Genomic DNA, 55,877 nt, shown 5'->3' on the forward strand with positions numbered 1-55,877 from the left:
TGGTCCTGATCGCGCCGGCGGCAGATTTCACTGAGGAACTGATGTGGAAGCAGCGCTTCACAGATGAGATCCGCGAGACGATCCTGCTGGACGGGCGCTGGGCGCAACCCTCTGCCTATTCAGGCGACCCTTATGTCATCACGCGCAAATTGATCGAGGACGGTCGAAACCACCTCATTCTTGGAAAGTCGCTTGAGCTCGGGTGTCCGGTGACGATCCTGCAAGGGGCGCTCGATCCGGACGTTCCCTGGCAGCACGCGATGCGGCTTGCCGAAGCCCTGCCACACGACGACGTCACCTTCTCGCTGGTTCCTGATGGGGATCATCGCCTGTCACGGCCGCAAGATCTCGATCTGATGCTGCGGGCCGTTGAAGCGTTGGTGTGACGGGCGACGTTAAACGGGAAGCGCTTCGCGTCCGGTTCGGCGAACCCGGTACCATGCCCAGAAAAGCCTTGCGGCGATCCCGCGATAGGGCGCCCAATCCGATGCAATCGCATCGACTTGCTTGATCGAAGGCGTTTCGGTGTGGCCAAGAGCCTCGCCGACAGCAATCCTCAAGGCCAGGTCGCCGGCCGGGAAGATGTCCGGATGTCCGGCACAGAACAGCAGGAAGATATCTGCTGTCCATGGCCCGATGCCCTTGATGATGCAGAGTTCCGCATGGGCTTCTGCGGCAGGTCGTGACGCCAGACCTTCAAGATCAAGTCCTCCCCTGCAGGCTTCGCCGACTGCCCGCAGCGTGCGTATTTTCGGTTTCGACAGCCCGACCGAGGCCAAGGCTTCGTCCGAGTGTGCTTCAAGATTTTCCGCAGTCAGGGGGGCAACCTGGGTTTCGAGCCTTGCAAATATGGCGCTGGCGCTTGCGACCGAGACCTGCTGCCCGGTGACGATATGAGCCAGCGAGGCGAAATTAGGTGCGCGGCGGCGCAGGGGCAGTGGCCCGGCTTCCTCCGCAATGGGGGCAAGGGCGGGCGCCAGCTTCAGCAATGCGGCAAGACCGCGCTCGACATCGGCCAGCGTGTCGATCGGCTGCAAAGGAGGTGCGTCTGACAAGGCTTCGGGTCCTGGGCCGTTTCGGGAACGGGGCGGACCTGATAGGTACAGGCTGCGGGCCCCGCCCGAAACCCGAAAATCGCGATTGTGAAGGCCGTTATATTCCATGCAGCCAGCCGTCTTTCGTTTTGCGCCTTCTCCGAACGGGCATCTGCATCTTGGCCATGCCTTGTCCGCGTGGCTGAACCATGAAGCGGCCAAGGGTGTCGGTGGCCGGTTTCTCGTCCGCGTCGAGGATATCGATACGGCTCGCTGCACGCCGGCGCTGATCGAGGACATGTTCGAGGATCTCGCGTGGCTGGGGCTGTCCTGGGAACAGCCGGTCTACCGCCAGTCGGAGCATTTCGATGCCTACGCCCAAGCTCTCGCAACGCTGGAGGAGCGGGGGCTCGTCTACCGTGCCTATCTGACGCGTTCGGAAATCAAGCGGTTCGTTGCGGAAAACGAAGCAAAAGGGATGGCATGGCCATGCGATCCGGATGGGGCGCCACTCTATCCGGGAGACGGTGTGGTGCTTTCCGAAGACGAGCTCGCCGCCCGCAAGGCCGGGGATGCGCCCTATGCAATCCGGCTCGACATGAAGGCGGCGCTGGGGACGCTTACAGAGGCTCTGACCTGGTGGGAAGGCCCCTCGGAATGGTCGAAGGTCAAGGATACGCCTTCGGATTGGTACGAGGGAGAAGCAGTCACTGCCGACCCTGCTGTATGGGGGGACGTGATCCTTGCGCGCAAGGACACGCCGACCAGCTATCACCTGTCTGTCGTGGTGGACGATGCGGTCCAGGGCATCACCGACGTGCTGCGCGGCCGCGATCTGTACCATGCGACCTCTGTTCATCGCCTTTTGCAGCATTTGCTCGGGCTGAAAGAGCCTCGCTACCGGCATCACGAACTTGTTAGGGGGCTGGATGGCAGAAAACTGTCGAAGTCCGACAATGCGACGAGCTTGCGATTCCTACGCGCCTCTGGTGCCGCGGTTGACGAGATTTTGGGCAATTTGGGCACGGCTCTCTGCTTTTAGCTACGTGGTTCATTGTAAAAATTATAATTAATAAATTGTTTTACTGTAAAAACATCCAATCAGAAGCATTTCAATATCGGAAACTTCTAAATTATCTATTTGTATACTTGTTCCTCCTAGCTTGCGATGACGTGTTCAAGTGATCTCGAGTATGTGGACGGGAGGAATGATGACCGATTATTACGCAGCCCTGCTTGTTGCGATGATCTTGCCGTCCCTTCTGGTCCAGCTGTCTCTCGTGTTGCCGGATGGCGCTCGGGCTCGCAGAGTGGTTCCTTGCCTGAAAGGGTATGAGGTCCGCTAAAATGCAGAGACTGAAGAAGTATCTTTCCGCCATTCAGGCCTACTATGGCCGCGTATTCGTCCGCACGACATTTTACGTTGTGGCGCTTCTGTTCGGCTTTGCCGGCCTGGTGACCGGTATCAATTACTACAACGACGTCTGGGAGATCGAAGAGCGGCTGCTCGATAAGGCTCATGATCATGCGACGCTTGTCTCAAGAATTGCGGCAAGAGAGATCAAGCAAAAGCAGTACACGGAGATGGAGACGCTGCTTGACGCGCTTGCAGGAGAGTCTCTGGTGGTCGCTGCCCGAGCCTACACACGGTTAGGGCATGTTTTCGCGAGCGATATCACAACGCGTTTGAGTGGGCGTGAAACGTTTATCGACGAAAATGTTCTTACCGCGATCGAAAGCCGCAAACCGTTCACGCGGGAAGACGCGGAGACAATGCAGTACATACTGCCGGTGAAGCATGCCGGGGAAACCGTCGGCGCAGTCAGTATCACCATGTCGAAGGAGGAGATTGGCGCGCTCAAGCTGACGCTGATCAGGCAATCCCTCATGTTGATGGGAATCCTCGTTTGCGTGTTTGTTCCCATCGGTACCTTCCTCGTCTATCGGGCAACCCACGGGATCAGCCGCGTGACGGCGGCGGCGAACGAAGCCGCGCAAGGATTTCTCGATACGTCGCTTGAAGTCGACACGGTTGGGGAGGTTGGCGAGCTTCAGAAGGCTTTCCAGCAGATGTCGGTCAGCCTGCGCAACAACATGCAGCGGATCGAATACCTTGCCCACGTCGACAACATTACCGGCCTGCCGAACCGTCTGAAGTTCGGGAATGTGGCAACACAGATGATCGACCTTTCGCCTCGTGCGGAAGGAGGGCTTCTGTTCATCGACCTCGACCGGTTCAAAGCCGTCAACGACGCCCATGGTCACTCCGTCGGCGACCGCCTTTTGCTGATGGCCGGAGAGCGGGTCTTCAACCTTATCGAAAAGCACGCTCAGCCGAAGTGCACCGGCAAGCCCTTCATATCGCGGTTTTCCGGCGACGAGTTCATCGTCATTTTGCCAGGTGTCACGGATGCTGAGACGCTCAAGGAATTGGCGGACCTGATCGTCGAGAAGATGGCGGAGCACTTCAGGGTCGACAATCTGAAACTCGTCGTGCGTGCCAGCATAGGCGTTGCTCTGTATCCGCAGGATGCAGATTCTTCGGAGGAACTGCTCAAGTGCGCTGACATGGCCATGTTTGCGGCGAAGGAAGCCGGTCGAGATCAATCGGTGGTCTTCAACGAAAAGATCCGTGAAAAGGCCATCGAGCGTGAGAAGATCGAACGCCATCTGCGTACCGCGCTCGAGAATGACGAACTGAAGGTTTATTACCAACCCAAGCTCGACCTGAAGTCCGGCCGGATCATGGGATCGGAAGCTCTCCTGCGCTGGCAGCACCCGGAGCTTGGCAATGTTCCGCCTTGGAAGTTCATTCCGCTTGCAGAAGAATGCGGGCTGATGACTTCCATCGGTGAGTTCGTGCTGCGCAAATCTCTGGAAGACATGAACGTACTCCGCCATGAAGGCAGTGATCTGTCGATCGCAGTCAATGTAGCGCCCGTTCAGTTCGAGTCACCTGCATTCACCGACAGGACGTTGGGCATCCTGGGCGAAAGCGGGTTCCCGCTGGAAAAGCTGGAACTGGAGATTACCGAGTCCAGCATCATGGACGATCCGAAAAAGGTCTTTGACCAGATCATGCCGATCAAGGAGGAAGGGGTCCTCTTTGCGATCGATGATTTCGGGACCGGTTACTCCAGCCTCAACACATTGGCGACCATGCCGTTCGATACGCTGAAGATCGACCGGTCCTTCGTCATGGACATGGCGGACAGTGAAGATCGTCGCGCCATCGTCCAACTGATCCTGATGATGGCGCAGCAGCTTAGAATGCGAACCGTTGCAGAAGGGATCGAAACGAGCGGGCAATTCGACCATCTCAAAGCCTGGGGCGCCAACTATGCCCAAGGCTACTTGTGGAGCCCGCCAGTCGATTATGCGCGGTTCCGCGAGCTGGTTAAGGAATCTGAAGCGAGTGCAAAGGTCGCGATTAAGGATATCGATCAAAAATTGCGAGCCTGAGGTGGAGGGGCGCTGTGACTTGGGGCGGATTGGGTACATTGACGAAATGGCGTTGGGCAAGCCGTTTCATGAAATTGAGCGGACGTCCGATGCGGATGGTGTTCGTGCGGGCAACACTTTGCCTCACGCTCGTGCTCAGTGTGTTTGCCCTCACCGTAACGACGGTTGATTACTACCGCAGTGTCGATTCCGCTGAAGGGGCGTTGCTATCCCGCAGCGAGGAGATTGCCCGTAGCGCGGCAACGGCCGTTGCGGGACTTGCAGGGGCCGGAAACACGGCAGCGATCGACGGCATATTGACGGACCTCGTTTCCAAACAGGACGTGATGCACGCCTGGATTCTGGATCGGGACGGCAACTCCTATCGGACTGCAGAAGGCAGCCCGTCTTCCGAGGCATTTCGTGCTGAAACCATTGCGGTGATGGCGTCCCGCCAGCCCTCGCGTCTTTACGGCGATATGTCGCTCCTCCAGCTGCAGCCCATCCTCGTGAACAATCGTTCCATCGGGGCTGTCGCCATTCGTATGTCGATGGACCGTGTCGAGCAGGTCAAATACGACAGCATCATGTCGGGCGCGATGATCGCCAGCTTGATCCTTTTGCTGTTCACACCGGTTGGCGCCTATTTCATGTTCCGTCTCGCGCGGGGCATCACTCAGGTCACCGAAGCGGCCAACGAGGCCGCAAGCGGTTTTCTGGGCACTGATTTTCCGGTCAACAGCTCGGGCGAGGTTGGCGAGCTGCAAAGCGCCTTCCGGACCATGATCACGGAACTGCGCTCCAACATGCGGCAGATTGAAGCCATGGCATCTCAGGACGCCGTGACCAAGCTGCTCAATCGCAACAGTTTCCTGCTTGCCGCACGCAAGGCGGTGGAGCTTACTCCGCGTGCGCGCGGAGCCTGCCTGATGTTGGAGGTGACCCGTTACGGCAAAGCCGTTGAAGAGCATGGCTATGTCATCGGTGACAAGCTGATGGTGGCGGCGGCGGCCAGGATTTCGCGGGTGATCGATGATTTCGCGACACGCGCGAACCTTCAGGGCGCGACCTTGGCATCATTCTCGTCCGACAAGTTCTGCATCCTGCTACCCGGAATTGTTGACACTGCTCCGGTCGAGGCACTCGGCAACGCTCTTGTCGAAGCAGTTTCCAAGCCTTTCAACATCGAAAACCTTCCGATTGTCGTCGGTGGCGCAAGTGGCGCGGCGCTTTACCCCGAGCATGGCGCGACGGCTGATGAACTTGTCCGATCGGCAAATAGTGCGATCACGACCCTAAAGGCCCGCAATGGCGGTGCCATCTATCTCTTCACGTCCAAGGACAAGGAAGATGAGGCCGAACGTGAGCGGCTCGAGGAGGATTTGTGGATGGCGTTGGACGGCGAGGAGATGAGTGTCGTCTACCAGCCGAAGATCGACCTTGCCACCGACCGTGTGGTTGGGGCGGAAGCTCTGCTCAGGTGGCAGCATTCTGAGCTTGGACAGATTTCTCCAGCGCGCTTCATTCCCATCGCGGCAGCCTGCGGCATGATCACGCCTATCGGCGAATACGTTCTGCGCCGCGCAATCGAGGATAGCAAAAAACTCACCGACCGGGGCCACCAGCTGTCCATCAGCGTGAATATCGACCCGATTCAGTTCCGCAACCCTGATTTTGCGGAATGGGTTTGCGACGTGGTCGCCGATACAGGGTTTCCGACCAAATCCATAGAGTTGGAAATTTCCGAGAATCTGGTGTCTGACGATCCGACGCAGGCGAACAGTCACCTGAGCGCGATCAGCCAATCCGGAATTCGATTGATGCTGGACGGCTTTGGCCGCGAGGCTTCACGCCTGCAGGATCTGGCACAATTGCCGTTCGATGGCCTCAAGATTGATCGTTCCTTCACCAATGAGATCACCAAGAGCGACAGGCATCGTGTGGTGACCCAGTTGATGCTGACCATGGCGAAACAGCTTCAGATCGAGGCCGTGGCCGAGGGCGTCGAAACCGAGCTTCAACGGGACCTTCTAAAGGCCTGGGGTGCCAATAGTGCCCAGGGGTATCTTTGGAGCGCGCCCGTTCCTTTCGACAAGTACGGTCAGTTTGTCGAGGAGTACAATTCGCGAAACCCGATGGATGTCTCGAGACGCGCCGCGCGAAGAGCGTGACGCCTTTCTCCAATCAGTCGAACGGGAAAGGCGTCACATCCCAGAAGCCTGGTTCGACACGGTCATGATCCAAAGTCCGCTGCTGATGACTGCTGCAAGCGTCGTCATGGAAATCGAGTTGGCGGACATGGCGTGACCGGTGCCATACCGGTTGGCAAAGATGTAGGCGTTTATGCCGGTCGGGCAGGCTGCGGTGACGGTGGCCACAGCGACCCAAAGTGGCGGCAACTGGAAAACATGGGCGCTGACGGCGTATACGATCGCCGGCATCACGATGAGTTTCAGCAGGCTGAGACAGAGACCGGGGAGCAGATTGCCCCGGATGCCGTAGAGCACCATGCTCATTCCGAGTGACAGCAGTGCAACCGGAAGGGCCGTTGCAGCGATGCGGTCCAGCACATCCTTGAGCACGCCCTGGATCGGCCATCCCGCAAGACGCCATGCTACCGCACATACGATTGCGATGACGATGGGATTGACCGCCAGGTTCCGCCCGATGCGCAGAAGCATTTCGCGCGGCGGAGGTGCCTGCGAGACGCCGTCAAGTGCCGCCGCTCGCTCCATCAGAACCGAAATCACGACGGTCATTACCGGCAGGTGCACAGAGACGATGATCAGAAGCGGTACAAGGCCATCATCACCATAGACTGACGAGATCAGTGGCAGGCCGACCATGACCGTATTGGCAAAGCCTGCTGAAATCCCTCCGACCACACCAGCCCTTGCTTCCCGGCCGAAACCCTTTCGGATGATCAGGTTTGCCAGGACCCATGTTACTGCGACTCCTGTGAAATATGCCGCCCACAGGCCCCATGGGTTCTGATCGCCCAGTTGGACGACAGCCATGGTCTTGAAGATCAGCACCGGTATCGCGACCAGGTAGACGTATTCGCCGAGGGATTCGCCGATGGTTTGAGACAAGAGACCGGAACGTGCCGCCGCATAGCCGATGCCGATCAGGATGAAGACGGGCAGGACGATGGCCAGGATTTCGAGCGGCATGATAAATCTCGCGGGCGGGCTGTGTACCTTGGGACGTGGGCATAGAGAGCGAAATCGCATCGGAGAGTAGGGCCGAGGCTGGAGGAGGTCGCACTCCGGAAGGATCGACAAGCTTTGTCTGCAATGAGTTTTACCGTCACGCACATGGAATGCAATGCTTGGGGTCGGTTCCATTTGCAGGCGGCGCAATTTAGGCACTAGAATCAGTTCATGTCAGAGGATTCAAAGTCGGCGCGGAAGCTTGCCCTCCTGGCGCACGACCTGCGCACGCCCTTGTCGGCCATGAAGCTGACAGCTGAATTGATCGGGATCGAGGCCCTGTCGGAAAAGCAGGCCGAGCGTCTGGATCTATTGATCCGGTCGATTGACGCCTTGTCCGACCTTGCCGGTGATCTGATCAGCGGCACTGATGAGGCATCGGGCGAGCGGCCGATGTCGCAGATCGTGCGGGAAACAGTTGGCCTCTACACGGTGGCGGCAGAGGCTAAAGGGCTTCAGCTGATACTTGATGAAGGGGATACGTCGCTGACACTCCCGGCCGGGAAGGCGGGCGCGATGCGCCGTATCCTGACCGCTCTGCTCGACAATTCGGTCAAATATACCGATCTGGGCAGTATCACTGTTTCCTTGAGCGAGGACGACTTGCCGGATGGTTCCGGGCGCATGATGGTGCTCGGCGTGGCGGATACGGGTCCCGGTATCGAAAAGATCGAGCAGCGACGCCTGTTCAAGCCCTATGTTCGTGGTTCTGCCGGCAAGGCTCGCAGCCCGGGCTCGGGGCTCGGACTATGGGGCGCGCGTCAGCTTGTCGCTGAACTGGGCGGCACGTTGGAGCTGAGCTCCGAGCAGGGTGCGGGTTGTCGATTCAGCATTCTCTTGCCGTACCGCCCTGTTGCTTCCGACGCGGTCCAGAGTGACTATCCTACGCTGCGTCCAGCAAATGCCGAGGCGCATGTTCTGGTCGTCGACGACAACCTGACCAATCGCCGATTGCTGTCGGCTCTGCTGGAGTCCTTTTCAATCTCCAGTGACCAGGCGGCAAGCGGCTTCGAGGCGCTGGAGCGCGTGGCCGCAACCGCCTATGACACGGTTCTCCTCGACCTGCATATGCCGGAGATGGATGGACTGGAAACGGCCCGGCGGATCAGGGAGCTGTGCGGTTTTGAGGAAATGCCGTTGATCGCCGTCACCGCCGCGCTCGAAACCGTTGGAGATGACAGACTGAGGGAGGCCGGTTTCCGTGAGGTGCTGGCCAAGCCCTTGTCGCCGGTCGATCTATTCCAGGCAATGGGACATGCCAGGGATCGCTACCGGAAAAGGATGGATCCGGGAACCTGATTTCGACACGGCGCGTTCTGTCGTCAATCGCTCAGAACCAAGGCGTCATCGAGGGCTTGTTCCAAGCGATCATGGCCCCAGAAGAGTTCGCCTCTCCCGGAGATAAAGGTCGGGGCGCCGAATACGCCTTGGGTTTCTGCCTCGGAGACCGCGGCGCGCAATCCGATTTTCACATCCATCGTCTCCGCCTTGGCAAGTGCGGCCGCGGCATCTGCCCCGACGTCTAGCAGGATGCCCGCGATGATCGACGGGTCGGAAATGTCGAGGCCCGCTCCGAACTCGGCATAGAAGACAGCCCGGACAAAGGCCCCGATCCAGGGTTCTGCGCGGGCGGCATGGGCAACTCGTGCGGCGAGCAGACTGTTCTGGGGAAAGGGGTCAGGCCGTACAAGTGGCAGCCCGAAGACCTCGCATTGACGTTCCATGTCGCGCCACATGTAGCGCCCTTTTGCCGGCATCAGGTTGAACGGCGATGTTTCCCAGCCTTGCTTGCGGAAGATGGGGCCGAGAAGGAACGGGTGCCATACGACCATGACGCCGCGATCCGCCGCAACAGTCTCGATCTGCATTGCGGAGAGGTAACTGTAGGTGGATGCGAAATCGAACCAGAAGTGGAGCGACGGTCGCTTGCCATCATTCCCTTGTCGACCCATGCCGCTTTCCCTCTTCGCCCTGGCGTAGTTGCTCACGGAAACATTGGTAAAGGATTGGTCTTGCGCGGTGAATGGGGTAAAGAGCGCCAATGAGCGAGCAAATTGATCGTAAGCAACAAATCGCCGGCTATTTGCGGACCACTTGTGACTGGGCGTACGCGCATCCGGTCCGGGCCCTCTTGATCTACATCGCAGCAGTCTCGGCCTTCTTTCTGGCATTTCCGGCCGTGGACCTGTGGGCCAGCGGATTGTTTTATAGCGCTGATCAGGGGTTTTGGGCCCAAGGCGAGCCATTCTTGCGCCGGTTCCGGCACTTGGGGCCTCACCTGGTGAAGATCATCGCGGTGCTGTGTGTGCTCGTCCTCCTTGCCAAGCTGTTTCTGCCGGCTCGCCGTCCTTTCATGCCGCTCAGGACCCCGGTATTCCTGCTGACGACGCTTATTCTCGGCCCGGGAGTTTTGGTCAATCTGATCCTGAAGAACAACTGGGGGCGGCCGCGGCCTGTCATGGTCGACGTCTTTGGTGGCGACATGCCTTACCAGCCCGTCTGGCTGCCGACCAACTGGTGCGATACCAATTGCTCTTTCGTATCCGGAGAGGCATCTGCGGGAATGTGGCTTGTTGGCGCCGTGCTGGTTGCTCCGGTTGCCTGGCGTCTTGCCCTGCTTGTGTTCCTCGTCCCGCTCGGACTGCTGTTGTCGCTGAACCGGATCGCCTTTGGTGGCCACTTTTTGTCGGACACCCTGTTGTCCTGGGGGCTGACACTCCTGGTGATCGTGCTGGTTCACCGCTTCCTGTTTGTCCAGGCGCCGCGATGGCTGCATGATAGCCATCTGGATGAATGGTTTACCCGCAAAGGGCGTGTGCTACAGGTCCTTTTGAATCGAAACGGCGCTCGGCTGGTTGCCCGCCTGCGCCGTTTCCTAAGGATGTTTTCAACTCATTGATCTCGGCCACAGACCCGAGGTCTGGTCGGTCGCATCAGCTTTTCTGGGTCAGGATCCGCTCGATTTCAGCCGGGGGATGCCCGGTGAGGGTCTTGTCGATTTCGGCAACGACCCTGTCCTTGACCTCCTTGTGAAACGCTTTGCGCAGGTCACCGAGTGTCATCGGAGGGGCGGCAACGATCAGCTTTGAATATTTGCCTTTGTGAGCTGCCTTGTAGAGGGCATCCGCCATCTCCTTGGCGAAGCGGTGCTTCTCGATGGTGTGCCAGTCGGTCGGCTCCATTGCGCTTTTCTGCGGGCTGGGGCCGTCGTGCCTGCGTCCGGGGGCGTCGGTTCCCTGTTCTCCGGTTCGTGGGTTCTCATGCTCCATGATCTGGATGACCTGCAGGTTGGGGTAGTCGGAATCGCCCTGATTGCGAAAGACGAGTGCCTTTTCGCCATCGCCGACCAATACCCATGCGTCATGATCGATTTTCAGACCGCTCATTGCGACTACTCCTTCGTGTTTCATGCCCCTGCGAACCCTCGCAGCTCCTGCCCTGCATTTAGGCGGGAACGGCCTTCCTCTGCCTTGAGGCGGATCAAGCGTTCGCTCAAAGGCGGGCGTTAACGCCTTACGCGCGGCCGGGTTCGTTTCAGGATCCGCGCAAAAGAGCCAGGTGCGCGGTCCTCCAGCCATAGGAATGCCTCGTTGAGGTTGCTGGAGCACCGCCGCCGGCTCCTGAGCAAACGGGCGGCGGGGCGGCTGGTTCCGATGATGATGATGGCGCCGAGCGCCAGCAACGGAACGCCGGTGGGTATGGGAAGCCAGAGGGTTGCAAGGCCGAGCGTCACGAGAACGAGAGCCAATGTCCACCAGATGATCTTCATGCGCGTCCATCAGCAGGGCAACGAGGCGCCTGAATACGGACCTTTCAAGACAGCATCATGAAGGTCACATCTTTCAGCTCGTCCGCAGCTGCTCGACGAGGCGTTGACTCCCTGCCAGGAGCATTTCGTAAACCCGGTCAAAGCCATCGTGGCCACCGTACTACGGATCAGGGACTTCTGTTGCAGGCGCGTTCAGGAACAGCCGGACATCTGCTCCCGACCCATGTGGCCTGAGGTTTTTCAGATTGCCCAGGTTTTCCAGGTCCATGGCGAGGATCAGGTCGAACCGTTCGAAATCTGCTTCGACCACCTGTCTTGCGCGTTGGGCGGAAATGTCGATTCCGTGTTTTTCGGCGACCGCGACAGAGCGTGGATCGGGTGGATTGCCCGCATGCCATGCGCCGGTTCCGGCGGAATCGATAGTCATCCCGCTTTTCGGATCGGATCCCGTGAGAACGTGACGGAAGATGCCCTCGGCGAGAGGGGAGCGGCAGATGTTGCCAAGGCAGACAAAAAGGATGGATGGAACGTCGCGGTCGAACATGGGCTGCCTTTTGGAGCAGAGCTGCGGTCAGGCTTTCACGATGATGAACCGGCCGTCGTTTCCGTCCTTCTCGGTCGATTCAAGCGTGTGGCCGTCTTCATTGCAGAAGTGTGGAATGTCGACAAAGGACATCGGGTCGGTCGTAAGCACTGTCAGTCTTGCTCCACTTGGCAGTGCCTTGAGCGCCTTGCGTGTCTTGAGAACGGGCAGCGGGCACTTGAGCCCCTTGAGATCAAGAAGTGTGTCGTCGCTCACGGTTTTCTGGTCGCCTTGTTGGTCTCACATCGTCGATGTGTGACTATATAGTGCGAAACCATCGATAATTCCCAACCAGAGTTTGTGCCCAATGAGCAACCTTACCGTGACTCCGTTCGAAGTGCTGGATTTCTGGTGGAGCGCCGGGCCGAAGAAGTGGTTCGCCCGCGACGAGGCCTTCGACGCACAGATCAGGCAGCGCTTTGCCGAAACAGTTGACGCCGCCAAAGCGGGCTCGTTGTCTGATTGGAGGGACACGCCGCACGGATGCCTTGCGCTGATCATTCTGTTGGATCAATTCACGCGCAATATCTTCCGCAACAGCCCTTTGGCATTCGAGGCCGATGGTGCGGCCGTGGATCTTGCGACGCATGCGCTCGAGTATGGTTTCGACAAGGCTTATCCGACTGATGCCCGTGCCTTTTTCTACCTGCCGTTCGAACACGCGGAAGACATGGACGCACAAGGCAGGGCGGTCGACCTCTTCCGGCAGCTCGGCAACCAGGACTACTATCACTATGCCCTGATCCACATGGATGTGATCCGGCGTTTCGGGCGCTTCCCGCACCGTAACGAGGTTCTTGGCCGGCAGACCACCGCGGAGGAGAAAGCCTTTCTCGACGATGGCGGCTTTTCTGCCTGAGTTGGGGTAACTTCTTCTTTCTTGCCTTTGTTCCAACGTCGTCGTGGAGTGTGGCCATCGGCACGGCCAAGAGTGCGTCCGGTCTAACGACCGGTTAACGCTGCGTCTCTCAGGCCAATTCGAGAGCGATTGCCCCGAACGGGTGCAATTATGCTGCCGCAAAAATCACCGTTGAAGCTTCAGCGCCAACAGGAATGCCTAATTTTAGATCATTTTTGACTTGTTGATTATTTTTTATGCATTTGCAACCTTCTGGTTATGCATCCAGGTGGGTGTGCCTGAGTGGCGTTTTTTCCGTCAATGATCGCAAAGTTGGCAGTTTTCCGCCAATTCATGATGCGTTCCCTCGAGTTGGCACGGTCCTTGTAAGTAAAGGGGCGACACCGACCCGGCTTTACGCGGGGCATGACCTTCCAAGGAAGTGACGCCCAAGCACAGAAGCGCAGACCCAAGGGGGGCAAACGGGGCGGTCGGCCAGTCTCTTCGCCGGGAAGGGACTCAGGAACAAGGAATGGGAACGAGCAATGAAAATTGTGATGGCCATTATCAAGCCGTTCAAGCTCGATGAAGTGCGCGACGCACTGACGGGTATCGGCATCCAGGGCCTGACTGTAACTGAGGTCAAAGGCTATGGCCGCCAGAAGGGTCACACCGAAATTTACCGCGGCACCGAATATGCGGTCAGCTTCCTGCCGAAGCTGAAGATCGAAGTCGCTGTGGCTGGAGAATCCGTCGACAAGGTCGTCGAAGTCATCTCCGCGGCAGCCAAGACCGGTCAGATCGGCGATGGCAAGATCTTCGTCTATTCCATCGATCAGGTGGTTCGTATCCGCACCGGCGAAACCGACGCCGAAGCTCTGTGATTGTATTGAGGGTAACTATCATGAAAAATCTCGTCGCAAAAAGCGCTGGTGCGCTTGGCGCCCTGGGCCTGATGTCGGTGGCTGCGCTTGCGCAGGATACCACCGCCGCAGCCGAAGCTCCGGCTGCCGTCAGCTCGGAAGTCGCTTATATCTTCAACACGCTGCTGTTTCTCATCGGCGGCTTCCTGGTCATGTGGATGGCAGCAGGCTTTGCCATGCTGGAAGCCGGCCTGGTGCGTTCCAAGAACGTGTCCATGCAGTGCCTGAAGAACATCACCCTCTACTCCATCGCCGGCCTGATGTTCTGGATCACCGGTTACAACCTGATGTACACCGGCGTTGATGGTGGCTTCATCGGTTCCTTCGGCCCCTATTCCTTCGATGCCGTCGGCGGCAACGCCCTCGACACCGGCTACTCGACGGCGTCCGACTGGTTCTTCCAGATGGTCTTCGTTGCAACCGCTGCTTCGATCGTTTCCGGCACCCTGGCCGAGCGCATCAAGCTGTGGCCCTTCCTGCTCTTCACCGTTGTCCTGACCGGTTTCATCTACCCGATCGCCGGTTCCTGGCAGTGGGGCGCCGGCTGGCTCTCCGAAATGGGCTTCTCCGACTTCGCAGGTTCCACGCTGGTTCACTCCGTCGGTGGCTGGGCAGCGCTTTCCGGCGCCATCATCCTGGGTGCGCGTAAGGGCAAGTACGGCCCGAACGGCCAGGTTACCCCGCTTCCGGGCTCCTCCATGCCGCTCGCAACGCTGGGTACCTTCATCCTGTGGCTCGGCTGGTTCGGCTTTAACGGTGCATCTCAGCTCGCAATGGGCAGCATCTCAGACGTGACCGACATTTCCCGCATCTTTGCCAACACGAACATGGCCGCAGCTGCCGGTGTCGTCGTCGCCGTGATCCTGACCCAGATCCTCTACAAGAAGGTCGACGTCACCATGGCTCTGAACGGTGCTCTCGCCGGTCTCGTCTCCATCACTGCCGAGCCGCTGGCTCCGTCGGTCCTGCAGTCCGTCATCATCGGTGGCGTTGGCGGCGTAATCGTGGTCTTCGCGGTTCCGATGCTCGACAAGCTGAAGATCGACGACGTCGTCGGTGCGATCCCGGTTCACCTGCTCGCAGGTATCTGGGGCACGCTGATTGTTCCGTTCTCCAACGCTGACACCTCCTATGTCACGCAGCTGATCGGTATCGTCGCCTACGGTGTGTTCACCCTGGTTGCAAGCGCCGTCGTCTGGGTCATCCTGAAGGCTGTCATGGGCATCCGGGTTTCCGAAGAGGAAGAAGCACTTGGTCTCGACAAGGTCGAGGTCGGCGTGGAAGCCTATCCGGAGTTCGGCATCGGCTCTGCTCGCTAAGGCGAACCCAATCTCCCAAAGCGGTCTGTCATCAGACCGCAACTCAAGCCCGGGGCATTGCTCCGGGCTTTTTTCTTTTGGCTGCCTATTGGTTATCCGTGGCATTCAGGCGGCAGGATCCCGAACCGCCCTTGCCGCATTATTCGACAGCGAAATGCATTCACAGACGGCACAGGGTGTGGCTGCCAAATTGGAAAATGCCTAAAAAGAGTACGGTTGCCTATTATTTATGCCGACTTTCAGGGCAAATGCGGTGGCTGATGCAGATCTAGCATCTCCGGCAGCCCAATAATTCTGCGGCTCTCGGCGTTTCTGCCCAACTGGCATGCAGTTTGTATTCATCTGGCTCCAATGGGCGCCCGTCCTCTGGGCAGTCTGCATAAAAGGGAGTCAAAAATGACTGAGAACGCGGTCGGCGGAGACGTCTTCTTCGTGCTGCTGGGGGCCATCCTCGTGTTTGCAATGCACGGCGGCTTCGCATTTCTTGAGGTCGGTACCGTCCGTCAGAAGAATCAGGTCAACGCGCTGGTGAAAATCCTTGTCGATTTCGCCATTTCCACGGTTGCCTATTTCTTCGTCGGATACGCCTTCGCCTATGGCACCTCGTTCCTGGTGGATGCGGCGACGCTGTCGGGCGGCGGCGACGGCTTCGAGCTTCAGGGCCTGACGCTGGTCAAGTTCTTCTTCCTGACCACCTTTGCAGCCGCCATTCCGGCGATTATCTCCGGCGGTATTGCCGAGCGCATGAAGTTCCTGCCCCAGTGCATTGCGACCGCGGCGCTGGTCGGTATCGCATATCCGTTCTTCGAAGGGATTGTCTGGAACGGTAATTTCGGCTTCCAGGATTGGCTTGAGGCTTCATTCGGCGCGACCTTCCACGACTTCGCCGGCTCTGTTGTCGTTCATGCCGTGGGCGGCTGGATTGCACTGGCTGCGGTTCTGCTCCTCGGTGCCCGCCGTGGTCGCTACGACAAGAATGGACGTCCGATCGGCATCCCGCCGTCGTCGATTCCGTGGCTCGCTCTCGGCTCCTGGATGCTTTGCGTGGGCTGGTTCGGCTTCAACGTGATGACTGCAGGCTCCCTTGAAGCGGCATCCGGTCTTGTCGCGATCAACTCCCTGATGGCCATGGTCGGCGGCATCCTGACCGCGCTGGTCGCCGGCCGCAACGACCCAGGCTTCGTTCACAACGGCGCGCTTGCCGGTCTCGTGGCGGTTTGTGCAGGGTCCGACATCATGCATCCGCTCGGCTCGCTCGTCGTCGGCGGTGTCGCGGGCATCATTTTCGTCAAGGGCTTCGAATTCTGCCAGAACAAGCTGAAGATCGATGACGTCCTCGGCGTCTGGCCGCTGCACGGTATCTGCGGTGCCTGGGGCGGTGTCGCCGCCGGTATCTTCGGTGCGGAAGCGATGTGGGGTCTGGGCGGCGTTTCACTCATGTCGCAGATCGTGGGTACGCTGGCCGGCGCACTCTATGCGCTGATTGCCGGTTTTGTCGTCTACGGCATCCTGAAGACTGTCATGGGCCTGCGCCTCAGCCAGGAAGACGAGCATCGCGGCGCAGACCTTTCGATCCACAAGATCAGTGCCAACCCGGAGCACGATCTGGGTCGTTGATCGGTCTCAGACTTAATCTCTAGTTTGACGCCCGGGGCATTGCTCCGGGCGTTTTCTTTGTATCGCGCCGAAACGCCGCCGGGGCGCACGCAATCGAGACGAATTGTCCTGTCCGCAAATCGCCGACTTGCCAATCCGGCATCCGGCGCACTAACAAGACGGGACAAGCAGTCCCTGCCGGAGATCCGTTCTGAAGCTCATTGCCGACAATCTCGCCGTAGACCGCGGCGACCGCAGGGTTTTTGCGGGTCTGTCCTTCTCGCTGGAGAGCGGGACGGCGCTGGTGGTGACCGGTCCCAATGGCGTTGGCAAGTCGTCCTTGCTCAGAACGCTTGCCGGCCTTGTTGCCATCGCGGAAGGCAGCCTCACCCTTGAAGGCGGTGACGGCGAACGGGGTCTGAGCGAATACTGCCACTATTTCGGTCATCAGAGCGCGGTCAAGCCTGCGTTGAGTGTCCGGGAGAACCTGGCTTTCTGGCGTGATTTTGCTGCGCCTGCGGTATCACCAGCCTTTGCTGTGCGTGCTTTCAAGCCTTTGGAAATCCTGGAGATGCTCGGCATCGGGCACACGGCATCCTTGCCGGCTGCCTATCTGTCCGCCGGCCAGACCCGGCGGCTGGCGCTGGCACGTCTTTTCGTATCGCCGCGGCCGCTCTGGCTGATGGACGAGCCGACATCTGCCCTCGACGCAGCCTCAGAGCGACAGCTCTTCGGCATGATGAACGACCATCTCAAGGCTGGGGGAATGATCGTGACGGCAACTCATACGCCGCTCGAGATCACTCCGATCCGGACTCTGGAACTACGGCAGCTCTCCGCCGAAGAAATCGCGCCGCTCGATGCCGGAGCAAGCGGGGAGGGCCACCCATGAGCGGTTGGGTGTCTTCCGTGTTCTGGCGCGAGATGCGCCTTGCCTTCCGTGTGGGTGGCGGTGCGCTCGTCGGCGTCCTGTTCTTTCTTGCGGTGGTCACGGTCATTCCCTTCGGCGTTGGTCCTGACCTCAATCTGCTCGCCCGCATTGGTCCGGCAATCCTGTGGATTGGCGCGCTTCTGGCGACGCTTCTCGGGCTGGACCGGCTGTTTCAGGCGGATCGCGACGATGGATCGCTTGATCTCATCCTTATGGCCGGGCGGCCGCTTGAACTCGTCGTCCTGATCAAATGCTTTGCCCATTGGGTGGCGACGGGCCTGCCACTGGTTCTGGCCGCACCGGTTCTGGCGATCTTCCTGAATTTGGAGCCGTTGGCGATCGGGGCGGTTACGTTGACACTGCTGGTCGGCACGCCGGCCCTGACTCTCATAGGTGCCATAGGCGCATCGCTGACCGTCACCTTGCGGCGTGGTGGGTTGTTGCTGGCGGTTCTGGTCGTACCGCTTGCGATCCCGGTTCTGATCTTCGGCGTCAGTGCGGCGGATGCCGCGGTCAGGGATCCGGTGCCGTTCCTGACGCCCTTCCTGATATTGTGTGCGCTGACGCTGATTGCGGCTGTCGTCGGTCCGTTTGCGTCGGCCGCGGCACTGCGCTTTTCCAGTGACTGAGACGCGGTACATCGACAGCCTGCGCCTTCTTGTCCATTGAAGCGCCTGCGGCAGTCGATTAGAACGGTTCCATGGGTATCTTGGACTTGGCCAATCCGACGCGCTTCATGCGACTGGTGCAGATCGTTCTGCCCTGGCTTGTCGGGCTTTGCGTGATCGCTTTCGCGGTCGGTCTCTACATGAGCTTCTTCGTGGCGCCTGAGGATTATCAGCAGGGTGACACAGTCCGGATTATGTACATTCATGTGCCGGCCGCATGGCTCGCCATGATGTGTTATTCGATCATGGCGATTTCCTCACTGGGAACGCTGGTCTGGAAGCATCCTCTGGCGGATGTTTCGGCCAAATGCGCCGCTCCGCTCGGCGCGGCCTTCACCTTCATGTCGCTGGTGACCGGGTCGCTCTGGGGCAAACCCATGTGGGGCACCTATTGGGTCTGGGATGCGCGCCTGACATCGGTCCTCGTGCTGTTCATCATGTATCTCGGATTGATGGCTCTCTGGCGGACGATGGAAGACCCGATCAAGGCCGGGAAAGCCGCCGCGATCCTGACACTTGTCGGCGCACTCAACCTGCCGATCGTGAAGTTTTCCGTGGACTGGTGGAACACCTTGCACCAGCCGGCGAGTGTCATGCGTATGGACGGCCCGACCATCCATCCGGACATCCTGTGGCCACTCCTGGTGATGGCGGTCGCCTTCACGCTGCTGTTCTTCGTGCTGCACCTCATGGCGATGCGCAACGAAATCCTGCGCCGCAGGGTACGTAGCTTGCGTCTGCGGGCCGCCTCCACGGGCCGCCCCGCTGCGGCCAGTGCAACTGCCCAACCTGCGGAGTGATCTGATGGACCTTGGACCGCACGCCGGATTCATCATCGCGTCCTACGCCGTCTGCATGACGGTCGTCATAGGGCTCATCGTCTGGGTTCGCGTGGACAAGGCGCGCCTTGATGCCGCTCTCGAGGATCTGGCCGCACAGGGGCACGCCCGCGCAAGTCGCGCGTCGCGTAAAACGGACCAATCATGACCGACAGCGAAGATCAGGACGCGAAGACCGCACCCAAGCGACGTATTCCGGTCCTTGTCCTGTTGCCGGTCATTGTCTTTTCCGCGCTGGCCGGACTTTTTCTTTTCCAGCTGACGCTTGGGACTGACCCAAGCACGATCCCCTCGGCCCTGATCGGAAAACCTGCACCCGATTCCCAGCTGCCGGGCGTTCCAGATCTCGTTGCCGATGGACAACCGGTACCAGGGTTTTCGAAGGAAGACCTCGTGGGCAAGGTCTCCGTCGTCAACGTTTTTGCATCGTGGTGCGTGCCCTGCCGCCAGGAGCATCCGTTTCTTGAGGATCTGGCGACTCGCGAGGGCTTCCAGATGATCGGCATCAACTACAAGGACAAACCGCAGAACGCCCGGCGCTTTCTGGGCAGCCTCGGGAATCCGTATGACTTCGTCGGGGCAGACGAAAATGGCCGCACGGCCATCGAATGGGGTGTCTACGGTGTTCCGGAGACCTTCATAGTCGGCCGGGACGGTACCATCCGCTACAAGTTTATCGGTCCCTTGAGTGCCGAGACTTATGAAAGTACCTTTCTCCCGGAGCTGGAAAAAGTCCTCACCGGATCTTAATCCTCGCCGCGTCTGTGCGCCCCAACTCACGGTCTAGACAGTCACCGCGTCGTGACTGGCTCTTTATCGTTTCTGTGCCTAATTTCCTGTCATCAGGAAACAAAGAGGTCGCCCCATGGGCCCAACAGCAAGTTCCATGCGCCGAAGTGTCTTGAGCGCCTTGTTTGCCGGTCTGGCCGGGCTTTCAATCATGTCCGATACAGCATTTGCGGACAGCACGTCTCCACGCGTGGTGATGGAGCTGTTCACCAGTCAGGGGTGCTCATCCTGTCCGCCGGCGGATCGTCTGGTGGAGGAGCTTTCGCGCAACGGTGATGTGCTCGCCATGTCCCTGCCAGTCGACTATTGGGACTATCTGGGCTGGAAGGATACGCTGGCAAAACCCGAATATTCCCAGCGTCAAAGAGCCTATGCCGCGCAGCGCGGCGACCGTTCGGTCTACACACCGCAGATTGTTGTCAATGGACTGGAGCATGTGGTTGGCAGCAATCACCCCTCTGTTCAGGACGCGATGGAGCGTGGGGCTCCCCTCGGTGTTGCCGTTGAATTGAAGCGAAACGACATGGGAATCGAGGCCCGCGTTTCTGGAGATTTGCCGCGCAAGGCGAAGATGGCGACGGTTGTCTTCATCAGCATGTCAGCGCGCGAGGAAGTCGCGATTGGCCGGGGTGAAAATACTGGCGCAACAATAACATATGCGAATGTCGTCAAGAAGATGCAGCCGATCGGCATGTGGAGCGGCGGCGTCGAGACCTTCCGGATGCCGAAGAGCGAGATGCAGCGCTCCGGCGCGGAAAAATGCGCGATCCTGATCCAGCTGGAAGACGAAAGCGGGCCCGGTCAGATTATCGGCGCGGCCGCAATGGACTGGTCCGCAAGTCGCTGATTGGCCGGCGATGCATGGCGCTACTGTTGTGCATCGGCGGTTTCCGGACTTGTTCTGACGGGCAAACCTGATACCCCTTGCTGGATCCGCGTTGACCGGGTCGCACAGCAAGGGATCAGTCCGGCCGATGAGCCTCAGGTTGCCAACCAGCCTCAGATTGAAAGTCGCATTCGGCAGCATCGGGATCGGCCTCGCTGTCCTGGTGCTGAAGTATGCCGCCTACCGTCTGACCGGCTCGGTGGCGCTTTATTCCGATGCACTGGAGACGATCGTCAACGTCGCCTCGTCAGTCGCTGCAGTCGTCGCTGTCTGGTTTGCCTCCAAACCCGCCGATTCAAATCACCCCTACGGGCACGACAAGGCCGAGTATTTCGCAGCCGTTCTTGTCGGTGTCATGATCGTGCTGGCGGCCATATCGATTTTTCGCGCGACATGGATCGGCTTCGTCGAGGAACCGGAACTGACCTATTCGCCGCTTGGTCTGGGCGTCAACGCGCTCGCCGCGCTCATAAATGGCGTCTGGGCGACAATCCTGATGCGGGTCGGTAGGGCGCAAAGATCGCCGGCGCTGATCGCGGACGGAAAGCATCTTGTCGCTGATGTACTCACTTCCCTCGGGGTTCTGGTTGGGGTCGGCCTGATGCTGCTGACCGGTTGGCGGATCCTGGATTCACTGCTGGCGGCGCTGGTCGGTCTCAACGTGCTCTGGACCGGATGGCAGGTGGTGCGGGACAGCATTTCCGGGCTGATGGATGAGGCGGCTTCGAGCGAAGTTCAAGACCGCATCAGGCAACTCATTTCCGATCACGGGGAAGGTGCCATCGAGGCTCATGACCTCAGAACCCGGATCGCCGGGCGTGTTACCTTCATCGATTTTCATCTGGTGGTACCGGGAGAAATGTCGGTCGACCAGGCGCATGACATCTGTGACCGCATCGAACAGGCAATCGGGAAGGCCTTGCCCGGATCGCGGATGACCATCCACGTCGAACCCGAGCACAAGGCCAAGCACTCGGGTATCGTGGTGCTCTGACCGGCGGTGGCACTGCAACAGCTTGTCACTTTCCGTGACTGGCATTGCGCTGAATATCTTCTATGGTGCCCTGAATTTCTTCATATAGCTGTCGATTCCGACAAGCGGATTTCAGTCGATGCGCGCAAGAACCATCTTCGACCATGCCATCCTTGCAGGCGGCACGATCTTCATGTGTGGGCCGTTGTTGTCGCTTTTCTTGTCTACGACCCATGGCCCAGGTGCGGTGCGTGAGCGTGGCCTGACGTTGCTGCCTGGCGATCAGTTCCTGACGAATTATGGCGCACTTCTGAGTTCTCAGTCGGGATTCATGGGGGATATTACCGCTCTCGGCATGCTCTGGAACTCGTTCCTTCTGGGCGCGGGCTTTGCGGTGGCCAAGGTGACGCTGTCTCTTCTAGCGGCCTATGCGCTCGCCTATTTCCGGATCCGCTTCGCCGGCCTCATATTCTGGCTTCTGCTCTTGTCGCTGATGCTGCCGCTGGAATCCCGCTTTCTACCGACTTACGGCGTCATTGCCGACCTGGGTCTGGTCAACACCCGTGCGGGTCTGATCCTGCCGCTTGTTGCCTCGGGAATCGGTACGTTCTTTTTTCGCCAGTTTCTGCGCAACGTGCCCGATGCGCTGCTGGAATCCGCAAGGCTCGACGGTGCGGGGCCGCTTCGGTTCCTGCGTGACATCCTCGTGCCGATTTCCTGGCCGATGGCGGGAGCGTTATTTCTTGTGACCTTCGTCAACGGCTGGAACCAGTATCTCTGGCCGGTCATGGTGACGACCGACGAGGCGTCCTACACCGTCGTGCGTGGTCTGCAGTTCTTCGGCCGCAGCAGCCTCAATGGCATGATGCTGGCCTGCCTTGCGGTGCTTCCACCGCTGCTTCTGCTGGTGTTCTTCCAGCGCCAGTTCATCAGGGGGCTGTTCGACGGCAGTCACTAGGGTTCGAACTCCCCCAACCGCTAGACCCCGAATTCAAGATACGGACAGGGCATGCTGACATCGGATCAGGTGATCATTTTTGATTGTGACGGCGTTCTGGTGAACTCCGAAGTCATCTACCATGCGGTCGAGATGGAGCATCTCGCGCGGATCGGGCTCGTCTACGAACCGCTGGACTACAGCGTCCGCTTCACCGGCCTGCATGGCCGCGACTTCATGGCTGCGCTTCGGGCCGACCACGCCAAACTGGATCAGGGGCCGTTCCCGGATGACTTCCAGGACAACATGGTTCGGGACATGTACGCCCGAATGGAAACCGAACTGACCGCTGTCGAGGGTATCCAAGGGTTGCTGGACCGTCATGCCGGGCCACGTGCCGTGGCATCGTCCTCCGCCCTTAAGGGCCTTCTTCGCAAGCTGGAAATCACACATCTCGGCCATCGTTTTGACGGCCACGTCTACTCGGGCGACCAGGTGGCAAACGGCAAGCCGGCGCCGGATCTGTTCCTGATGGCAGCAGACAAACTCGGTGCAGCTCCCGTGGACTGCCTGGTGCTGGAGGACAGCGTCAATGGGGTGAAGGCGGGGGTCGCGGCGGGCATGACCGTCTGGGGGTTCACCGGCGCAGGACACGCAGACGATGGCCTTGGTGACCGGCTCAGGGCTGCTGGTGCCGACAACGTCGTCTCGTCTTTTGCGGAGATGACCGCTCTGCTGTGAGGTGAGGCGGAATAGTAAGGCAAAACGAACAGAAAAGGGCGGGATGTCCGGAGACATCCCGCCCTTGTTGTCTTGCCCGCCCGGTCATCTGACCGGACGTACCACCATTCTTAGAAGTGGATCGAGCGCGAGGTTGCCGGCGCCTGGAGCGGCGGGGCGAACTTGGTCAGGTCGATGCCTTCGACGGCTTCCTTGTATTCCTCGATGGTCGGGGTCCGGCCAAGGATCGCGGACAGCACGACGACCGGCGTGGATGCCAGCAGGGACTCGCCCTTCTTGGTCTCGCTGTCGGCAACGACGCGGCCCTGGAACAGGCGGGTAGAGGTGGCGAGCACCGTGTCACCCTTTGCGGCCTTTTCCTGGTTGCCCATGCAGAGGTTACAGCCCGGGCGCTCGAGATACAGGATGTTCTCGTACTCGGTGCGGGCGGCAGTCTTCGGCGCGTTGTCGTCGAACTCGAAGCCGGAGTACTTCTCGAGCGTTTCCCAGTCGCCTTCGGCCTTCAGCTCATCAATGATGTTGTAGGTCGGAGCGGCAACCACGAGCGGGGCCTTGAATTCGACCTTGCCCTTGGCCTTTTCCAGGTTCTTGAGCATCTGGGCGACGATCTTGATATCGCCCTTGTGCACCATGCACGACCCGACGAAGCCCAGGTCGACCTTCTTTTCGCCGTGGTAGTAGGACACCGGGCGGATCGTGTCGTGGGTGTAGCGCTTGGAGACGTCGGCGTTGTTGACGTCCGGGTCGGCGATCATCGGCTCGTCGATCTGGTCCAGATCCACGACAACCTCGGCGAAATACTTGGCGTTGTCGTCCGGGGTCAGAGCCGGCTTTTCGCCAGAGCGGATTTCGCCAATACGCTTGTCCGCCTTGTCGATCAGGCCCTGAAGAACCTTTGCATCGTTGTCCATGCCCTTGTCGATCATCACCTGGATGCGGGACTTGGCCAGCTCCAGGGAGCCGATCAGGGTCTCGTCGTTGGAGATACAGATGGAGGCCTTGGCCTTCATTTCTGCGGTCCAGTCGGTGAAGGTGAAGGCCTGGTCGGCGAGCAGGGTGCCGATGTGAACCTCGATGACGCGGCCCTGGAAGACGTTGTCGCCATGCTGCTTGAGCATCTGCGACTGGGTCGCATGCACCACGTCACGGAAGTCCATGTAGTCCTTCATGGAGCCCTTGAAGGTCACCTTGACGGATTCCGGGATCGGCATGGTGGCTTCGCCGGTTGCAAGAGCCAGAGCCACGGTGCCGGAGTCAGCGCCGAAGGCAACGCCCTTGGACATGCGGGTATGGCTGTCGCCGCCAATGATGATGTCCCAGTCGTCCACGGTGATGTCGTTCAGCACCTTGTGGATCACGTCCGTCATGGCGTGATAGGCGCCCTTCGGGTCGCGGCCGGTGATCAGGCCGAACTTGTGCATGAAGGCCATCAGCTTCGGCGTGTTGGCCTGGGCCTTGAGGTCCCATACGGAGGCGGTGTGACAGCCGGACTGGTAAGCGCCGTCCACCAGCGGGGAGATGACGGTCGCGGCCATGGCTTCCAGTTCCTGCGCGGTCATGAGACCGGTGGTGTCCTGGGAGCCGACGATGTTGACGCGGACGCGCACGTCGGAACCGGCATGCAGGGTCTTGCCCGGCGTCACGCCGACAGCGTTGGCGTTGAAGATCTTTTCAACGGCGGTCAGGCCCTGGCCTTCGTGCGAGATTTCCTTGGAGGGTGCGAAGACCTGCGGTGCTTCGACGCCGAGGGTCTCGGCGGCAACGGTCTGCAGCTTCTTGCCGAAAACGATGGCGTAGGAGCCACCAGCCTTCATGAACTCGACCTTCTGCGGCGTGAAGGAGGAGCCGAGGTCCGCCAGCTCTTCGCTGCCGTCTTCGTTGCAGAGCTTCTTGGTCTTCGTGTTGATCTTCAGGACGGTGCCCGTCTCGACGGAGTATTTCTGCTCCAGGATCGGATTGCCGTCGTTGTTCAGGATCGGGTTGCCATCGGAATCCAGCTTCTTGACCCAGTTCTTCAGGTCGATGCCGATGCCGCCGGTGACGCCGACGGTGGTCAGGAAGATTGGCGAAATGCCGTTTGTTCCGGCGACGACCGGAGCGATGTTGACGAACGGGACATAGGGCGAAGCCTGCTTGCCGGTCCACAGCGCAACGTTGTTGACGCCGGACATGCGCGAGGAACCCACGCCCATTGTGCCCTTTTCGGCAATCAGCATCACGCGCTTGCCCGGGTGCTGCAGCTTCAGCGCCTGGATTTCCTTCTGCGCGGCTTCCGAGATCATGCACTTGCCGTGCAGTTCGCGGTCGGAGCGCGAGTGTGCCTGGTTGCCCGGCGACAGAAGATCGGTAGAGATGTCACCTTCCGCGGCGATGTAGGTCACGACTTCGACGACTTCGTCGATGTCCGGAAGGTTGGTGAAGAACTCGGCCTTGGCGTAGCTCTCAAGAATTTCCTTGGCGATCGGGTTGCCGGCCTTGAAGGCTTCCTTCAGGCGATCGGTATCGGCGTCGTAGAGGAAAACCTGGGTCTTCAGGACGTCAGCGGCGCTTTTCGCGGTTGCTTCGTCATTGCCGAGGGCCAGGTCGAGCAGAACCTCAACGGACGGGCCGCCCTTCATATGGGACAGCAGCTCGAACGCGAATGCCGGGGTGATTTCCGCGACGGTTTCCTGACCGAGGATGATTTCCTTGAGGAACTTCGCCTTCACGCCTGCGGCGCTCGTCGTGCCCGGCAGCGTGTTGTAGATGAAGTACTTCAGGGAGTCTTCGCGGTGCGCGTTGCTCAGATCCTTGATCTGCTCAACGATTTCGGCGAGGAGAGCGCCATCATCGATGGGCTTGGGATGCAGGCCCTCGGTTTTGCGCTTTTCGATCTCGTTCAGGTAGTCTGCGTACAGGCTCATGATAATCCCGGCGTCCTTTTGGTAGTTGAAGCTGTGCGCGCCGGTTCGCCTCTCTCGCGAGCCGGGTCAAGCTTGCTTGGCGTGGTCATAATATAGTATACATATGTATGCAACAGCTTTCCGGCCACGTTTTCCGGCTTTGCTGCACCGCAATCCTCATTCCATCGTTGCCATCAGCCCGGGTATCCCGGGAGCGCATGTCCTGCCTTGGCTTGCGTCACTGCTCGCTCGCGTTGGATACTCCGTGTCATTATGGACTGGAGCCCGCGTTTGGTGCGCGAGAATATGGCCTAAACTATTGAGATAAGGTGACGCAGACACCAAATCCTCAGAAGAACGCTACATTCGGAGAATCCGGCGGTTTCTTCTGGCTTTCGGTCCGGTCCAAGTCCTCATGGACAGTGAAGGAACGCGGAAGTTTGTGTTGAGGGATCAAAGTGTTGAATTGCTGGCCGCGTTTCTTCCCGAACCCTTTTCCGGGAACTGCAGCCGTGCAAGGCGCATTGTCTTGAAGAGATATGGAAGACCGCGGCGCGGCCGTTGAGACCCAGAGATTTTGAGACCCCGGCCGCCAACTACGCCTGGACGGCCACAAAGGACAGCAAGGAGATCGTCCGCGTGACCCAGTCCCTCGATAGCTTCAAGTCGAAGAAAACCCTTCAGGTCGGCGACAAGACCTACACCTATTTCTCGATTCCGGATGCGGAAAAGAATGGGCTGGACGGTGTTTCCAGATTGCCATTCTCGCTGAAAGTGGTGCTTGAGAACCTCTTGCGCTTCGAAGACGGCCGAACAGTCACCGCCGATGATATTCGCGCGGTCGCGACGTGGTTGACGAGCCGCACCTCCGATCACGAGATCTCCTATCGCCCGGCGCGAGTCCTCATGCAGGACTTTACCGGTGTTCCGGCCGTGGTGGACCTGGCCGCCATGCGCGACGCTGCCGTGAAACTCGGCGGCGATCCGAAGAAGGTCAATCCACTGGTGCCGGTCGACTTGGTCATCGACCACTCGGTGATGATCGACTATTTCGGCACCCAGGACGCCTTCGCGAAGAACGTGGATCTCGAATACGAGCGCAACGGCGAGCGCTACGAGTTCCTGCGCTGGGGGCAGTCGGCCTTCGACAATTTCCGCGCCGTTCCGCCGGGAACCGGCATCTGCCACCAGGTGAACCTGGAATACCTCGCCCAGACCGTCTGGACGAAAGACGAGGACGGCGAGACTGTCGCCTATCCGGACACGCTGGTTGGCACCGACAGCCACACCACCATGGTCAACGGCCTTGCCGTCCTTGGCTGGGGCGTCGGGGGCATCGAGGCGGAAGCGGCCATGCTCGGCCAGCCGATCTCCATGCTGATACCGGAAGTCATCGGCTTCAAGCTAACGGGCAAGCTGAACGACGGCATCACCGCGACGGACCTCGTGCTGCGGGTCGTCGAGATGCTGCGCAAGAAGGGCGTGGTCGGCAAGTTCGTCGAATTCTATGGCCCGGGCCTCGACAATCTCAGCCTCGAAGATGCCGCCACCATCGCCAACATGGCGCCTGAGTACGGCGCGACCTGCGGCTTTTTCCCGGTCGACAACGATACGCTGAAATATCTGAACGCCACAGGGCGTGACAAAGATCGCATCGCCCTTGTCGAGGCCTACGCAAAGGCGCAGGGCATGTTCCGTTCAGGGGCAGAGGAACCTGTCTTCACCGACACGCTGGAGCTGGACATTTCCACTGTCGTGCCGTCCATCTCAGGTCCGAAGCGGCCGCAGGACCGCATCAACCTGTCCGATGCCGCTGCCGGCTTCGCGAGCACCATGGAAGACGAGTTCAAGAAGGCCGGCGAGGCTGCCAAGCGCGTGCCTGTCGATGGCAAGCCCCACGATCTCGGCCATGGCGACGTGGTGATCGCGGCCATTACCTCCTGTACCAATACCTCCAACCCGTCCGTGCTGATCGGCGCCGGTCTCGTTGCGCGCAACGCGCTGGCGCGGGGCCTCAAGGTCAAGCCATGGGTCAAGACGTCTCTGGCGCCGGGCTCGCAGGTTGTGACCGACTACCTGGAAAAGGCCGGCGTTCAGGATGACCTCGATGCGCTCGGTTTCACGCTGGCTGGCTATGGCTGCACCACCTGCATCGGCAACTCCGGCCCGCTCGATCCGGCGATTTCCAAAGCCATCAACGACAACGACCTGATTGCGTGCTCGGTCCTGTCCGGCAACCGTAACTTTGAGGGCCGCGTCAATCCGGACGTGCGCGCCAACTACCTGGCTTCCCCGCCACTGGTTGTCGCCTACGCCATTGCCGGCAACATGAACATCGACATTACCCGGGATCCGCTGGGCGAAGACCAGAACGGCAATCCGGTCTACCTGAAGGACATCTGGCCGACGACTGCCGAGATCACCAACCTGATCCGCTCCTCGATCACCGAGGAGATGTTCCGCGAACGCTATGGCGACGTCTTCAAGGGTGACGAACACTGGCGCTCGATCAAAGTCGAAGGCGGTATGACCTACGGCTGGCCGGTCTCGTCGACCTACGTCCAGAACCCGCCGTATTTCGAAGGCATGACGATGGAACCGAAGCCGCTCGAGGATATCGAGGGCGCGGCGGTCATGGCGCTGTTCCTGGACAGTATCACCACGGACCACATTTCGCCTGCCGGCAACATCAAGGCCGACAGCCCCGCCGGCACCTATCTGTCAGAGCATCAGGTGGCGCAGAAGGATTTCAATTCCTATGGCGCGCGCCGCGGCAACCACAACGTCATGATGCGCGGCACCTTCGCCAATATCCGCATCAAGAACCAGATGGTTCCGGGCGTGGAGGGTGGCGTGACCATGAAGGACGGCAAGCAGAAGTGGATCTACGACGCCTGCATGGAATATCAGGCCGAGGGAACGCCTCTGGTCGTCTTCGCGGGCAAGGAATACGGCACCGGTTCGTCCCGCGACTGGGCAGCCAAGGGTACCAAGTTGCTCGGTGTTCGCGCCGTCATCGCCCAATCCTTCGAGCGCATTCACCGGTCGAACCTGGTCGGCATGGGCGTTATCCCGCTCACCTTCAAGGAGGGCGAGAGCTGGCAGTCCCACGGCATCACCGGCAAGGAGCGGGTCACCATCAAGGGCATCGCCGACATCGCCCCGCGCCAGATGATGGACGTGGAAGTCACCTATGAGGACGGCACGACCAAGGTGATCGAATGCCTCTGCCGGGTCGATACGGTCGACGAGCTGGAATACATCAAGGCCGGCGGCATCCTGCACTACGTGCTGCGGAACCTCGTTACGAGCTGAGGTCTGTTACAAAGCATTGTCAGAAACTCAGAGTGGGCCCTTCGGGGCCCTTTTTTGTTCGACCTCTTGAACAAATGAGGAACAATTCACATCTTATGGTTGTTCTTGGTGAGGAGGGTATAGAATGGCTAAAAATACAAAGCGAACTGGAAAGAGTGTTTCGAAGCAAGCGTCAAAGACTTTGCGCGATCCTGGCGCGTCAGCGACCGCAAAAAGCCTAGCTGGTTCGGCCCTCTCCCAATCTCGTACGTCGAAACAAACAGGAGCCAAATTGGAGACAAAAGCTTCAAAGGTGCTGGGAAGTGGGAAGTATAGCCCGAAAACTAAAAAGCTGGCCGCTTCGGTTCTTTCGCAGTCGAATAAACCTCGTTAATAGCACGCGAATTTTCGGAGCCTGATTTTCTATCGCGAGTTAGATGAAACTGAAATCCGTAAGAAAATCAAACTTGTTATGCGTAAACTCAAGCGCGGTATCCATATCGCAACATTGTCATGCGGGAAGCATCCAATGTGCCCTCGCCAATCGGTATTGATATCAGGGTAAAGCCCCGCAATGACATTGTTGTTTTAGGGATCCATCACGCCATCTTGTCATCTAGTGGCTTGACCATGGGATCCATCCTGTTCGCAATCAATCCAAAATGACATCAGCGGTGGTGGAGATACCGTGCTCGCCTCTAGGCGCTGCGCCCCGCCACTTCCGTGGCTCGGCGCGTATCCGGCAAAAGCGGACGCCAGTCCCCGGTCGCGAAACGCGTCAGCAAGAACGGAAGGACTACCAGTCAAAAAAACGCCGGAGGGAAACCCTCGTGGCGCTTCTCGTGTTGGCGATACGGATCAGATCAGTTGAACAGGTTGAACGAGAACTTGTAGCTGACGCCAAGTCCGACGCTGAACTGGTCCTTGGAGCCCTGAGCGGTAATCGGGCTGTCGGCAGCATCGCCAACCAGACGGTCGTAGCCGGCCTGAACGTGGAAGCGGGTGGTGTCGGTCCAGTCGTAACTGGCGCGGGCGGCAAGGCCGACCGACTTGAAGCCGGCGCTGGCATTATAGGCGGTGAGCCGGCCGCTGCTGGCCGCCGCTTCGGCTGCGGTTACGCCGAAATAGGTGTCCATGTAGCCGTTGGAAGCAAAGCTGGCACGCGGACCGACGCTGACTTCGAGGCGCTCTGTCGGAAAGAGGATCCCGTCGAGGCCCAGCTGGCCGACCTGACCGGTGTGTCCGTTGATGCCCTGACGCAGTTCGGCGAAGATGCGCATGTGCTCGGTCCGGAAGCCGGCACCGAGGCCGAGTTCCAGCGCCCAGTCGACCGTCTTGGTGCCGGTCAGATCCTTGGCATTGCTGGCGCTTCGCTCGCCGACGAAGCCGAAGGACGGGTAAAAGAAGATACCCGACTTGCGGCGGCCATCGACGACCTGACCAAGCCCCGGAATGTAAAATCGGCCGACGGAGACGATCGGGAACGGTGCCAGGATGTAGGATTCGGATGAGGCGAAGCGGGGCTTCACCATCACGCCGACGCCGAGGTCGAGCTCGTACTGGCGTTCGGTCACCGGCTCGATGCCGGCGATATCCTGTGCCATGACGGTCTGGTTCATGGCGCCGGAGGCGGCGATCGTTGCGCAAAGAGCAATGGCGAGACGGCGAAGTCCGAAGGTCATCCTGCAGCCCACTTCTGGTAGAACGTTCGATTTGACGCTCAATCTAGCATGCATTGCGGTCAAGCAAAGCGGTTGTGCCGCGATTCTGGCCAGTTGTGGCATTTACGGCACGTCAGCGCCAAGGGATTGAAAGCCAAGCCGTATTCACCATGATCAGCTGCTCGCGACAGGGATCCCTTGCAGTCCGGCGGTTGCAGGGCTACATGAAACGCCAACATCCACTTCTGATTTGCCATGGACGGTAACTGATGCGCGCAATTCTCGACGTTGTTCTCCTGGTGCTGAACCTCTACACCTATGTGATCATCGCCAGCGCGATCTTCTCCTGGCTTTACGCCTTCAACATCATCAATTCGAGCAATCAGGTCATCGCGACCATCGGGCAGACGCTTTACAATCTGACCGAGCCGGTTTTGCGGCCTATCCGCCGCTTCATGCCGAACCTCGGCGGTGTGGACCTGTCGCCGATCGCGCTGCTGCTCGGAATCTTCCTGATCCAGAACATCATCATGCGCTACGTCTATCCGAACGTCTTTTAAGGCAAGCGGATAGCGGCCGGGGTGACCCCGGCGGACGAGGCGCAGGCCGACCGATTGAAATACGCGCAGGCTGGGTCCGTTGCGCGTATTTTCAATTATGCCGATGGGTGTGGTCAGTCCTGGAGCGGGCGGGCTTCCTCGGCCAGCATGATCGGAATGCCGTTGCGGATCGGGTAGGCGAGCTTTGCTGCCCGGGAAATCAGTTCCTGGTTGGCCGCATCGTATTCAAGCGTGGTCTTCGTCACAGGGCAGACGAGCAATTCCAGCAGTTTTCTGTCCAGCTGGCGCTCGGCCGGCTGATCGGTTTCGGTCTCGGCCATGCCGCGGTCTCCGTTCAGTTGAGGCTGGTTCCGCCGTCGCCGTTCTGCGACCGGGCGAGATCCATTTCGGTGATTGCAATCAGGGTCTCTGCGCGCATCTTGAGGTCCCGGGCTTCCAGAAGAGCCTGCTTTTCCTCAGCCCCATAGGGGCACATCATGCAAAGCGCATTGACCAGCACTTCCGTTTCGGCTTCCGAGACGCTCTGCCAGTCAGCCTCAAGATTATTGGCATCAAGATAGTCGCGAAGGGTCTTCAGGAGGCCTTGCCGGTCGACTTCCTCTTCGCCCAGCCCCGACTGCAGGTCGTGAGCGAAAGCGGCATAATCGGCCTCGACCTGGCGGAACGCGGTGATCGTATCAAGCTCGCGGGCAACGCCGAAGCGCATGATGCCCTGAAGGGTGATCAGGTAGCGGCCATCGCCAGATTCCTGGAAGCTGGTCAACCGGCCGACGCAGCCAATGGAGGTCAACGGCGGAAAGTCGGGATTGTCACCGCTGCGATTTTGTTGGGGCTGGATCATGCCGATCAGGCGATTGCCGGCGAGGGCCGCGTCCACCATGTCGATATAACGAGGTTCGAAGATGTTCAGAGGCAGCTGGGTGCGCGGCAACAGCAATGCGCCGGGCAGGGGGAACACAGGCAGGACCGGGGGGAGGTCCGCGATCATTTCATAGATGGCATTGCCTGCCTGCATTCTTCTGTCCCTTTACTGTCCGGTCCCTTGCGCTCTTGGCTGACGCCTTGAGGGGGTTCAGCACCTTGCAACGGTATTTGTGTTTGCCTCCGGCGGGGTCAAGAGAACAGGGCGGCCGACAGCTTGCGGCGGCCATAGGTGGTTGCCGGATCTTTCGGTCCCCAGGCTTCGAAGAACTGGAGCAGCTGCTTGCGGGCGCCGTCTTCGTTCCATTCGCGATCACGGCGGAAAATCTCGATCAGCTGGTCGACGGCGGCGTTCTTGTCTCCACCGACGTTGAGGCCGATGGCAAGATCGAAGCGTGCCTGATGGTCGAGCGGATCGCGCTCGATGCGGGCATGAAGGTCTGCAAGATCGCCAAGTGCCTCAGCCTGTTCAGCCAGGTCCAGTGCGGCCTTTGCCGCAGCATAGACAGCTTCGCCATGCTTATCCTCGGGCACCATGGTCAATGCCTGTTTTGCCCGATCAATGTCGCCGGCGCCGAGATAGCACTGTGCGAGGCCGCATATGGCGCGGATATTGTTCGGCTTGGCCTGCATGACCGCGCCGAAAAGCTGGGCTGCCTGGCCCCAGTCCTTTGCTTCCAGAAGGCCCTCGGCCTGCTCCAGATAGTCATCAATCGGGTCTGCCGGAGCCGCACCGCCCAGCTTCTCGATGAAGGTCTTCACCTGGCTTTCCGACTGGGCGCCCATGAAGCCGTCGACCGGTTGGCCGTCCTTGAAGGCGACGACCGCCGGGATGGACTGGATGCCCATCTGGCCAGCAACTTCGGGATAGTCGTCGATGTTCATCTTGGCCAGCTTGACCGCGCCGCGCGCTGCCTTGACCGCGGCCTCGATCACCGGGGTCAACTGCTTGCATGGACCGCACCACGGAGCCCAGAAGTCAACAAGGACCGGCTGGGTGCGCGAGGCTTCCATGACGTCCTGCATGAAGCTCTGGGTGGTGACGTCCTTGATCAGGTCGTCGTCGCCAGCGCCGCCGTTGCCGCCGTCATTCCCGCCGTATCCGCCGCCGCCGAAGCTGCCGCCGAAACCGGCCCCGACCTGGCCACCCATGGAAAAATTGCCCGTGCTCATCCGTTCATGCCTCAAGTTTCCGACGCGCTCCGCCGCACAAAATCGTGCCTGCGACTGACGTGGCATTGTTTGTTCCTAACATGGCGCTCCCGGCAGCCAATTACAAACCTGCTTCTTGCGCCTGTGCACTCACCGCCAGCACCTTCGGGTCATGGCCACATGCGCGTGCGAACTTCAGGAGGTCCGTGTTGGAAATGGCCGTGCTCGCATCGTTCGACAGCGGGTGATAGTTGAGGATCTCGTGCTGCATCATGGCGGCGTCGAAGACTACGCTGACCCGTTGCGCATCGCGATCATTGATCAGGGCGAAGGGTGTTACCGATCCGGGGACGACGCCGAGGACTTCCATCAGCAGATCGGCATTTCCGAAGGATACCCTTCCCTGTGCGCCGATCAGATGATGGATCTGCTTCAGGTCGATCTTGGCGTCATGCAGTGCGACCACCAGGAACAGACGTCCCTTCTTGTCCTTGAGGAACAGGTTCTTGGTGTGGCCTCCGGGTATCTGGTCATGCAGTTCACCCGATTCCGCCACCGTGAAAACAGGCCGATGGTCAATCGTGGACACCTCGATATCGTGCCCGGCCAGAAAGGTCATCAGCTCGTCCCGCGTTGCGGCCATCTACCCACGTCTCCCTTGGTGTTCTCACCCTGCTCTCTAACGCGATTTGCCGGTGTGGCCAAGCATTGCAGGAGTGATTTTCGCCTGTGTTTCCCTGACAAAGAAAGGCAGCAGGAAGGATTAATATCCACAACGGGCGTGCAGATAATTTTTCCGGAAAAAGCGTATTGCAATCCGCCTCTGCATGGTTCATATACTGCGCACCTCGCCGACGAGGGCGGTCGAAAGGCTGGTCTGAACGGTATTTTGCGGGTGTAGCTCAGGGGTAGAGCACAACCTTGCCAAGGTTGGGGTCGTGGGTTCGAATCCCATCGCCCGCTCCAGTTTCCGCCGTAAGGCTGCCGAAAGGCGAAAGTGGCCGATGATTTTATATCGTCGGCTTTTTTGATTGCGGAGATGCCGGCACCCATCGGTATCCACGGGCCAGCGGCCCGGCGCATCAAGATAAATGCGGGTGTAGCTCAGGGGTAGAGCACAACCTTGCCAAGGTTGGGGTCGTGGGTTCGAATCCCATCGCCCGCTCCAGTTTTCACCGAAAGGTGCCAGGCCGATGATCAATCGATCGTCGGCCTTTTGGTTTTGGGCGCCTCCGGCGACGCCGGCCCTTGCGCCCGCAAGCGGCGGCCGTTTCTTCAAGTCGTCCCGGTTGCCGGTCGTCTGTGGCAACTAGCCGATCGTGTTGTGATGCCATAAGCTGAAATCAAGGCCAGTCGCCGATGCGATGTATCGCGGCGTTCTATGAGAGGGAGAGAGCCTTGAAGACACGCGGCAATTTCGTAGCCACCCTTTTAGGGGTGGTCGTTTCCATCGTGATGACTTCATCGGCGGCGCTTGCTGCGGATGTAGCCAATGGCAAGGCTCTCGCGCTCAAATGGTGCTCTGCATGTCATCTGGTTGCCAACGATCAGGAGCGGGTCAGCGATGCCCCGTTGCCGAGTTTCTACGATGTCGCGAAGGATCCATCGCTTTCAAGCGAAGCCCTGAAGACCTTTCTGGCCGATCCGCATCCGAAGATGCCGAACATGAGCCTCAGCAACTCCGAGATTTCAGACCTTGCCGGATACATCGGATCGCTGGCTCCCTGAAACTGAGTTCTCCAAAGTCGTCACAGCGTGGCCTGACGTTGGAACTCAAAGGTCAAATGTGGCGCAGATCGCAGCGTGAAAGGACCCATGGGCTGCGTCTGTTCCCGAGTCGATGACTTCGTCGGCAAGCCCGTTATTGTAGACCGATATGTCCGTCATCCGGTCGCGCAGCCGGGCGCTCGCGAGGATATGGTCGAGGGTCTGACCTCTCCCGTTATGTATGACCGTTTGACGTTTGCCGCGCGGCAGCGAGGCGTCCAGCTGATAGAGCCTGCGGTATTGGAGTTCCGGGTTGCCAGTATCTTCCGGATCGGCAGACAGGAGGCGCAAGGCGCTCGCGTCGCCGGTTGCGTTGAAATCGCCGGCGACAGCGATCATCGCTTCTGGATCTGCATCCAGCAGTGCGTCGATTGCCAGTCTTGCATCAAGTGCCTGGGCAATCCGCTTCACTGTGGCCGCGAAATAGCCTTCGGCCCAGGACGGCGTTGTTTTCCATGTCGATGCATTCAGCTTTCCACCAGGAAGAGCGGCAGCAATGGGAGCGCGCAGGTGCACGACAAGGACATGAAGTGGTTTGTCGCCACCGATATTAAGACGGACTTGAAGGATCGGGCGGTCGAAACCGAGCTCGTACGGTTGTCCGTCCGGGAGTTCTACCGTTTGCGGCAGCCAGAGCGGTGGTGTGACGCGTGCGTCGTGCAGGACTTGAACATCATCTATCGGAAACCGGCTTAGAACCAACAGGTTGTGCCGGTCCATCGGTCCTGCCATGTCGGCGCGCAAACTTGCCGCGCGGTGAAAGTCCCGATAGGGCGTGTCCTCCAGCAACAGGTCGAGCGCTGCAAAATCGCGAAATCTTTCGCCCTGAGGTTTCTGGGCATTCACCTCCTGAAGGCACAGGATGTCGGCATCCAGTTCCGTCAGCCGCGGACGCAGCACGTCGAGGCGCCGGCTCAGCTTTTCCGGTTGAAACCGGTCATCGCCGAAGGATTCCAGATTGAATGTCGCCAGTCGCATGCGTCTTCCCGAAGAGGGTTGCGATGGGAAATGCCATCCATCGGGACACGGAGTGAGCGGTCCCACTTGGTCAAATCATAGCGGGCCGGCCGCATCGGTGATAGGAGAGGCGCACCTTTGGCCGATGTTTTCAGCTTATGTCCTAACCATGACCTTAACTTCCTGCCCCTGTGGCTCGACAAAACCCTTCCCGCAATGCTGTGAGCCTTATCTGACCGGAGCCAGCATTCCAGTGACGGCTGAGGCGCTCATGAGATCGCGATACACTGCCTATGTTCTGCAGAACATCGCCTATCTCCACGAAACGCTGTGGCCCAAGTTCCAGCCGTCATTCGATTTCAAGGCGACGGCAACCTGGGCGGCAGAAAGCCACTGGACAGGTCTCAATGTTCTGGCAACGAGTGCAGGCCAAGGCGGAGACCGAGACGGGACTGTCCTGTTCGAGGCCAAATATCTGTCAGGGGGACAGCTTCGCACTCATCGCGAACTCAGCCGTTTCCGGAAGAAGTCAGGTCGATGGTACTACGTTGAAGCAATCGACGAATAGGTCGCACATTTGTGGGCCGGTCCCCGCTCCATGGCGGCGGAAGCGGGGACCTGAGCCAACTGCACCGGCGAAGGGAGGCATCCTTCGAACGTTGCAAGTTTATGTTCTCTATTTGTTCCAAATTCTACCGACGAGTCAAGAGCTGATTTTAGCCCGCCAGACCCACGCGTTCGCGTCTGTATTCTCAGCTAGCTTTCAAAGCGATCATGGACTTACAGAGTCCGAAAAGGCGCTCACGCACGATCGTGGCCTCTGGGAAGAGGGCCTTGAACACGTTGGGGCGCAGGATATTGCAACTCTCAACAGTTAGATAGGCATCGAGCAGATTGGCCGATTTGGTCATGTGACCTAACGTGAATCTGCGATTTAGGCCGACTTGCACCACCTTCGGAAGCCAGTGGAAGCACGGGAAAACGAAATGGGGTTCAATTGGAAAATAAAAGTTTGGCGTTTGAATGAAGTACGAGTCTGCGATCCGGCAGACAGTATCGCGAAACTCCAGAATACGACGCGTTTCGCCCACATGCTCGATCACAGAGTTAGAAAAGCAAATATCATATCGTTGCTCAGGGGAGAAGGTACATGCATCTCCTTCAACTGCGGAGAAGAGGTCAGTGTTCTGCACTTCAATTGGGAATAAATTCAGTAAATCTATTGAGATGTTCCTGCTGCGAAGATAGTCATAACCTACGGAAATCCAGAATTCTTCAGTTCCCCCAAGATCGATGATCTTGAGTGATGGACGGTCCGCGAAATGTGTCTCAACGAAGTCTCTGAAGATCGCGCCGCGTTTCTGGCGAAAGCGGAATGCGAGTCCCCGACCTTCTTCATAATTGAAAATTCGGTCGAGTGCCTCTTTCCGCATTGTGGTGTCCCAAAATCTTGTGATGGTTGCCTAGACATAGCCGCCCCGTCCTGAAAAATCGCGCGGCGACGTAATCTTATTTTCGTGAGCGCGGAATCGAAGAATTCGACGACTCATCCCCAAAACGTCTAATGCGACAACTATCAATGTGCCGTTAACACGCCGATTGAGGCCGAAAGTGCCATCTCTTTCACGCAACCGTGATGAAAGATGCGTGCGCACGAGCTGGCGCAAGCGAGTTGGCCACGGATTCTTAAGCCCCTCATGTCATTAGTACGAATGTTTTTGATTGGGGATATTCGGATTGCGCGGATCTGCCGACACATGGGCAAACCGACTGCAGCGGACTGCGGGCACGAGGACGCTTGCGCTTTTGATTGAGCGTGCGGCGGCCCTTCTCGACGGCGATGCCTCGCGCATGGCGCTGGTGACCTTCTCGACCCGTGTCCTCGGGGCGGCGCTTGCCTATGTCTCCCAAATCCTGCTTGCGCGCTGGATGGGCGCCTCCGACTACGGAGTCTTTTCCGTTGCGTGGACCTGGATCATCGTTCTCGGGATTTTTGCCTGCATAGGCTTTTCCTCTTCGCCCAATCGTTTCATCCCGCAGTATCTGAAGTCCGGCGATCTTGAACGTTTGCGCGGCTTCCTTGTCTTCAGTCGTGCCGGGTCCCTGTTCGCCGGATTGGGGCTTGCCGCAGTCGGAATGGTTTTGGTTTGGGTCCTAGGGGATCATGTTTCGCCGGACTATGTGCAGCCGCTTACCGTAATCCTGCTTGCGCTCCCGCTGTTTGCGCTCGGCGGCGTCCAGGATGGAATCGCCCGCAGCTACGACTGGACATCACTCGCGATGCTGCCGACCTATATCTGGCGGCCACTGGTTATTCCGGCCTTGGTGCTGGGGCTTCTGTTGGTCAACGGGAGCGTTTCGGCCTTTGATGCCGCGGTCGCGGCTGTCGCTGCAACCTGGATCGTGGCGCTGTACCAGCTTCTTGCGCTGAACAGGCGTCTGCGGTCTGCGGTGCCGCGCGGCAAACGGACCATGGACGTGCCGACATGGCTTTTGATTTCCCTGCCAATGCTGCTTGTGGAGGGCTTCCTCCAGCTCATCGTGAGCGCCGACGTCATCATGGTCAGCTTCTGGCATTCACCGGATGAGGTTGCCGTCTATTTCGCTGCTTCCAAGACGCTGGCACTGGTACACTTCGTCTACTTCGCGGTTCGCGCAGCATCCGCGCATCGTTTCGCAAGCTTCATTCATTCTGATGATCACGACGGCCTTGCCAACTATGTTCACCGGGCAAGCCGCTGGACGTTCTGGCTATCATTAGGCACCGGCCTGGCCTTGCTCGTGGTGGCGCCTCTTCTTCTGTCGTTGTTTGGCGAAGGCTTCTCCTCCGGCTATCCGATCCTCGCGGTTCTCCTTGTTGGGGCATTGATGCGAGCGGCCGTCGGTCCGGCGGATGCGCTCTTGAGCATGAGCGGTCATCAGAAAATCTGCGCAGGCATCTATGGTGCGACATTTGCCATGAACGTCGGTCTGAACCTGATGCTGATCCCCGCATTCGGTCTATTGGGCGCGGCTATTGCGACAAGCATATCGATTGCGTTCGAGGCATCGAGCCTGGCCTTTGCCGCCTGGAGACGGCTTGAAGTGAAGACCTTCTTTCTCGCCCGGGCCGCGGTGACGCGAGACGATGGAGGGATGGCGTGAGCTTGAGGACGGAAACGGCGGACGGCCCTTTGTCAGCCGACCCGAGAGAACTCAATTTCCATGTCTGCGACCCTCTAGCAGATGGTGAGCACATCGACAGGTGGCGGACTCTTGCGTCTGTGGCCTTAGAGCCGAATCCGTTTTTCGGGCCTCAGTTCCTCCGTCCCTTCCTGGATGAAATGGGCCGGTCGAATGTGCGCGTTCTGGCTGTCAGTTGCGCCCGCTCCGGTGAATGGCTGATGGCGGCTCCCCTTGCAAGGCGCAAGCTGGGCCTTGTCACCTCCGCTGCGACCGCATGGGCAACAGAGTATGGCCCGCTGGGTGCGCCGCTTCTCTCTCCCAACTCCTCGCCTGCCGTGATTGCAGACTTCCTGACTCATGTGCGGCGGACATCGGGGGATGCCGTGCTGGCCTTTCCCTTTGTGCCATTGGACGGACCAGCAGCGGCGGCACTGACGACGGCTCCTGGCTGGGATGTGGTTTGCGAGGGCGAGGAGGCGCGTGCCTGCCACGCCGGTGGCGCGGAAGGCGAAGAACAGTTCGCGATGGCCTTTCGAGGAAAAAGGCGAAAGGAAATGACCCGCCTGCGCCGCCGCCTCGAGGAGGTGGGTCCTGTTCAATTTGCCAGCCATCACGGTATGGACGCGGTGCATCAGTTCGAAAATTTCCTGCAACTGGAGGCTTCCGGGTGGAAAGGAAAGCGAGGAACGGCGCTGCTTTCGCATCACAATTCGGCAGCCTTTACGCGTGGGATGGTGGCAGAGCGCGCTGCTGAGGATGGTGTGCGGATCGATTCGATCACCGTGGGTGGAAAGCCTATCGCCATGCTCACGGTCTTGATCGAGGGGGCGCGCGCTTTTTCCTGGAAGATCGCCTTCGATGAGGATTACGCGCGCTATTCACCCGGGACGCAGATCACCCTGTTTGCCTTCGAGCGTAACCTGAGCGACCCCCGAATCACCGGTGCCGATTCCCTGGCCATTCCTGGGCACCCGATGATCGACCCGCTGTGGCGGGGGCGGATGCGTTACGGCACTCTACTATGCGCGAATTCCGTTAGGGGCAGGGTTCTGCGCCGGATCAGCAAAGCGGACATGGCAGCAGAAAGCCGCCTCAGAAAGATGGCCCGCAAGCTGCTGCGGCGTGGCTGACAGATGATCTCTTCCAATTCGCGGTGTGGCGCGGCTATCCGAGGTGCTCGTCGGATTCCGTGCGGGCTTTTTCGCGCAGCTTGCGCCGGATGACCTTGCCTGTGGTGGTCATCGGCAGATCCGCAAGAAATTCGATCTCGCGCGGATACTCGTGGGCGGACAGGCGTTCGCGGACGAATGTGCGGATGTCGCTTTCCAGTGCGTCGGTCGCCTCGACGCCGTCTTTAAGAACCACGTAAGCCTTGACGATTTCGGTCCGGAGCGGGTCCGGTTTGCCGATCGCCGCGGAGAGGGCAACAGCCGGATGCTTGAGCAGGCAATCCTCGATCTCGCCCGGTCCGATGCGGTAGCTGGCTGACGTGATGACATCGTCGTCCCGGCCGACGAAATGGACATAGCCGTCCTCGTCGCAGATGCCCTGGTCGCCGGTGATCATCCAGTCGCCGATGAATTTCTCTTCCGTTGCCGCCGGCTTGTCCCAATACTCCAGGAACATGACCGGATCCGGCTGCTTGACCGCGATCTGGCCAAGGGTTTCGGGCGGCAAAACGTTGCCGTCCTCGTCGATGATGGCGACCTCGTGGCCGGGGATCGGCTTGCCAATGGCGCCGGAGCGCGAAATACCGGCGCTCTTGCAGGATCCGAGCACCGCATTGCATTCGGTCTGGCCGTAGAACTCGTTGACGTGGAAGCCGAATTCATCGGCAAACCAGTCATAGGTTTCCCGGCCCAAGGCCTCGCCGGCCGAACCGACGCTGCGCAGCTTAAGGTCGAAGCGGCTGGCAGGCTTGTCGACGGATCGCAGCATCTTCAGCGCGGTGGGTGGAATGAAGGCGTTCTGAACATTCTCGTCCTGCATCAGCCGGAAAGCCCGTTCCGGATCGAACTTGCGGAAGCCGAACGACACGACCGGGACGCCGAAATGCAGGGCCGGGAACAGCGCATTGAGCAATCCGCCCGCCCAGGCCCAGTCTGACGGGGTCCAGAGCAGATCGCCCTGCTGAGGCATGAAATTCTGGGACATCTGGATGCCGGGCAGATGGCCAAGCAGCACCCGGTGGCCGTGCAGAACACCCTTCGGCTGACCTGTGGTGCCGGAGGTGTAGATCATCATCGCCGGGTCGTCCGGCGTGGTCGCGAGAGTTTCGAACCTGTCGGAACTCGCCTCCTGAAGCGTGCCAAAGCACTCGATCCCGCTTTCGGGTCCGTCGATGGAGACGACAAGCGCAAGCCCGGGGATTTCGTCGCGGATGGCCGTGATCTTTTCCAGACCGGCCGTATCGGTGACCAGTCCCTTGGCGCCGGAATTGTTCAGGCGGTATTTCAGCGCATCGAGCCCAAACAGGGCGGCAAGCGGAACGGCGATGGCACCGAGCTTGTAGATGGCGATATGGGCGATGGCCGTCTGGGGCGCCTGGGGCAGGAGCAGGGCCACGCGGTCGCCGCGCTGGAGGCCCTTGGCGGCGAGCGCATTGGCAAACCGGTTGGCCGCGCGGTTCAGTGCCTGATGGGTCCAGTCCTCGGCTTCACCGGTCTCGCGAACATGGCGAATGGCCAGACGGTCCGGCGTCTCGGCGGCCCAACGGTCGGAAACACTTGCCGCGATGTTGTAACCTTGAGGAATCTGCCAGCGGAAATTGGCAAGAAGCGTCTGGTAGTCGCCGGCCGGCTCGATCATGCGGGGGCCCGTCACTCGTTGAAAGGTGCCGGAGCCTAGCCGCACCGCTGTTGCAGCGCAATAGAACGTTCCGTGGAGGGTGAATCGTGGAGAGTGCGGAGATGACGTGTGGACGCCGGGTCGAGCCCTCCGTTCCTTGTCATCCCTGCGCAGGCAGGGATCCGGTGCGCCGCAGCGTCTCCGGCCTACCAATCCATTTCCGTGTTTACTGGATCCCGGATCTTCGGCTTCGCCTGCATCCAGGATGACAACTGAGTTGGGGCTAAGGCCTCGCATCCCCTCATACCGTCGTCCCACGGCTTGACCATGGGATCCATTCCCTGACGGTGCCCCGAGTCAGAGCGGTTCCATGCCGTTGCGGCACAAGCCCCAAAAGCACCCTCCCGCGAGTGCTCCTCACAACACTTCCACTGTTTACCTCAAGCCAGTTTCCCCTTCCCTTTTCGCGCAGGCCTGCTAGAAGGCCCGCACTTGCCTTGGTGGCAGGGCACCGGTCGCAGCCTACCCGGTGGCAGCAGTTTCAGGTTCGCCTGAACGGCTCACGCGAAAACAAGGGTCAACAGATTTGAAAACACTTGTCATCTGCTCCGGCGGACTGGATTCCGTCACGCTTGCGCATAAGGTCGCGCGCGAAAACGAGCTGATCGGCCTCATCTCCTTCGACTATGGCCAGCGCCACAAGAAGGAACTGGCCTACGCCAAGGCCTGTGCCGAGGCTCTGAACACCGAACACACGCTGATAGACATTGCCAATGTCGGCCGTCTTCTCTCCGGGTCCGCGCTCACCGACGATGTCGATGTGCCGGACGGGCACTATGCCGAGGAGAGCATGCGGATCACGGTCGTGCCGAACCGCAACGCCATCATGATGGCGATCGCCTTCGGCATTGCCTCGTCCAAGGGCGCCGAGGCGGTGGCCGCCGCCGTCCATGGCGGCGATCACTTCATCTATCCGGACTGCCGTCCGGGCTTCGTCCAGGCCTTCGAAGAGATGCAGCGCCATGCGCTGGAAGGCATGGGCGAGATCAGGTTCTACGCACCCTTCGTGCACAAGACCAAGGGCGACATTGCCGCCGAAGGCCTCCGCCTCGGGATCGATTTCACCCAGACCTGGTCCTGCTACAAGGGCGGCGAGCACCACTGCGGGCGCTGCGGCACCTGCGTCGAACGGCGCGAGGCGTTCCATCTGGCGGGCGGCGAGGATCCAACTCTTTACGAGGATCCGGACTTCTGGAAGGCGGCCTGCGATGTTTAGGATCTTCAAGGAGTTCCATTTCTCCGCCTCGCATCAGCTTCACGGCCTCGCCGAGGATCACCCCTGCGCCCGCCTGCACGGCCATAACTATGTGGTCGAGGTGGAGCTGAAGTCCGACACACTGGATTCGACTGGCTTCGTCCGCGACTACCGTGAGCTTGGCGCCTTCAAGTCATATGTCGACGATCATCTGGATCATCGACACCTGAATGACGTGCTGGGCGACGACTGCGTGACCGCCGAGCGCATGGCCAAGCATTTCTTCGACTGGTGCAAGGCGCGCTGGCCGGAGGTTTCCGCCGTTCGCGTCAAGGAGACGCCGAAGACCTGCGCCGAGTACCGGCCATGATCGTTGCCATGAACCCTGTCCGGCTGGACAGCGAAACGATCCGCATTTCCGAGATCTTCGGGCCGACGATCCAGGGCGAAGGTGCGCTGATCGGCAAGCCGACGGTCTTCGTGCGCACCGGCGGCTGCGACTACCGCTGTTCCTGGTGCGACACGCTCCATGCGGTCGACAGCGCCTATCGCCACGATTGGGCGCCGATGACACCGGAAGCGATCATGATGCAGGTGGAAATCCTGTCCGGCGGGCGCCCGCTGACCGTGTCGCTCTCCGGCGGCAATCCGGCGATCCAGCCGCTCGGCGGCCTGATCGATCTCGGCCGCGAAAGTGGCTACGATTTCGCACTGGAAACCCAGGGCAGCATCGCCAAGGATTGGTTTTCAAAACTCTCGGTGCTGACGCTGAGCCCAAAGCCGCCGTCAAGCGGCATGAAGACCGACTGGCAGGCATTGGCCGATTGCGTATCGGCTGCCGGCAAGACAACCGAGATCGTGATGAAGGTCGTTGTCTTCGATGACGGCGATTACGCCTTTGCCCGCGAGGTCGCAAACCGTCATTCTGATCTGCCGCTGTTCCTGCAGCCGGGCAATCACACCCCGCCGCCGGCTGAGGAAGAAAACGCCCGCATCGACATGGACGGCATCATGGCTCGCATGCGCTGGCTGATCGACAAGGTGGCCGACGACAAATGGTTCGAGGCAACCGTCCTGCCGCAACTTCACACCCTTATCTGGGGCAACCTTCGCGGAGTTTGATCATGAGCGACAAGTCCATCTACGAAAACCTGACCCAGCTCGGCAGCTCGACGGCCCTGCCGCAGACGCCGGAAGAAGCGGTTCTGGAGAAGGTGCCAAACCCTCAGGAGGGTACGGGCTACCTTGTGCGTTTCACCGCGCCGGAATTCACGTCGCTCTGCCCGATTACCGGCGCTCCGGACTTCGCGCATCTGATGATCGACTACGTTCCGGACAAGTGGCTAGTTGAAAGCAAGTCGCTGAAGCTGTTCCTCGGATCGTTCCGCAATCACGGCGCCTTCCACGAGGACTGTACGGTCTCCATCGGCAAGCGCATCGCCGATCTTCTGGAGCCCAAGTGGTTGCGCATCGGTGGCTACTGGTATCCTCGCGGCGGCATTCCCATCGATGTCTTTTACCAGACCGGACCCCAGCCCGCCGACGTTTGGATCCCGGAACAGGGTGTCCCGCCCTATCGCGGGCGGGGGTGATGGAGCGGCTCGAGCCCTGTGGTTACGTGCAGGGCTCAAGCGTTATGCCGTAGGGCAGTTTCGTCTTTTCGTCGCCGCATGCACCGATGATCCGGTCCGGCGATAGGCCGCTCGCGCCGGTCAAATCGGCTCCGGCCAGTTTTGTGTGACGTAGCAAAGCATCGCCCAGCTTGGTGTCGCGCAGGCTTGCTCCCGTCAGGTTAGCGCTCGAAAGACGCACGCCGGATAGGTCTGCGCCGTCGAAATTTGCTCCCTGGGCCGAAGCACGGTCCAGATCCGCGTTCTTCAGCCGGGCGTTCGAGAAGTCTGCGCCGACCATGATGGATCGCTCGAAGTCGACGTTCTCCATCTTTGCATCGCGGAACAACGCTCCGCTGACATCGGATCGGATCAGGCTTGCCTGACGCAGGTCGGCTCCGGACAGGTCGCTTCCGGCAAGGTTCGTCTCGTTGAGATCCGCATTGCGAAGGTCCGCTTCCTTTAGCCGGGAACGGGCCAGATCGGCTTTTTCCATGTCGACACCGCGCATGGAAGCTTCCGTGAAATCGCTCCCCGAGAGTATTGCCCGTTCCAGTTCGGTACGACGCAGGTCGGCTTCGCGAAAGTTGGAGTTGGCGAGCTCAGCTTCCTTCAGATCGGTCTCGCGAAGGATGGCTTCGGAAAAATCGGCATTTTCGAGCTTCAGGCCACGCAATTCGCGCAGGCGCAGATCGCAATCGGGGCAGCCGCCCTTCGCGATAATGTCCTCCAGACTTTGCGAGAAGGCCGGTTGGGCAAAAAGACCACCGGCGAGCAAAGAAATGCCGATCGTGCGACAAATCTTCCGAGCGTTGGGCAAACGGCGAAGCATCGACTGCATGGAACAATCCCCGGCGAGTTACAAACCTTACTTAGGTGTTCGAACGTCTCTCATGAAGGTACCATAGCGCAAAATACTGAAATAACCGCAACCGGTCAGATCGGTCAGCAGCGATGACATGATCATTTTTCCCATGTTACGCTGTCGGCATTAAAGCGGGATCTGCCGGGAAGCTCCGGCGGGTTTCGCATCCAAACGGGGGCTTGGAATGAAATATTTGACGGCGCTGCTCAGCAGCGGGTTTTTCAGTGTGCTTATGGCGTTTTCCTCACCGGCCGACGCTGCGACAATTCTTGCCAAGATTGATCTTTCGGAACAGGTGATGCGGGTGTACGTCAACGGCTTCCCGCGCCATTCCTGGCCGGTGTCGACCGCGCGAGCCGGTTACCGGACGCCCGTGGGAAGCTTCAAGCCGGGGCGCATGCACGAGCGATATTTCTCGCGCAAGTATGACAATGCGCCGATGCCCCATTCGGTCTTTTTCTATCATGGCTACGCGATCCACGGCACGACGGCAATCAAGTCGCTCGGCCGGCCTGCTTCCCACGGCTGCATCCGTCTGCATCCTGACAATGCCAAGCGGCTGTTCTCGCTGATCTCGGACAACGGCAAAGCCAACACGAAGATCGTCATCACGCGCTGACGAAAGGCGTGTGATCAGACCGAACATGTGAAGGGAGAAGGTTGGAGGGAAGAAACAGGCGGGGTCGCAGTTGCCCGTTTCTTCCATCCAATGTCGCTGACGACGCACAACCTGACAATCAGCGTGCCATACTCTTCGCAAAAGGCTTGCCAGTTTTATTTTGCGCGCCTCGCCACCAGATCTAGATCAGGTTGAAGAGGCAAATCCAAGATGTTGAATTTGTTCAGGTTCTGATAACCCTGCATGCGATGCAAATTGCAAGGCGGCCTGCGAAACTGGGGTTAACGCCGTTTAACGGCGAAGGGGCAATCCGGACGGGTCAGCCGAATTCACCGCGCAGGTCGACGGTGGACCGCTTGCCGATGTCATCGAAATGGCTGTCGATCCATGTTTCAGCAGCGCGCCGCCCCATTGCCTTCAATTCCTTGAGGAATGCCCATTCCGCGTTGACCTTGGACGAGGCCTGCAAGGGCTTTAGCTCATCCGTCGTGACCCGGTGAATGAAGACCTTCATGTATTCATCCTGGGACAGCTTGCCGTCCTCGATGAGCCTGCTGACGAAATCCACGGCGCGGAGTTCCCGCAGGAGTGTGGAGTTGAAGGTTATCTCGTTCAGCCGGTTGAGGATCTCCCGGGCGGTCTTCGGGGTCTCGCGCCGTTCGATCGGGTTGATCTGGATAAGCACGACATCCGGAGTGCCGGTGTTGTAGAACAACGGATAGATGGGAGGATTGCCCATGTAGCCGCCGTCCCAATATGGCTCGCCGTCGATCTCGACCGCCTGGAACAGATGGGGCAGACAGGCGGATGCCATGACCGCATCGAGGGTCACGTCCTTCTCGCTGAAGACGCGGATCTTGCCGGTGAAGACATTGGTCGCGGCAACGAACAGCTTCAGTTTGGAACATCGGTGTACGCGATCGAAATCGACGATGCTCTCGACCACGTCGCGCAAGGGATTGATGTTGAGCGGATTGAACTCGTAGGGCGAGGAGAACCGCGACAACAGCTCGAAGGCGAGGAAACTGGGCGAGAAGTCCAGGCTCCAATGGCCGAGCGCAATGTCGATGGGTGAGCGCTTGATCGGGCTGAGGAAGGCATGCTGGCTGACTTGCCGCCAGAACTCCTCCAGTTTTTCCCGGGCTCCGTCGACACCATTCTCCTGAAAACCGCTGGCGAGTACGACTGCATTCATCGCGCCCGCCGATGTGCCCGTCAGGCCATCGATGACAAAGCGGTTGTCTTCCAGGAAATAGTCAAGAACACCCCAAGTGAAGGCGCCATGAGCGCCTCCCCCTTGAAGAGCCAGGTTGATGCGTTTGGCGGTCATGCATTGTCCTGACTTTGAAAAAGGGGGAGGGCAGTTTTACTGGGCGGTCCAGCCGGCGTCGATCGGCAGAACGGATCCGGTGATCGAGGAGGCATGGTCGGTGCACAGGAACACGGCAAAACCGGCAACCTGTTCGACGGTCACGAATTTCTTGGTCGGCTGTGCCTTCAGGAGGACATCGCGGATGACTTCCTCCTCGGTGATGCCGCGGGCCTTCGCCGTGTCCGGGATCTGCTTTTCCACCAGAGGCGTCCAGACATAAGCCGGGCAGATGGCGTTTACGGTGATGCCCTGCTCTGCGACTTCCAGTGCCACGGTCTTGGTCAGGCCGGCGATGCCGTGCTTGGCTGCGACATATGCGGACTTGTAGGGCGAGGCGACGAGTGCGTGCGCCGAGGCGGTGTTGATGATCCGGCCCCAGCCGCGCTTCTTCATGCCGGGCAGAGCGGCCCGGATGGAGTGGAAGGCGGAGGACAGGTTGATGGCGATGATGGCGTCCCACTTGTCGATCGGGAACTCGTCGACCGGGGAAACATGCTGGATGCCGGCGTTGTTGACCAAGACGTCGACCGAGCCGAGTTCGTTCTCCGCGCTCTCGACCATCTTGGCGATTTCTTCCGGCTTCAGCATGTTTGCCGCCGAGTAGATGCAGCGGACGCCGAAGTCCTTTTCGATGGCAGAGCGTGTCGCCTCGATCTCATCGGCATTGCCGAGGCCATTGATGACGACGTTTGCACCCTGCTCTGCAAGAGCGCGCGCGCATGCCAGTCCGATGCCCGAGGTGGAGCCGGTAACGACGGCGGTTTTGTTCTTCAGCATTTCGATGCCTCCCGAGAAATATCGTTGGCAGACTTTTCACGATGTTTGGCTGCACTGCAACAAGGCATTCGCGGCAATGCGTCAAAATCCGTTGTTCGGCTTTGAAATGTGCTTAGGGGGATTCGGTCAGTCAGCCGTTTGCGAGCTCATCCAGCTCGCGCTCGTCGTGCCCAAATTCAAGGCGCGCTGCATAGTTCTCGCGGACGAAATGATATTGGGCTGCATGCAGGCTGGCGAAGATCCAGACGATGATGACGAGCGTCCCGAGGGGCGCCAGCGTGACGACGAGGAGTTGCTTTGAAAGCTGCGAGATTTCGAAGGAGACGATGCCGTAGATCAGCCCGCCCAATATGGCGAGAAAGACAACTGCGATCAGGCACATGAGCAGGCCCGTCATGCTGAAACTCGCGCCAAGGCCTCTGGTTGCGTGCCAGGACTCCCGGTAGGTCAGCGGGTCGCCGATGGCGGCCGCGGGCAGCACGAGTGCGAAGCGCTGCGCGAGAAGGAGCGTCAGGAAGGCCGACCCGACAAATATAGTAAGGCCGAGGCTGTAGCCGAAGGCATCCATGTCGTTGCCGATCATCGCGTCAGGCATAAGATTGAGCAGAATACTGAACAATATGAAGGTGACCGCGGTGCCGATGCCCGCGGCAATCAGGCCGATGAAGCCAAGAGTGACGAACTTCATGAAGACGGCGAGACTGCCAATCAGAAGGTTGAGCGAGAAGACCGGAGCACCGGCAAGCAGCGTCCGCAGGTAGGCCGTAGCGATGATGAAGCCGCTTGAGACATTGGCGAAGATCGCGAGCAGAACGAGTCCGTCCTCATCGATGGACGGAGCAGGCGCTCCGGAAAGATAGCTCAGGGTCATGAAATCACGGGTGTCGAAGAGCTTGACGCCAATATAGAGATCCAGTGCCACAAGAGCGGCAAGGAACGGCCAGCCGACACGGAGCAGGGTGCCGAGGTTCAGGAATGTCAGTGCCAGGGTCCGGTCCAGTAGAGAAGAAATCATCCCACCCTCGAAAATACCTTCAAATCTGCAGGCAATCATAATGTCTGCAAGGTAAGGGATTCGCTACCGCCGCGTCATTGATGCTTTACGTTCGGTTGATGCGGTTGGCGCCCGCGATCGCCTGTCTAGCCTTGGTCCGGGCAGCCTCACGGCTACGGTCGGCACGGCTATAAACGTCTCGGCTCAGCCCAAGCCTTGCGGCGAAGCGCTCGCGGATAAGGCCGTAGAAGGTGGCGTGCAGGCTGGCAAAGCCCCAGACGCTGAGTAGCATCGCACCCATCGGGAACAGGGCAGAACGGATCTGTTCAAGCGCCGGTTCGCCTAAGGTCAGGGAGCCCGCGCCGAGAAGAAGCAGGTACCAGATGCCGATCAGGCAGGCGGTCAGGAGGCTCATGACAAGTGCGGAAAAGGCCATTGGCCAGCCGAGGCCGCTGGTCGCGCGCCAGCTTTCGCGCAGCGTCAGGGGGTCATCGACCGCAGTTGCCGGCAGGATGACGGAGAATTTCTGCACGACCATCAGCGATATGAAGGGTGCTGCGAACAGAAGTACGAGACCGAGGCCGCCGGTGAACATTCCGATGATGCCCGCTATGAAAAACAGCGGGATGAGCGCCAGAATGCCGATGATGAAGAGCAGGATGGATTTGTAGATGACCCTGAACGTGCGTCTCGAGAGCACGAGCGGAAAGTCGCGAGCGTCGATCAGGATCCGGCGGGCGTAGGCAATGGCGATGGAAAAGCCGACCAACAAGTTGGCAAGGACAGCGAGCAGCCTCAAGCCACCCTCGTCCGGCGTTGCGACCGGTTCTGTCATGTAGGACACGGTCGAGAAGCCGTTTCCCCCGACGAGGGTGGATCCAATCGCTAGATTGATTGCCGCGAGGAAAAGGATATAGGCCCATCCGGTTCTGAACAGGGTGCTCTTGTTGGCCAGTGCCAAGGCTACGGCGCGTTCCAGCAATGTGAAAAACAAGAGGCACCTCCCATGTTTGCACTCAATTGATTGAAGGTAATAACCTTAATCTGAGTTTGAAGGCACGTGCCCCGTTTCTGCGTCGGCAATTTCCATTGCGAGCCGGTAACCCGCAGCGAAGACTGAGGCCAGAAGAACAGTTGACGCGAAATTAAATGCTAATGACAGTGCGTATGCGCTGATTTGCAATATCGGAGGCAGGAACCCGTCGAAAAAGCCGATTAAGAAGTCCAGGATCAATTCAATGATCGTGAAGGGCAGAAGCATGCAAATGCACGCTAAGAAGATAGGCCATGCAAGACCTTGCCCCAGCCTGTTTGCCTGCGAGACTCCGGTATTGTGACCAATCGAAAGTCCGGGCAGCATCAATCCCAGTCTCAACGCAAATGGAATGGTGACAGTCAATGAGGCCATGGCAGCTACCGATAGTAGTCCCATGGCTATGAGAGGAAGCGCAGTTGTCGCCTTCGTTAAAGTGTTTAGTGCGTAGATGGCCGCTGGAGCCGCAATGGATAACGCGAAAATTAGGTTTGATACTATTAAGTACTTCAGCTCGAGCTTTCTGAAACGAAGGTGGATTGCAGGGATTTCTTCGCCAAGAAACGCAAATCTGTTCCACGCCACCGCAATAGATGCAGATGACACGAGCGCTAGAACCCAAATTAATCCTTCGAAAACCTGTGTTTGAAGCGTGCTATCACTGCCTTCAACCGACCAGTTCCACAGTTGTTCGGTCCTGCCGTCGCTAGCAAAGGTTAGAATCAATGTCAGCGTTAACTCGACTGTGAACCAAGCGCCGACAACTCTCAGGGCTTGATGTCGATTCCAGAACACTAGGGAGAAAGCGTCGACGAAGATGCGTTTGAACAAGTGATGCTCCGTAGTCGGCTTGCGGACTTGGCAAAAATTACGATCAGCAGAGCCGGGAACGACATATGCGTCAAGTGCATGCAGGGTGCCGATACCCGCAATGGCTGTGTTGTCCACGGCGCAGCCGTCCGAATGTTCGGCCGATCAGGGCGCGTGCCATTGCCCTTTTCACAAAGGCACACTAATCAGGCGGTAATACTTGCAGGCGCATGAAGCGGCCCCTACTTGGTCCAGAACGGCAGCGAGACGACAAAGCCCCATGATCGACAACTTCGCGAAGCAGATGCCCCGCCGCAAATCCGTTCCGGTGAAGGTTGGCAATGTAACGGTTGGCGGTGACGCACCCATTGTCGTGCAGTCGATGACCAACACCGATACTGCCGATGCAGATGCAACCGTCGCACAGGTGGCGGCCCTTGCCCGCGCGGGCTCCGAGATCGTGCGCATCACGGTCGACCGGCCGGAGGCAGCGGCGCAGGTGCCCCGCATCAAGGAACGGCTTTTGCGCATCGGTATCGACGTGCCCCTGGTCGGCGATTTCCATTACATCGGCCACAAGCTTCTGACTGACTATCCCGATTGCGCGGCTGCGCTCGACAAATACCGGATCAATCCGGGCAATGTCGGCTTCAAGGCCAAGCGCGACACCCAGTTCTCTCAGATCATCGAACTTGCCATGAAGCACGACAAGGCCGTGCGCATCGGCGTCAATTGGGGTTCGCTGGACCAGGAACTTCTGACCAAGCTGATGGATGAGAACTCCGCCAGCGCCAACCCGGTCTCGGCGGCTGCCGTCATGCGCGAGGCCATCATCCAGTCGGGGCTTCTGTCGGCCGAGCGCGCCGAGGCACTGGGCATGGGCCGCGACAAGATCATCCTGTCGGCAAAGGTCAGCCAGGTGCAGGATCTGATCGCGGTTTATGCGGACCTGGCGCGGCGCTGCGATTATGCGCTTCATCTCGGTCTGACCGAAGCGGGCATGGGCACCAAGGGCATCGTGTCCTCGGCGGCCTCAATGGGCATCCTGCTGCAGCAGGGTATCGGCGACACGATCCGCGTTTCTCTGACCCCGGAACCGGGAGGTGACCGGACGCGCGAGGTTCAAGTGGCGCAGGAACTGCTTCAGGTCATGGGCTTTCGCGCCTTCGTGCCGGTGGTTGCGGCATGTCCGGGCTGCGGACGTACGACGTCTACCGTCTTCCAGGAACTTGCCAGCGATATCCAGGACCATATCCGGGTTTCCATGCCGGTCTGGCGCGAGCAATATCCAGGTGTCGAAAGCCTCAACGTGGCGGTCATGGGCTGCATTGTGAATGGTCCGGGTGAATCCAAGCACGCGGACATCGGCATTTCTCTTCCGGGTACGGGTGAAACGCCCGCTGCGCCCGTCTTTGTTGACGGCGAGAAGGTGACAACCCTGCGCGGTGAGGGAATAGCCGACGAGTTCAAGAAGATGGTCCTCGATTATATCGAAAACCGCTATGGACAAGGCTCCGCCCAGTCGGGTTCTGCCGACATCACCTGAGAAAGACGTCTGATGACTCCGATGCCTGGTCAAGAAGATGCCGCGAAGCCGGCCATTCTGGTGATCACTTCCCAGGTCGTGCGCGGCGGCATCAGTGGCCGCGGACTGGTCTTCACCCTGGAGCGCCTCGGCTTCCCTGTCTGGTTCCTGCCGACGGTCCTGCTGCCCTGGCATCCGGGTCATGGCAAGGGAACGCGCATCACGGCACCGGCTGCCGAATTCTCGGCAATTGCCGATGACCTGATCGGCTCGCCGAAGTTGTCGGAGATCGGTGGCATCGTTACCGGCTACCTTGGCGCCGCCGAACAGGCGGAACCCATCGCCCGCCTGATCAAGGCGGTGAAGAAAGCGTCTCCGGAAACACTTTATGTCTGCGATCCGGTGATGGGTGACCATCTCGACAGCGACCGCAGCGGGCTCTATGTGCCGAAGTCGACGGCCGAAGCGATCCGTGATGTTCTCGTTCCGCTTGCCGATGTGGTCACTCCGAATGGTTTCGAACTTGGCTGGTTGACTGGCCGTGACGTGAGCACCGAGCTCAAGGCACTGTCTGCGGCGCGCTCGCTTGGTGCGGAGCGGGTTCTGGTGACGTCGTCCCCGGCTCTGCGCCGCAATTCGATAGCCAATCTTCTAGTTACCCCGAAACGGGCGATAGCCGCCGAGCACGCTGCCGTGCAGAACCCGCCGCACGGAACGGGAGACCTGATGGCAGGCCTGTTCCTCGCCCGTCTTCTGGATGGAATGTCCGACGAGGATGCGCTGGTGCGGGCTGCCGGGTCGACCTTCGAGATGGTTGCCCGCAGCGTCAAGAAGGGCGCCGATGAGCTGCTCTTTGCCGAGGAACAGGTCGCGCTTGGACGCCCGATGTCGCTGGTTTCCAGCCGCAGGGTGCTGGAAACAGTCGGGCGTGGCTGACGGCTGCGCAAAGCGGGTCGCCGGTGTCGACGGCTGCAGGGCCGGGTGGGTTGTCGTATCCAAGCCGATCGGCAGTCCGCAATCCACCGCGGTATCCGTCTTCAGCCGGTTTGCCGATATCCTGGCTCACACGCCCCGGTTCGACATCATTGCCGTCGATATGCCGATCGGGCTCCCTGACCGGATCGGCCGCGATGGCCGTGGCGCGGAAAAGGCAGCACGAAAGCATCTGGGTCAACGCCAGTCGTCAGTCTTCGCGGTTCCTTCACGCGCTGCCGTTTATGAAGAAGATTACCGCGAGTCCTGCCGCGTGGCGCAGGAGACGTCCGATCCGCCCAGGAAGGTCTCCAAGCAGTGCTACTACCTGTTCCCGAAGATTCGTGAGATCGATGCCCTGATGACGCCGGATCTGGAGGATCGTGTCTATGAGGTGCACCCGGAGCTGGCGTTCTGGAGGCTGAACGGCGAGGCGCATATGAGCCTGCCGAAGAAGGTGAAAAGCCGCGCGAACGGTCCGGGGCTGGATCAGCGCGGGGACCTGCTGACTGCCTGCGGTCTGGACGCTGCGTTCCTGAACCAGTCGCTGCCAAGGGGAGCAGGACGGGACGACTTTCTGGATGCGGCTGCCAATTGCCTCATCGCCGAGCGAATTCTCCAAGGCAAGGCGGAGGCATTTCCGCAAGACTACACGCGTGACGGCAAGGGCCTCAGGATGGCGATCTGGGCCTGATTTGGTGTTGAAGTCTGGTCAAGGATCGCCCGCCGATCAGGGCTTGGCGGCAGGTACAATCTCAGTGGCGATCTCGCCGACTTCCGGCGAGGGTGTTTCGTCAGCGGCCTTTGCCCCGAAGGGCACCCAGCGGCTGAAGAAGGACCCGGCCGTGCCGGTGTCTGGCTTTTTCGGGGCGAATGCAGTTTCGACGGTCGTTCCGGGCCGTGGCGCGATGGCACCGGCCGCTGCTTCGGTCGATGCAGTCACGACTTCACTCTCGTCGGAGGGAGCGGCTGCTTCGACGGCTTCTTCGCCGCTGCCGAGAGCGGAAGCGACCTTCGTCTGGGTGTCTTCCCAGCGTTTCTGACGCTCTTCACGAGCGTCGAGCTTGGCGACGATCTGCTGGAACTTTTCCTCATCCTGGCTCTGCTTCTTGGCGACCAGTTGCTGGAGGCGCGGAGAAACCTGGTAATCCGGGCATTTCGCAGATGCCTTGAAGGGAACACCTTCGATTACCGGCGTCGCGTCAAAGACATATTTCTTTTCGCACACGGAAACCTTCGGTGGTACCTGCGTCAGTTCGAAGTGGTCGTAACCGGTCTTCAGCATGCGCCAGAAGTCCATGTGCTCGCTGTTGCGATGCTTGGCCATGTTCTCGGGAGTCATCTTGAAGGGGTAAGCCTGGACCTGAAACGAGCGTTGGCCACCCTTGAAGCTGTCGCGGGCGAGGGCGTAGATATCCTG

At 59.5% G+C, this 55,877-nt stretch carries 56 protein-coding genes, 2 tRNA genes and 1 pseudogene (2 of these 59 only partly in view); 36 read left to right on the forward strand and 23 right to left on the reverse strand.

What is annotated here, in order from left to right:
* Window positions 1-386, forward strand: partial view of an alpha/beta hydrolase gene (locus ACN0SY_RS12725; RefSeq protein ID WP_417687573.1) — the 3' portion only. The gene continues 382 nt to the left of window position 1, outside the view; only the last 386 of its 768 coding nucleotides appear in the window; its start codon lies off the left edge, out of view; the stop codon is at window positions 384-386.
* A 9-nt stretch (window positions 387-395) separates the two neighbouring features.
* Here ACN0SY_RS12725 and ACN0SY_RS12730 read toward each other — a convergent pair whose 3' ends face one another.
* Window positions 396-1,037, reverse strand: a complete 642-nt coding sequence (locus tag ACN0SY_RS12730; RefSeq protein ID WP_417687935.1) for a DNA-3-methyladenine glycosylase family protein — start codon at window positions 1,035-1,037, stop codon at window positions 396-398.
* 124 nt (window positions 1,038-1,161) lie between these two features.
* Here ACN0SY_RS12730 and gluQRS point away from each other — a divergent pair, with 124 nt between their 5' ends.
* From gluQRS to ACN0SY_RS12750, 4 genes are all read left to right on the forward strand, one after another.
* Window positions 1,162-2,076: a tRNA glutamyl-Q(34) synthetase GluQRS gene (gene gluQRS / locus ACN0SY_RS12735; RefSeq protein WP_417687575.1), complete on the forward strand. Its 915-nt coding sequence runs from the start codon at window positions 1,162-1,164 to the stop codon at window positions 2,074-2,076.
* A 166-nt stretch (window positions 2,077-2,242) separates the two neighbouring features.
* On the forward strand, window positions 2,243-2,380 hold the full coding sequence (locus ACN0SY_RS12740) for a hypothetical protein (protein ID WP_417687577.1): 138 nt from the start codon (window positions 2,243-2,245) through the stop codon (window positions 2,378-2,380).
* A 1-nt stretch (window position 2,381) separates the two neighbouring features.
* Window positions 2,382-4,496: a putative bifunctional diguanylate cyclase/phosphodiesterase gene (locus tag ACN0SY_RS12745; protein WP_417687579.1), complete on the forward strand. Its 2,115-nt coding sequence runs from the start codon at window positions 2,382-2,384 to the stop codon at window positions 4,494-4,496.
* 68 nt (window positions 4,497-4,564) lie between these two features.
* Window positions 4,565-6,646 (forward strand): putative bifunctional diguanylate cyclase/phosphodiesterase, encoded by a 2,082-nt coding sequence (locus ACN0SY_RS12750; RefSeq protein WP_417687581.1) that lies wholly within the window; start codon window positions 4,565-4,567, stop codon window positions 6,644-6,646.
* 33 nt (window positions 6,647-6,679) lie between these two features.
* Here the strand turns inward: ACN0SY_RS12750 and ACN0SY_RS12755 are convergent, their stop codons facing one another.
* Window positions 6,680-7,648, reverse strand: coding sequence for an AEC family transporter (locus ACN0SY_RS12755; protein ID WP_417687583.1), 969 nt, complete (start codon window positions 7,646-7,648; stop codon window positions 6,680-6,682).
* Window positions 7,649-7,858: 210 nt separating this feature from the next.
* Between ACN0SY_RS12755 and ACN0SY_RS12760 the strand changes: the two genes are divergently transcribed.
* Entirely contained in the window at window positions 7,859-8,986 is a 1,128-nt protein-coding gene (locus tag ACN0SY_RS12760; RefSeq protein WP_417687585.1) for a hybrid sensor histidine kinase/response regulator, read from the forward strand.
* Window positions 8,987-9,009: 23 nt separating this feature from the next.
* Here the strand turns inward: ACN0SY_RS12760 and ACN0SY_RS12765 are convergent, their stop codons facing one another.
* Complete coding sequence (locus ACN0SY_RS12765; protein WP_417687587.1) at window positions 9,010-9,639, reverse strand: 2-hydroxychromene-2-carboxylate isomerase; 630 nt, start codon at window positions 9,637-9,639, stop codon at window positions 9,010-9,012.
* Between the two features lie 89 nt (window positions 9,640-9,728).
* On the opposite strand from ACN0SY_RS12765, the gene ACN0SY_RS12770 reads away from it, so the two are divergent.
* The gene (locus ACN0SY_RS12770) at window positions 9,729-10,586 is read left to right on the forward strand and encodes a phosphatase PAP2 family protein (protein WP_417687589.1); all 858 of its coding nucleotides are present in this window, start codon (window positions 9,729-9,731) and stop codon (window positions 10,584-10,586) included.
* A gap of 34 nt (window positions 10,587-10,620) precedes the next feature.
* On the opposite strand, the gene ACN0SY_RS12775 is transcribed toward ACN0SY_RS12770, so the two are convergent.
* From ACN0SY_RS12775 to ACN0SY_RS12790, 4 genes and pseudogenes are all read right to left on the reverse strand, one after another.
* A complete protein-coding gene (locus ACN0SY_RS12775; RefSeq protein WP_417687591.1) occupies window positions 10,621-11,073 on the reverse strand; it encodes a host attachment protein in 453 nt (150 codons plus the stop codon).
* Between the two features lie 119 nt (window positions 11,074-11,192).
* Complete coding sequence (locus ACN0SY_RS12780) at window positions 11,193-11,456, reverse strand: hypothetical protein (protein WP_417687593.1); 264 nt, start codon at window positions 11,454-11,456, stop codon at window positions 11,193-11,195.
* A gap of 73 nt (window positions 11,457-11,529) precedes the next feature.
* Window positions 11,530-12,000 (reverse strand): annotated as a pseudogene (locus tag ACN0SY_RS12785) (low molecular weight protein-tyrosine-phosphatase).
* Between the two features lie 27 nt (window positions 12,001-12,027).
* Window positions 12,028-12,255, reverse strand: coding sequence for a sulfurtransferase TusA family protein (locus tag ACN0SY_RS12790; protein WP_417687595.1), 228 nt, complete (start codon window positions 12,253-12,255; stop codon window positions 12,028-12,030).
* 91 nt (window positions 12,256-12,346) lie between these two features.
* On the opposite strand from ACN0SY_RS12790, the gene ACN0SY_RS12795 reads away from it, so the two are divergent.
* The 13 genes from ACN0SY_RS12795 to ACN0SY_RS12855 all read left to right on the forward strand — a co-directional run bounded on the left by ACN0SY_RS12795 (window position 12,347) and on the right by ACN0SY_RS12855 (window position 23,479).
* Window positions 12,347-12,898, forward strand: a complete 552-nt coding sequence (locus ACN0SY_RS12795) for a DUF924 family protein (protein WP_417687597.1) — start codon at window positions 12,347-12,349, stop codon at window positions 12,896-12,898.
* Between the two features lie 524 nt (window positions 12,899-13,422).
* A complete protein-coding gene (locus tag ACN0SY_RS12800) occupies window positions 13,423-13,761 on the forward strand; it encodes a P-II family nitrogen regulator (RefSeq protein ID WP_417687599.1) in 339 nt (112 codons plus the stop codon).
* Window positions 13,762-13,781: 20 nt separating this feature from the next.
* Entirely contained in the window at window positions 13,782-15,119 is a 1,338-nt protein-coding gene (locus ACN0SY_RS12805; RefSeq protein WP_417687601.1) for an ammonium transporter, read from the forward strand.
* Window positions 15,120-15,515: 396 nt separating this feature from the next.
* A complete protein-coding gene (locus tag ACN0SY_RS12810; RefSeq protein ID WP_417687603.1) occupies window positions 15,516-16,736 on the forward strand; it encodes an ammonium transporter in 1,221 nt (406 codons plus the stop codon).
* Window positions 16,737-16,986: 250 nt separating this feature from the next.
* A complete protein-coding gene (gene ccmA / locus ACN0SY_RS12815; protein WP_417687937.1) occupies window positions 16,987-17,607 on the forward strand; it encodes a heme ABC exporter ATP-binding protein CcmA in 621 nt (206 codons plus the stop codon).
* On the forward strand, window positions 17,604-18,275 hold the full coding sequence (gene ccmB / locus ACN0SY_RS12820; protein ID WP_417687605.1) for a heme exporter protein CcmB: 672 nt from the start codon (window positions 17,604-17,606) through the stop codon (window positions 18,273-18,275). Before ccmA ends, ccmB begins: the two co-directional genes overlap by 4 nt.
* 71 nt (window positions 18,276-18,346) lie before the next feature.
* Window positions 18,347-19,114 (forward strand): heme ABC transporter permease, encoded by a 768-nt coding sequence (locus ACN0SY_RS12825; RefSeq protein ID WP_417687607.1) that lies wholly within the window; start codon window positions 18,347-18,349, stop codon window positions 19,112-19,114.
* A 4-nt stretch (window positions 19,115-19,118) separates the two neighbouring features.
* Complete coding sequence (ccmD, locus tag ACN0SY_RS12830) at window positions 19,119-19,301, forward strand: heme exporter protein CcmD (protein WP_417687609.1); 183 nt, start codon at window positions 19,119-19,121, stop codon at window positions 19,299-19,301.
* Entirely contained in the window at window positions 19,298-19,903 is a 606-nt protein-coding gene (locus tag ACN0SY_RS12835) for a DsbE family thiol:disulfide interchange protein (RefSeq protein ID WP_417687611.1), read from the forward strand. The genes ccmD and ACN0SY_RS12835 overlap by 4 nt, the downstream gene beginning before the upstream one ends.
* Window positions 19,904-20,018: 115 nt before the next feature.
* Window positions 20,019-20,789, forward strand: a complete 771-nt coding sequence (locus tag ACN0SY_RS12840) for a DUF1223 domain-containing protein (RefSeq protein ID WP_417687613.1) — start codon at window positions 20,019-20,021, stop codon at window positions 20,787-20,789.
* A gap of 127 nt (window positions 20,790-20,916) precedes the next feature.
* Complete coding sequence (locus tag ACN0SY_RS12845; protein ID WP_417687615.1) at window positions 20,917-21,822, forward strand: cation diffusion facilitator family transporter; 906 nt, start codon at window positions 20,917-20,919, stop codon at window positions 21,820-21,822.
* Between the two features lie 118 nt (window positions 21,823-21,940).
* On the forward strand, window positions 21,941-22,759 hold the full coding sequence (locus ACN0SY_RS12850; protein WP_417687617.1) for an ABC transporter permease subunit: 819 nt from the start codon (window positions 21,941-21,943) through the stop codon (window positions 22,757-22,759).
* Between the two features lie 51 nt (window positions 22,760-22,810).
* Window positions 22,811-23,479, forward strand: a complete 669-nt coding sequence (locus ACN0SY_RS12855; RefSeq protein ID WP_417687619.1) for an HAD family hydrolase — start codon at window positions 22,811-22,813, stop codon at window positions 23,477-23,479.
* Window positions 23,480-23,589: 110 nt separating this feature from the next.
* Here the strand turns inward: ACN0SY_RS12855 and ACN0SY_RS12860 are convergent, their stop codons facing one another.
* A complete protein-coding gene (locus ACN0SY_RS12860) occupies window positions 23,590-26,382 on the reverse strand; it encodes a bifunctional aconitate hydratase 2/2-methylisocitrate dehydratase (protein WP_417687621.1) in 2,793 nt (930 codons plus the stop codon).
* 618 nt (window positions 26,383-27,000) lie between these two features.
* On the opposite strand from ACN0SY_RS12860, the gene acnA reads away from it, so the two are divergent.
* Window positions 27,001-29,676, forward strand: a complete 2,676-nt coding sequence (gene acnA, locus ACN0SY_RS12865) for an aconitate hydratase AcnA (RefSeq protein WP_417687939.1) — start codon at window positions 27,001-27,003, stop codon at window positions 29,674-29,676.
* Window positions 29,677-30,518: 842 nt separating this feature from the next.
* Here acnA and ACN0SY_RS12870 read toward each other — a convergent pair.
* Complete coding sequence (locus tag ACN0SY_RS12870; RefSeq protein ID WP_417687623.1) at window positions 30,519-31,337, reverse strand: MipA/OmpV family protein; 819 nt, start codon at window positions 31,335-31,337, stop codon at window positions 30,519-30,521.
* Between the two features lie 248 nt (window positions 31,338-31,585).
* On the opposite strand from ACN0SY_RS12870, the gene ACN0SY_RS12875 reads away from it, so the two are divergent.
* Window positions 31,586-31,876, forward strand: coding sequence for a YggT family protein (locus ACN0SY_RS12875; protein ID WP_417687625.1), 291 nt, complete (start codon window positions 31,586-31,588; stop codon window positions 31,874-31,876).
* A 113-nt stretch (window positions 31,877-31,989) separates the two neighbouring features.
* On the opposite strand, the gene ACN0SY_RS12880 is transcribed toward ACN0SY_RS12875, so the two are convergent.
* From ACN0SY_RS12880 to ACN0SY_RS12895, 4 genes are all read right to left on the reverse strand, one after another.
* Window positions 31,990-32,196, reverse strand: a complete 207-nt coding sequence (locus ACN0SY_RS12880; protein ID WP_417687627.1) for a Trm112 family protein — start codon at window positions 32,194-32,196, stop codon at window positions 31,990-31,992.
* A 14-nt stretch (window positions 32,197-32,210) separates the two neighbouring features.
* Window positions 32,211-32,891, reverse strand: a complete 681-nt coding sequence (locus tag ACN0SY_RS12885; protein ID WP_417687629.1) for an LON peptidase substrate-binding domain-containing protein — start codon at window positions 32,889-32,891, stop codon at window positions 32,211-32,213.
* Window positions 32,892-32,989: 98 nt separating this feature from the next.
* Complete coding sequence (gene trxA / locus ACN0SY_RS12890; protein ID WP_417687631.1) at window positions 32,990-33,970, reverse strand: thioredoxin; 981 nt, start codon at window positions 33,968-33,970, stop codon at window positions 32,990-32,992.
* 100 nt (window positions 33,971-34,070) lie between these two features.
* Window positions 34,071-34,592: a prolyl-tRNA synthetase associated domain-containing protein gene (locus tag ACN0SY_RS12895; RefSeq protein WP_417687633.1), complete on the reverse strand. Its 522-nt coding sequence runs from the start codon at window positions 34,590-34,592 to the stop codon at window positions 34,071-34,073.
* A gap of 248 nt (window positions 34,593-34,840) precedes the next feature.
* Between ACN0SY_RS12895 and ACN0SY_RS12900 the strand changes: the two genes are divergently transcribed.
* The 3 genes from ACN0SY_RS12900 (at window position 34,841) to ACN0SY_RS12910 (ending at window position 35,677) form a co-directional block, all read left to right on the forward strand.
* Window positions 34,841-34,915: transfer RNA gene (locus ACN0SY_RS12900), tRNA-Gly, on the forward strand.
* A 127-nt stretch (window positions 34,916-35,042) separates the two neighbouring features.
* Window positions 35,043-35,117, forward strand: a tRNA-Gly gene (locus ACN0SY_RS12905).
* 230 nt (window positions 35,118-35,347) lie between these two features.
* On the forward strand, window positions 35,348-35,677 hold the full coding sequence (locus ACN0SY_RS12910; RefSeq protein WP_417687635.1) for a c-type cytochrome: 330 nt from the start codon (window positions 35,348-35,350) through the stop codon (window positions 35,675-35,677).
* Window positions 35,678-35,722: 45 nt separating this feature from the next.
* Here ACN0SY_RS12910 and ACN0SY_RS12915 read toward each other — a convergent pair whose 3' ends face one another.
* Entirely contained in the window at window positions 35,723-36,694 is a 972-nt protein-coding gene (locus ACN0SY_RS12915; RefSeq protein ID WP_417687637.1) for an endonuclease/exonuclease/phosphatase family protein, read from the reverse strand.
* 232 nt (window positions 36,695-36,926) lie between these two features.
* Between ACN0SY_RS12915 and ACN0SY_RS12920 the strand changes: the two genes are divergently transcribed.
* Window positions 36,927-37,241, forward strand: a complete 315-nt coding sequence (locus ACN0SY_RS12920; protein WP_417687639.1) for a YchJ family protein — start codon at window positions 36,927-36,929, stop codon at window positions 37,239-37,241.
* A 184-nt stretch (window positions 37,242-37,425) separates the two neighbouring features.
* Here the strand turns inward: ACN0SY_RS12920 and ACN0SY_RS12925 are convergent, their stop codons facing one another.
* Window positions 37,426-38,106 carry a hypothetical protein gene (locus tag ACN0SY_RS12925; RefSeq protein ID WP_417687641.1) on the reverse strand — a complete coding sequence of 227 codons (681 nt, stop codon included), beginning with the start codon at window positions 38,104-38,106 and terminating at the stop codon, window positions 37,426-37,428.
* A gap of 304 nt (window positions 38,107-38,410) precedes the next feature.
* Here ACN0SY_RS12925 and ACN0SY_RS12930 point away from each other — a divergent pair, with 304 nt between their 5' ends.
* The gene (locus ACN0SY_RS12930) at window positions 38,411-39,817 is read left to right on the forward strand and encodes a lipopolysaccharide biosynthesis protein (RefSeq protein WP_417687643.1); all 1,407 of its coding nucleotides are present in this window, start codon (window positions 38,411-38,413) and stop codon (window positions 39,815-39,817) included.
* A gap of 239 nt (window positions 39,818-40,056) precedes the next feature.
* A complete protein-coding gene (locus ACN0SY_RS12935) occupies window positions 40,057-40,968 on the forward strand; it encodes a GNAT family N-acetyltransferase (protein ID WP_417687645.1) in 912 nt (303 codons plus the stop codon).
* A gap of 34 nt (window positions 40,969-41,002) precedes the next feature.
* On the opposite strand, the gene ACN0SY_RS12940 is transcribed toward ACN0SY_RS12935, so the two are convergent.
* The gene (locus ACN0SY_RS12940; RefSeq protein ID WP_417687647.1) at window positions 41,003-42,646 is read right to left on the reverse strand and encodes an acyl-CoA synthetase; all 1,644 of its coding nucleotides are present in this window, start codon (window positions 42,644-42,646) and stop codon (window positions 41,003-41,005) included.
* Between the two features lie 508 nt (window positions 42,647-43,154).
* Between ACN0SY_RS12940 and queC the strand changes: the two genes are divergently transcribed.
* From queC to queF, 4 genes are read left to right on the forward strand one after another with little or no spacing between them, the layout of a single operon-like run.
* The gene (gene queC / locus ACN0SY_RS12945; RefSeq protein WP_417687649.1) at window positions 43,155-43,901 is read left to right on the forward strand and encodes a 7-cyano-7-deazaguanine synthase QueC; all 747 of its coding nucleotides are present in this window, start codon (window positions 43,155-43,157) and stop codon (window positions 43,899-43,901) included.
* Complete coding sequence (gene queD, locus ACN0SY_RS12950; RefSeq protein WP_417687651.1) at window positions 43,894-44,250, forward strand: 6-carboxytetrahydropterin synthase QueD; 357 nt, start codon at window positions 43,894-43,896, stop codon at window positions 44,248-44,250. The genes queC and queD overlap by 8 nt, the downstream gene beginning before the upstream one ends.
* Entirely contained in the window at window positions 44,247-45,002 is a 756-nt protein-coding gene (queE, locus tag ACN0SY_RS12955; RefSeq protein ID WP_417687653.1) for a 7-carboxy-7-deazaguanine synthase QueE, read from the forward strand. Before queD ends, queE begins: the two co-directional genes overlap by 4 nt.
* Before the next feature lie 2 nt (window positions 45,003-45,004).
* On the forward strand, window positions 45,005-45,472 hold the full coding sequence (gene queF / locus ACN0SY_RS12960; RefSeq protein WP_417687655.1) for a preQ(1) synthase: 468 nt from the start codon (window positions 45,005-45,007) through the stop codon (window positions 45,470-45,472).
* 22 nt (window positions 45,473-45,494) lie between these two features.
* Here the strand turns inward: queF and ACN0SY_RS12965 are convergent, their stop codons facing one another.
* Entirely contained in the window at window positions 45,495-46,331 is an 837-nt protein-coding gene (locus ACN0SY_RS12965; protein WP_417687657.1) for a pentapeptide repeat-containing protein, read from the reverse strand.
* Window positions 46,332-46,539: 208 nt separating this feature from the next.
* Here ACN0SY_RS12965 and ACN0SY_RS12970 point away from each other — a divergent pair, with 208 nt between their 5' ends.
* Complete coding sequence (locus ACN0SY_RS12970) at window positions 46,540-46,974, forward strand: L,D-transpeptidase (RefSeq protein ID WP_417687659.1); 435 nt, start codon at window positions 46,540-46,542, stop codon at window positions 46,972-46,974.
* Window positions 46,975-47,293: 319 nt separating this feature from the next.
* Here ACN0SY_RS12970 and ACN0SY_RS12975 read toward each other — a convergent pair whose 3' ends face one another.
* From ACN0SY_RS12975 to ACN0SY_RS12995, 5 genes are all read right to left on the reverse strand, one after another.
* Window positions 47,294-48,304: a patatin-like phospholipase family protein gene (locus ACN0SY_RS12975; protein WP_417687661.1), complete on the reverse strand. Its 1,011-nt coding sequence runs from the start codon at window positions 48,302-48,304 to the stop codon at window positions 47,294-47,296.
* A gap of 36 nt (window positions 48,305-48,340) precedes the next feature.
* Complete coding sequence (locus tag ACN0SY_RS12980) at window positions 48,341-49,123, reverse strand: 3-hydroxybutyrate dehydrogenase (protein WP_417687663.1); 783 nt, start codon at window positions 49,121-49,123, stop codon at window positions 48,341-48,343.
* A gap of 130 nt (window positions 49,124-49,253) precedes the next feature.
* Window positions 49,254-50,138 carry a hypothetical protein gene (locus ACN0SY_RS12985; protein WP_417687665.1) on the reverse strand — a complete coding sequence of 295 codons (885 nt, stop codon included), beginning with the start codon at window positions 50,136-50,138 and terminating at the stop codon, window positions 49,254-49,256.
* A gap of 85 nt (window positions 50,139-50,223) precedes the next feature.
* Complete coding sequence (locus ACN0SY_RS12990) at window positions 50,224-51,111, reverse strand: 4-hydroxy-3-methylbut-2-en-1-yl diphosphate synthase (protein WP_417687667.1); 888 nt, start codon at window positions 51,109-51,111, stop codon at window positions 50,224-50,226.
* Window positions 51,112-51,156: 45 nt separating this feature from the next.
* Window positions 51,157-52,098, reverse strand: coding sequence for a hypothetical protein (locus ACN0SY_RS12995; RefSeq protein ID WP_417687669.1), 942 nt, complete (start codon window positions 52,096-52,098; stop codon window positions 51,157-51,159).
* 142 nt (window positions 52,099-52,240) lie between these two features.
* On the opposite strand from ACN0SY_RS12995, the gene ispG reads away from it, so the two are divergent.
* From ispG to ACN0SY_RS13010, 3 genes are read left to right on the forward strand one after another with little or no spacing between them, the layout of a single operon-like run.
* Window positions 52,241-53,506 carry a flavodoxin-dependent (E)-4-hydroxy-3-methylbut-2-enyl-diphosphate synthase gene (ispG, locus tag ACN0SY_RS13000; protein WP_417687670.1) on the forward strand — a complete coding sequence of 422 codons (1,266 nt, stop codon included), beginning with the start codon at window positions 52,241-52,243 and terminating at the stop codon, window positions 53,504-53,506.
* A 21-nt stretch (window positions 53,507-53,527) separates the two neighbouring features.
* Window positions 53,528-54,421 carry a pyridoxal kinase gene (pdxY, locus tag ACN0SY_RS13005; RefSeq protein WP_417687672.1) on the forward strand — a complete coding sequence of 298 codons (894 nt, stop codon included), beginning with the start codon at window positions 53,528-53,530 and terminating at the stop codon, window positions 54,419-54,421.
* Complete coding sequence (locus ACN0SY_RS13010) at window positions 54,414-55,151, forward strand: DUF429 domain-containing protein (protein ID WP_417687674.1); 738 nt, start codon at window positions 54,414-54,416, stop codon at window positions 55,149-55,151. Before pdxY ends, ACN0SY_RS13010 begins: the two co-directional genes overlap by 8 nt.
* A gap of 36 nt (window positions 55,152-55,187) precedes the next feature.
* Here the strand turns inward: ACN0SY_RS13010 and ACN0SY_RS13015 are convergent, their stop codons facing one another.
* A protein-coding gene (locus tag ACN0SY_RS13015; RefSeq protein ID WP_417687676.1) for a L,D-transpeptidase family protein crosses the window boundary here: on the reverse strand, window positions 55,188-55,877 show its 3' portion. It continues 507 nt past the right edge of the window; only the last 690 of its 1,197 coding nucleotides appear in the window; its start codon lies beyond the right edge, outside the window; the stop codon is at window positions 55,188-55,190.

This window comes from Roseibium sp., assembly GCF_048261595.1.
Lineage (GTDB): Bacteria > Pseudomonadota > Alphaproteobacteria > Rhizobiales > Stappiaceae > Roseibium.

Coding starts and splice junctions, on each gene's coding strand:
- ACN0SY_RS12875 (WP_417687625.1), top strand. CDS start 31,586: ATGCGCGCAATTCTCGACGTTGTTCTCCTGGTGCTGAACCTCTACACC.
- ACN0SY_RS12750 (WP_417687581.1), top strand. CDS start 4,565: ATGAAATTGAGCGGACGTCCGATGCGGATGGTGTTCGTGCGGGCAACA.
- ACN0SY_RS12870 (WP_417687623.1), bottom strand. CDS start 31,337: ATGACCTTCGGACTTCGCCGTCTCGCCATTGCTCTTTGCGCAACGATC.
- ACN0SY_RS12800 (WP_417687599.1), top strand. CDS start 13,423: ATGAAAATTGTGATGGCCATTATCAAGCCGTTCAAGCTCGATGAAGTG.
- ACN0SY_RS12940 (WP_417687647.1), bottom strand. CDS start 42,646: ATGATCGAGCCGGCCGGCGACTACCAGACGCTTCTTGCCAATTTCCGC.
- ACN0SY_RS12895 (WP_417687633.1), bottom strand. CDS start 34,592: ATGGCCGCAACGCGGGACGAGCTGATGACCTTTCTGGCCGGGCACGAT.
- ACN0SY_RS12980 (WP_417687663.1), bottom strand. CDS start 49,123: ATGCTGAAGAACAAAACCGCCGTCGTTACCGGCTCCACCTCGGGCATC.
- ACN0SY_RS12835 (WP_417687611.1), top strand. CDS start 19,298: ATGACCGACAGCGAAGATCAGGACGCGAAGACCGCACCCAAGCGACGT.
- ACN0SY_RS12965 (WP_417687657.1), bottom strand. CDS start 46,331: ATGCAGTCGATGCTTCGCCGTTTGCCCAACGCTCGGAAGATTTGTCGC.
- ACN0SY_RS12780 (WP_417687593.1), bottom strand. CDS start 11,456: ATGAAGATCATCTGGTGGACATTGGCTCTCGTTCTCGTGACGCTCGGC.
- ispG (WP_417687670.1), top strand. CDS start 52,241: ATGATCGACAACTTCGCGAAGCAGATGCCCCGCCGCAAATCCGTTCCG.
- ACN0SY_RS12880 (WP_417687627.1), bottom strand. CDS start 32,196: ATGGCCGAGACCGAAACCGATCAGCCGGCCGAGCGCCAGCTGGACAGA.
- trxA (WP_417687631.1), bottom strand. CDS start 33,970: ATGAGCACGGGCAATTTTTCCATGGGTGGCCAGGTCGGGGCCGGTTTC.
- ACN0SY_RS12885 (WP_417687629.1), bottom strand. CDS start 32,891: ATGCAGGCAGGCAATGCCATCTATGAAATGATCGCGGACCTCCCCCCG.
- ACN0SY_RS12775 (WP_417687591.1), bottom strand. CDS start 11,073: ATGAGCGGTCTGAAAATCGATCATGACGCATGGGTATTGGTCGGCGAT.
- ACN0SY_RS12855 (WP_417687619.1), top strand. CDS start 22,811: ATGCTGACATCGGATCAGGTGATCATTTTTGATTGTGACGGCGTTCTG.
- ccmB (WP_417687605.1), top strand. CDS start 17,604: ATGAGCGGTTGGGTGTCTTCCGTGTTCTGGCGCGAGATGCGCCTTGCC.
- ACN0SY_RS12795 (WP_417687597.1), top strand. CDS start 12,347: ATGAGCAACCTTACCGTGACTCCGTTCGAAGTGCTGGATTTCTGGTGG.
- pdxY (WP_417687672.1), top strand. CDS start 53,528: ATGCCTGGTCAAGAAGATGCCGCGAAGCCGGCCATTCTGGTGATCACT.
- ACN0SY_RS12810 (WP_417687603.1), top strand. CDS start 15,516: ATGACTGAGAACGCGGTCGGCGGAGACGTCTTCTTCGTGCTGCTGGGG.
- queD (WP_417687651.1), top strand. CDS start 43,894: ATGTTTAGGATCTTCAAGGAGTTCCATTTCTCCGCCTCGCATCAGCTT.
- ACN0SY_RS12840 (WP_417687613.1), top strand. CDS start 20,019: ATGGGCCCAACAGCAAGTTCCATGCGCCGAAGTGTCTTGAGCGCCTTG.
- ACN0SY_RS12935 (WP_417687645.1), top strand. CDS start 40,057: ATGGCGGCTCCCCTTGCAAGGCGCAAGCTGGGCCTTGTCACCTCCGCT.
- ACN0SY_RS12860 (WP_417687621.1), bottom strand. CDS start 26,382: ATGAGCCTGTACGCAGACTACCTGAACGAGATCGAAAAGCGCAAAACC.
- ACN0SY_RS12755 (WP_417687583.1), bottom strand. CDS start 7,648: ATGCCGCTCGAAATCCTGGCCATCGTCCTGCCCGTCTTCATCCTGATC.
- ACN0SY_RS12985 (WP_417687665.1), bottom strand. CDS start 50,138: ATGATTTCTTCTCTACTGGACCGGACCCTGGCACTGACATTCCTGAAC.
- queF (WP_417687655.1), top strand. CDS start 45,005: ATGAGCGACAAGTCCATCTACGAAAACCTGACCCAGCTCGGCAGCTCG.
- ACN0SY_RS12915 (WP_417687637.1), bottom strand. CDS start 36,694: ATGCGACTGGCGACATTCAATCTGGAATCCTTCGGCGATGACCGGTTT.
- ACN0SY_RS12770 (WP_417687589.1), top strand. CDS start 9,729: ATGAGCGAGCAAATTGATCGTAAGCAACAAATCGCCGGCTATTTGCGG.
- ACN0SY_RS12825 (WP_417687607.1), top strand. CDS start 18,347: ATGGGTATCTTGGACTTGGCCAATCCGACGCGCTTCATGCGACTGGTG.
- ACN0SY_RS12970 (WP_417687659.1), top strand. CDS start 46,540: ATGAAATATTTGACGGCGCTGCTCAGCAGCGGGTTTTTCAGTGTGCTT.
- ACN0SY_RS12740 (WP_417687577.1), top strand. CDS start 2,243: ATGATGACCGATTATTACGCAGCCCTGCTTGTTGCGATGATCTTGCCG.
- ACN0SY_RS12760 (WP_417687585.1), top strand. CDS start 7,859: ATGTCAGAGGATTCAAAGTCGGCGCGGAAGCTTGCCCTCCTGGCGCAC.
- ACN0SY_RS12925 (WP_417687641.1), bottom strand. CDS start 38,106: ATGCGGAAAGAGGCACTCGACCGAATTTTCAATTATGAAGAAGGTCGG.
- queE (WP_417687653.1), top strand. CDS start 44,247: ATGATCGTTGCCATGAACCCTGTCCGGCTGGACAGCGAAACGATCCGC.
- ACN0SY_RS12975 (WP_417687661.1), bottom strand. CDS start 48,304: ATGACCGCCAAACGCATCAACCTGGCTCTTCAAGGGGGAGGCGCTCAT.
- ccmD (WP_417687609.1), top strand. CDS start 19,119: ATGGACCTTGGACCGCACGCCGGATTCATCATCGCGTCCTACGCCGTC.
- ACN0SY_RS12805 (WP_417687601.1), top strand. CDS start 13,782: ATGAAAAATCTCGTCGCAAAAAGCGCTGGTGCGCTTGGCGCCCTGGGC.
- ACN0SY_RS12765 (WP_417687587.1), bottom strand. CDS start 9,639: ATGGGTCGACAAGGGAATGATGGCAAGCGACCGTCGCTCCACTTCTGG.
- ACN0SY_RS12850 (WP_417687617.1), top strand. CDS start 21,941: ATGCGCGCAAGAACCATCTTCGACCATGCCATCCTTGCAGGCGGCACG.
- ACN0SY_RS12745 (WP_417687579.1), top strand. CDS start 2,382: ATGCAGAGACTGAAGAAGTATCTTTCCGCCATTCAGGCCTACTATGGC.
- gluQRS (WP_417687575.1), top strand. CDS start 1,162: ATGCAGCCAGCCGTCTTTCGTTTTGCGCCTTCTCCGAACGGGCATCTG.
- ACN0SY_RS12845 (WP_417687615.1), top strand. CDS start 20,917: ATGAGCCTCAGGTTGCCAACCAGCCTCAGATTGAAAGTCGCATTCGGC.